The sequence below is a fragment of the Pedobacter sp. BG31 genome, from assembly GCF_042464845.1.
Lineage (GTDB): Bacteria > Bacteroidota > Bacteroidia > Sphingobacteriales > Sphingobacteriaceae > Pedobacter > Pedobacter suwonensis.
Genome location: NZ_JBHNZK010000001.1, coordinates 57,672 through 115,342, shown reverse-complemented (window position 1 = coordinate 115,342; position 57,671 = coordinate 57,672). Strand labels below are relative to the sequence as shown.

Annotated in this window: 48 protein-coding genes (2 of these 48 cut by a window edge); 26 read left to right on the top strand and 22 right to left on the bottom strand. The window is 39.0% G+C overall.

Translation table 11 applies throughout. The annotated features are described in order from the left end of the window. Positions 1-2,397, bottom strand: the 5' portion of a protein-coding gene (locus tag ACFE6N_RS00530) for a TonB-dependent receptor domain-containing protein (RefSeq protein WP_378932697.1). Its footprint begins 90 nt before the window's first position; only the first 2,397 of its 2,487 coding nucleotides appear in the window; its start codon is at positions 2,395-2,397; its stop codon lies beyond the left edge, outside the window. A 237-nt stretch (positions 2,398-2,634) separates the two neighbouring features. Between ACFE6N_RS00530 and ACFE6N_RS00525 the strand changes: the two genes are divergently transcribed. After that, positions 2,635-3,555 carry an NAD(P)-dependent oxidoreductase gene (locus ACFE6N_RS00525; RefSeq protein ID WP_378932694.1) on the top strand — a complete coding sequence of 307 codons (921 nt, stop codon included), beginning with the start codon at positions 2,635-2,637 and terminating at the stop codon, positions 3,553-3,555. Positions 3,556-4,123: 568 nt separating this feature from the next. Further along, positions 4,124-4,591, top strand: a complete 468-nt coding sequence (locus ACFE6N_RS00520; protein ID WP_378932692.1) for an OsmC family protein — start codon at positions 4,124-4,126, stop codon at positions 4,589-4,591. Positions 4,592-4,788: 197 nt separating this feature from the next. On the opposite strand, the gene ACFE6N_RS00515 is transcribed toward ACFE6N_RS00520, so the two are convergent. Beyond that, positions 4,789-6,669, bottom strand: coding sequence for a M1 family metallopeptidase (locus ACFE6N_RS00515; protein ID WP_378932689.1), 1,881 nt, complete (start codon positions 6,667-6,669; stop codon positions 4,789-4,791). Between the two features lie 274 nt (positions 6,670-6,943). Here ACFE6N_RS00515 and greA point away from each other — a divergent pair, with 274 nt between their 5' ends. Then, positions 6,944-7,417 (top strand): transcription elongation factor GreA, encoded by a 474-nt coding sequence (gene greA / locus ACFE6N_RS00510; RefSeq protein ID WP_090984552.1) that lies wholly within the window; start codon positions 6,944-6,946, stop codon positions 7,415-7,417. 83 nt (positions 7,418-7,500) lie between these two features. Continuing rightward, entirely contained in the window at positions 7,501-7,899 is a 399-nt protein-coding gene (locus tag ACFE6N_RS00505) for an HIT family protein (protein ID WP_378932686.1), read from the top strand. A gap of 54 nt (positions 7,900-7,953) precedes the next feature. On the opposite strand, the gene ACFE6N_RS00500 is transcribed toward ACFE6N_RS00505, so the two are convergent. Next, positions 7,954-8,823, bottom strand: coding sequence for a hypothetical protein (locus ACFE6N_RS00500; protein WP_378932683.1), 870 nt, complete (start codon positions 8,821-8,823; stop codon positions 7,954-7,956). 190 nt (positions 8,824-9,013) lie between these two features. On the opposite strand from ACFE6N_RS00500, the gene ACFE6N_RS00495 reads away from it, so the two are divergent. Both ACFE6N_RS00495 and ACFE6N_RS00490 read left to right on the top strand, forming a co-directional pair. Continuing rightward, the gene (locus ACFE6N_RS00495) at positions 9,014-9,640 is read left to right on the top strand and encodes an RNA polymerase sigma factor (RefSeq protein WP_244950880.1); all 627 of its coding nucleotides are present in this window, start codon (positions 9,014-9,016) and stop codon (positions 9,638-9,640) included. Continuing rightward, positions 9,637-10,812 carry a hypothetical protein gene (locus ACFE6N_RS00490; RefSeq protein WP_378932680.1) on the top strand — a complete coding sequence of 392 codons (1,176 nt, stop codon included), beginning with the start codon at positions 9,637-9,639 and terminating at the stop codon, positions 10,810-10,812. Before ACFE6N_RS00495 ends, ACFE6N_RS00490 begins: the two co-directional genes overlap by 4 nt. Here the strand turns inward: ACFE6N_RS00490 and ACFE6N_RS00485 are convergent. The 17 genes from ACFE6N_RS00485 to ACFE6N_RS00405 all read right to left on the bottom strand — a co-directional run bounded on the left by ACFE6N_RS00485 (position 10,809) and on the right by ACFE6N_RS00405 (position 29,253). Then, a complete protein-coding gene (locus ACFE6N_RS00485) occupies positions 10,809-11,699 on the bottom strand; it encodes a pirin family protein (protein WP_378932677.1) in 891 nt (296 codons plus the stop codon). The genes ACFE6N_RS00490 and ACFE6N_RS00485 overlap by 4 nt on opposite strands. A 710-nt stretch (positions 11,700-12,409) precedes the next feature. Further along, on the bottom strand, positions 12,410-13,510 hold the full coding sequence (locus tag ACFE6N_RS00480) for an NADH:flavin oxidoreductase (protein WP_378932674.1): 1,101 nt from the start codon (positions 13,508-13,510) through the stop codon (positions 12,410-12,412). Positions 13,511-13,520: 10 nt separating this feature from the next. Beyond that, positions 13,521-13,823, bottom strand: a complete 303-nt coding sequence (locus tag ACFE6N_RS00475) for an ArsR/SmtB family transcription factor (RefSeq protein WP_378932671.1) — start codon at positions 13,821-13,823, stop codon at positions 13,521-13,523. Positions 13,824-14,099: 276 nt separating this feature from the next. After that, positions 14,100-14,570, bottom strand: a complete 471-nt coding sequence (locus ACFE6N_RS00470; RefSeq protein WP_378932669.1) for a hypothetical protein — start codon at positions 14,568-14,570, stop codon at positions 14,100-14,102. A gap of 92 nt (positions 14,571-14,662) precedes the next feature. After that, positions 14,663-15,061: a winged helix-turn-helix transcriptional regulator gene (locus ACFE6N_RS00465; RefSeq protein WP_378932666.1), complete on the bottom strand. Its 399-nt coding sequence runs from the start codon at positions 15,059-15,061 to the stop codon at positions 14,663-14,665. Positions 15,062-15,162: 101 nt separating this feature from the next. Then, on the bottom strand, positions 15,163-15,357 hold the full coding sequence (locus ACFE6N_RS00460) for a hypothetical protein (protein WP_090984532.1): 195 nt from the start codon (positions 15,355-15,357) through the stop codon (positions 15,163-15,165). A 236-nt stretch (positions 15,358-15,593) separates the two neighbouring features. Beyond that, a complete protein-coding gene (locus ACFE6N_RS00455) occupies positions 15,594-15,818 on the bottom strand; it encodes a CDGSH iron-sulfur domain-containing protein (protein WP_090984530.1) in 225 nt (74 codons plus the stop codon). An 84-nt stretch (positions 15,819-15,902) separates the two neighbouring features. Continuing rightward, positions 15,903-16,586 carry a GNAT family N-acetyltransferase gene (locus ACFE6N_RS00450; RefSeq protein WP_378932663.1) on the bottom strand — a complete coding sequence of 228 codons (684 nt, stop codon included), beginning with the start codon at positions 16,584-16,586 and terminating at the stop codon, positions 15,903-15,905. Between the two features lie 78 nt (positions 16,587-16,664). Next, positions 16,665-17,447, bottom strand: a complete 783-nt coding sequence (locus tag ACFE6N_RS00445) for an alpha/beta fold hydrolase (protein WP_378932660.1) — start codon at positions 17,445-17,447, stop codon at positions 16,665-16,667. A gap of 209 nt (positions 17,448-17,656) precedes the next feature. Next, positions 17,657-18,562 (bottom strand): serine protease, encoded by a 906-nt coding sequence (locus ACFE6N_RS00440; RefSeq protein ID WP_378932657.1) that lies wholly within the window; start codon positions 18,560-18,562, stop codon positions 17,657-17,659. A gap of 22 nt (positions 18,563-18,584) precedes the next feature. Beyond that, the gene (locus tag ACFE6N_RS00435; RefSeq protein WP_378932654.1) at positions 18,585-19,691 is read right to left on the bottom strand and encodes a thioredoxin family protein; all 1,107 of its coding nucleotides are present in this window, start codon (positions 19,689-19,691) and stop codon (positions 18,585-18,587) included. Next, positions 19,688-21,061 (bottom strand): TlpA family protein disulfide reductase, encoded by a 1,374-nt coding sequence (locus ACFE6N_RS00430; protein ID WP_378932651.1) that lies wholly within the window; start codon positions 21,059-21,061, stop codon positions 19,688-19,690. The genes ACFE6N_RS00435 and ACFE6N_RS00430 overlap by 4 nt, the downstream gene beginning before the upstream one ends. 66 nt (positions 21,062-21,127) lie before the next feature. Next, positions 21,128-22,051, bottom strand: a complete 924-nt coding sequence (locus ACFE6N_RS00425; RefSeq protein ID WP_378932648.1) for a hypothetical protein — start codon at positions 22,049-22,051, stop codon at positions 21,128-21,130. A 10-nt stretch (positions 22,052-22,061) separates the two neighbouring features. After that, positions 22,062-23,642, bottom strand: a complete 1,581-nt coding sequence (locus ACFE6N_RS00420) for a RagB/SusD family nutrient uptake outer membrane protein (protein ID WP_378932645.1) — start codon at positions 23,640-23,642, stop codon at positions 22,062-22,064. A gap of 12 nt (positions 23,643-23,654) precedes the next feature. Beyond that, positions 23,655-27,329: a SusC/RagA family TonB-linked outer membrane protein gene (locus ACFE6N_RS00415; RefSeq protein WP_378932643.1), complete on the bottom strand. Its 3,675-nt coding sequence runs from the start codon at positions 27,327-27,329 to the stop codon at positions 23,655-23,657. 107 nt (positions 27,330-27,436) lie between these two features. Continuing rightward, on the bottom strand, positions 27,437-28,588 hold the full coding sequence (locus ACFE6N_RS00410; RefSeq protein ID WP_378932640.1) for a FecR family protein: 1,152 nt from the start codon (positions 28,586-28,588) through the stop codon (positions 27,437-27,439). Positions 28,589-28,662: 74 nt separating this feature from the next. Beyond that, positions 28,663-29,253, bottom strand: coding sequence for an RNA polymerase sigma factor (locus ACFE6N_RS00405; protein ID WP_090984511.1), 591 nt, complete (start codon positions 29,251-29,253; stop codon positions 28,663-28,665). Between the two features lie 743 nt (positions 29,254-29,996). On the opposite strand from ACFE6N_RS00405, the gene ACFE6N_RS00400 reads away from it, so the two are divergent. From ACFE6N_RS00400 to ACFE6N_RS00365, 8 genes are all read left to right on the top strand, one after another. Beyond that, positions 29,997-31,925, top strand: a complete 1,929-nt coding sequence (locus ACFE6N_RS00400) for a histidine kinase (protein WP_378932637.1) — start codon at positions 29,997-29,999, stop codon at positions 31,923-31,925. 12 nt (positions 31,926-31,937) lie between these two features. Beyond that, on the top strand, positions 31,938-32,684 hold the full coding sequence (locus tag ACFE6N_RS00395) for a LytR/AlgR family response regulator transcription factor (RefSeq protein WP_378932634.1): 747 nt from the start codon (positions 31,938-31,940) through the stop codon (positions 32,682-32,684). A gap of 192 nt (positions 32,685-32,876) precedes the next feature. Further along, the gene (locus tag ACFE6N_RS00390; protein ID WP_378932631.1) at positions 32,877-36,605 is read left to right on the top strand and encodes a tetratricopeptide repeat protein; all 3,729 of its coding nucleotides are present in this window, start codon (positions 32,877-32,879) and stop codon (positions 36,603-36,605) included. 711 nt (positions 36,606-37,316) lie between these two features. Continuing rightward, positions 37,317-38,147 (top strand): hypothetical protein, encoded by an 831-nt coding sequence (locus ACFE6N_RS00385; RefSeq protein WP_293742831.1) that lies wholly within the window; start codon positions 37,317-37,319, stop codon positions 38,145-38,147. Between the two features lie 3 nt (positions 38,148-38,150). After that, positions 38,151-39,383: a hypothetical protein gene (locus ACFE6N_RS00380; RefSeq protein ID WP_378932628.1), complete on the top strand. Its 1,233-nt coding sequence runs from the start codon at positions 38,151-38,153 to the stop codon at positions 39,381-39,383. A 2-nt stretch (positions 39,384-39,385) separates the two neighbouring features. Then, a complete protein-coding gene (locus ACFE6N_RS00375) occupies positions 39,386-40,303 on the top strand; it encodes a glycosyltransferase family 2 protein (RefSeq protein ID WP_378932625.1) in 918 nt (305 codons plus the stop codon). Positions 40,304-40,306: 3 nt separating this feature from the next. Continuing rightward, positions 40,307-41,470: a hypothetical protein gene (locus tag ACFE6N_RS00370; protein WP_378932623.1), complete on the top strand. Its 1,164-nt coding sequence runs from the start codon at positions 40,307-40,309 to the stop codon at positions 41,468-41,470. A 233-nt stretch (positions 41,471-41,703) separates the two neighbouring features. Next, complete coding sequence (locus ACFE6N_RS00365; RefSeq protein ID WP_378932621.1) at positions 41,704-42,804, top strand: S41 family peptidase; 1,101 nt, start codon at positions 41,704-41,706, stop codon at positions 42,802-42,804. A 15-nt stretch (positions 42,805-42,819) separates the two neighbouring features. Here ACFE6N_RS00365 and ACFE6N_RS00360 read toward each other — a convergent pair whose 3' ends face one another. Continuing rightward, positions 42,820-43,899, bottom strand: a complete 1,080-nt coding sequence (locus ACFE6N_RS00360) for a sensor histidine kinase (RefSeq protein ID WP_378932618.1) — start codon at positions 43,897-43,899, stop codon at positions 42,820-42,822. A 97-nt stretch (positions 43,900-43,996) separates the two neighbouring features. Here ACFE6N_RS00360 and ACFE6N_RS00355 point away from each other — a divergent pair, with 97 nt between their 5' ends. After that, a complete protein-coding gene (locus ACFE6N_RS00355; RefSeq protein WP_378932616.1) occupies positions 43,997-44,125 on the top strand; it encodes a hypothetical protein in 129 nt (42 codons plus the stop codon). A gap of 23 nt (positions 44,126-44,148) precedes the next feature. Here ACFE6N_RS00355 and ACFE6N_RS00350 read toward each other — a convergent pair whose 3' ends face one another. Continuing rightward, positions 44,149-44,895 (bottom strand): LytR/AlgR family response regulator transcription factor, encoded by a 747-nt coding sequence (locus ACFE6N_RS00350; RefSeq protein WP_378932614.1) that lies wholly within the window; start codon positions 44,893-44,895, stop codon positions 44,149-44,151. A 537-nt stretch (positions 44,896-45,432) separates the two neighbouring features. Here ACFE6N_RS00350 and ACFE6N_RS00345 point away from each other — a divergent pair. The 11 genes in view from ACFE6N_RS00345 to ACFE6N_RS00295 are tightly spaced (at most 46 nt apart) and all read left to right on the top strand, a layout consistent with a single transcriptional unit that may run on beyond the window. Continuing rightward, the gene (locus ACFE6N_RS00345) at positions 45,433-45,666 is read left to right on the top strand and encodes a class I lanthipeptide (RefSeq protein WP_293306603.1); all 234 of its coding nucleotides are present in this window, start codon (positions 45,433-45,435) and stop codon (positions 45,664-45,666) included. A gap of 27 nt (positions 45,667-45,693) precedes the next feature. Next, a complete protein-coding gene (locus tag ACFE6N_RS00340) occupies positions 45,694-45,915 on the top strand; it encodes a class I lanthipeptide (RefSeq protein ID WP_378932612.1) in 222 nt (73 codons plus the stop codon). Positions 45,916-45,961: 46 nt separating this feature from the next. Then, the gene (locus tag ACFE6N_RS00335; RefSeq protein ID WP_378932610.1) at positions 45,962-46,168 is read left to right on the top strand and encodes a class I lanthipeptide; all 207 of its coding nucleotides are present in this window, start codon (positions 45,962-45,964) and stop codon (positions 46,166-46,168) included. 28 nt (positions 46,169-46,196) lie between these two features. Next, on the top strand, positions 46,197-47,420 hold the full coding sequence (locus ACFE6N_RS00330; RefSeq protein ID WP_378932608.1) for a lanthionine synthetase LanC family protein: 1,224 nt from the start codon (positions 46,197-46,199) through the stop codon (positions 47,418-47,420). 19 nt (positions 47,421-47,439) lie between these two features. Further along, a complete protein-coding gene (locus ACFE6N_RS00325) occupies positions 47,440-48,624 on the top strand; it encodes a lanthionine synthetase LanC family protein (RefSeq protein ID WP_378932606.1) in 1,185 nt (394 codons plus the stop codon). 3 nt (positions 48,625-48,627) lie between these two features. Next, complete coding sequence (locus tag ACFE6N_RS00320; protein ID WP_378932604.1) at positions 48,628-49,545, top strand: LLM class flavin-dependent oxidoreductase; 918 nt, start codon at positions 48,628-48,630, stop codon at positions 49,543-49,545. Continuing rightward, on the top strand, positions 49,538-52,651 hold the full coding sequence (locus ACFE6N_RS00315; RefSeq protein WP_378932602.1) for a lantibiotic dehydratase: 3,114 nt from the start codon (positions 49,538-49,540) through the stop codon (positions 52,649-52,651). Before ACFE6N_RS00320 ends, ACFE6N_RS00315 begins: the two co-directional genes overlap by 8 nt. Before the next feature lie 2 nt (positions 52,652-52,653). After that, positions 52,654-53,937 (top strand): glycosyltransferase, encoded by a 1,284-nt coding sequence (locus tag ACFE6N_RS00310; protein WP_378932600.1) that lies wholly within the window; start codon positions 52,654-52,656, stop codon positions 53,935-53,937. Next, positions 53,927-55,039: a hypothetical protein gene (locus tag ACFE6N_RS00305; protein ID WP_378932598.1), complete on the top strand. Its 1,113-nt coding sequence runs from the start codon at positions 53,927-53,929 to the stop codon at positions 55,037-55,039. The genes ACFE6N_RS00310 and ACFE6N_RS00305 overlap by 11 nt, the downstream gene beginning before the upstream one ends. Then, positions 55,036-55,791 carry a galactosyltransferase-related protein gene (locus ACFE6N_RS00300; protein WP_378932596.1) on the top strand — a complete coding sequence of 252 codons (756 nt, stop codon included), beginning with the start codon at positions 55,036-55,038 and terminating at the stop codon, positions 55,789-55,791. Before ACFE6N_RS00305 ends, ACFE6N_RS00300 begins: the two co-directional genes overlap by 4 nt. Positions 55,792-55,816: 25 nt before the next feature. Continuing rightward, positions 55,817-57,671: the 5' portion of an outer membrane beta-barrel protein gene (locus tag ACFE6N_RS00295; RefSeq protein ID WP_378932593.1), read on the top strand. 578 nt of this gene lie beyond the right edge of the window; only the first 1,855 of its 2,433 coding nucleotides appear in the window; the start codon lies at positions 55,817-55,819; the stop codon falls past the right edge of the window.

The window sequence follows — 57,671 nt, the reverse complement described above, 5'->3', positions numbered from 1 at the left end:
GAAAGTTAAATTTCCCATTGTACCCTGAAACTGTCGCTCAAAATCAACAATTGTTGCGCGATCTTCAGTAGTCATGCTCCATCTTCTGGTATTAAATATATCCCTAACATTGAAACTTAAAGATGCTTTTTTATTAGGGAAATCATATTTGGCGCCCCCGTCAATTCCATACATGGCGTTACGTTTTCCCTGTGCCATCACTTCTGCAGCCCTGTAGTCGCCGCGTACCTGTAATGATAAATTTTTAACAACCGTTAAATTTCCGGTTACGTTGGCGTTCCAGCTAAAGCCACTGCTTGATGGGATATCAAACCGGGCGTCGCCGGCAAATTTTGCCTGGTACAAGTTTACGTTCGTGGTAAAATTCAAAGCCTTGATCAGGTCAAAACGTCCGATTAATTCCAGTCCGCTGTTAATCTGGTTTGATAAGTTTTGAGGCGTTGAGGTAATAATTCCATTAACCGGTGTACTTCTTACACGCTGGATTACATCATTGGTTTGACGGAAATACAAGCTTGAAGTCAAGGTAATTTTTTTCCAGTATTTGCTATAGCCCAACTCAAATGAGTGTACATCTTCCGGCAATAAATTCGGGTTACCACCTCTGTAATTTAATGGATCGGAAACATCTAAAAATGGATTGGTATCCCATGGACGTGGACGGTTTACCCGACGGGTGTAACTCAACTGAAGCTGGTTATCGCCCTTTAGTTTCTGTGTTAAAAATATGCTCGGGTATATTCTTTTATAATGGATATTTCCTTCGGCAGTGGTTAATGTATTGTTGGTATAGCCTTCCAGATGTGTATCTAAACGTGCATCTTCGCCTCTTAAACCTATCTGGTAGCCAAAATCTTTAATTTGGTTCTGGTAATTGAAATACAGGGCATGCACCTGATCTTTGCTGTCAAAACCATTGATCAATTTGTTGTTTCTAATGTAAATGCTGCTGTTGGTTAGGATCGAATCGGCATACTGATCATTTTCACCTAAACGGATCTGGCTGCGGTAACCCACTTCAATTTTACCCGCTTTACCTACAGGCAATGCGTAATCAGTCTGGATGTTGTAATTGGTGTTGTTACCGGTATTGAATACACGCTGTAAACTCAGGGTCTCATCAATAGGCACACCATTACGGTTGGTAGTATTGGTACTGTAATACTGATCGTTATTGTTGGTGCCGTGCGAATAGCCGAAATTAAATGTCAGTTCTTCCTTTGGTTTTTTAAACTTCTGTACGTAATCTAAGTTTGCGTCATAACTTGATCCAAAACCATCGGTGTTATTCGTTCTGTTGCTGAGTAGAACCGGCAATTGGTTTTTATCTAATTGTCTGATGTTGAGCAGATCGCTACGTTCATTTTCTCTTGAATTAAAGCCACCTGATAAGCTGATTACACTTTTAGGTGCTATGTAATAATCAATACCTGCTTTGGCATTATGTCCTTTATCCAATGATTTGGAAACGGTGTTTTGACTGGCAAATCTGGTATTTAATGAATCAGATTTATAGGTAATATCCTGAAAACCACCTCCAACGCGATTGCCATAACGGTAACCATAGTTTCCATAAATGTTGACTTTGCTGTTCTGGAAACTTAAGTTGGTATTGGCATTATAATTATCACGGTTACCTGCAGTTAAGGCAACTGAACCATTAAAGCCCAGTTTGGTGTTTTTCTTAAGTACGATATTGATAATGCCAGATTGGCCTTCGGCATCGTATTTTGCTGATGGATTGGTAATAACTTCAACACTTTCAATAGAGCTGGCGGGGATGGATTGCAAAATCTGCGCTACGTTGCCGCCAGCAATTAAAGATGGTTTTCCATCAATTAAAACTTTAACACCTGACGAACCTCGCAAACTCACATTGCCATCCATATCGGTAGAAACAGATGGTACATTCTGTAACAAATCGCCTGCAGAACCGCCTTCGCTGATTACGCTCTGATCGACCGAGAAAATCTTTTTATCGATTCCCATTTGCATACCTGATTTTTGGCCGGTTACGGTAATTTCGCTTAATACATTGCCTTTTGCAGTATTCATTTTAATATCGCCAAAATTTAAGGTACCTGTGCCTGCCGTTATTTTGATATTATCCCTCACCATGGTTTGGTAACCCACAAAGCTAATTTTAAATGTAAAGGTTCCGGTAGGAATATCAGTCATTACAAAAGCGCCGTTTACATCGGTTTGAGCTATTTTTGCATTTTTGGCCGTAGCTTTATCAATTAAAACCGCTGTAGCAAATGGAATGGTTTCCTGGGTTTTTGCATCTTTAAGTACTCCGGTAATTTTTGCCTTTCCGCTTGTTTGTGCGAAAAGATTAAATGATAAGCTTAAAAGTAAAAGGGTAATCTGTATAGTTCTGGATTGTAAAAGTCTCATTAAAAATAAAATTTCGTGTGTTTTTATAAAGGGAGACAAAGTAACGGCAACTTAGTTTAATAAACGGGCCGTAACTATTTTATTACAGCCATTTTATAGTAATATTTTTGTGGGCAATATGAAGTTTTGCAGTTAATGGTATGTAATTACCGGTTTTATAAAAACTATAAATGAATTTTCAATTGAACAATCTTCAAAATGTTACTTTTGTTCATCAAATTGAGCATAGACTAAAAAATGAAAAAAATATTAATTGTTGATGATCTGCATCCTGCCTTTAAAGAGCAGGCCGTTGCGATGGGTTATCAGGTAGATGATGAACCACAGATTACCCGACAACAAACATTGGATAAGATAAAGGATTATACCGGGATTGCCGTACGTACAAAATTCAGGATTGATGAGGAGATTTTTGCTGCTGCCACCAATTTAAAATTTGTAGCCAGGGCAGGGGCTGGCTTGGATAATATTGATGATAAAATTGCCTTTGAAAGGAATATCGAATTGATTAATGCACCTGAAGGCAATTGCGATGCTGTCGGCGAGCATGCCACAGGTTTGCTCTTATCGTTGATGAATAATTTTCGTAAGGCTGATATCGAAATCAGGAATGGTGTTTGGGATCGGGAAGGAAACCGGGGTTACGAGTTGAAAGGCAAAAAAGTCGGGATTATAGGTTACGGTTTTATGGGGCAAAGCTTCGCTAAAAAACTGACCGGTTTTGAGGTTGATGTGATGGCTTATGATAAGTACAAAACCGGTTTTTCTGATGCGTTTGCCCGTGAGGTAAGTATGGAAGAAATTGTGAAATATAGCGATGTGCTGAGCCTGCACATTCCTTTAACAACAGAAACCAGACAAATGGTTGATGACGAATATTTCTTTCATTTTAAAAAGCCCATCTTCTTTATCAACACTGCCAGAGGAGAGATTGTTAATACCACTGCCGTATTGAATGCGATAAAAAATGGAAAGGTTTTGGGCGCCGGACTGGATGTGCTGCAAACAGAAAAATTCCCGGCTTTAGGCGAACAGCTCTGGTATGATGAATTAAGACATAATAATCAGGTTATTTTAACGCCACATGTGGGTGGCTGGACGTTCGATTCGTACCGTAAAATTTCGGAAGTTTTGGCTGAGAAACTTCGGAATATTTAATGCTTTATGGCAAATCAAGCTATTCAATCAAAAGAATATATTAAAAGCTTCGATTTTGAATATGTTGAAACCTATTCTTTTCAGCAAGAGGCCTATTATTCGGAAACGAATAGGAATACTGGGGAAATATCCTGGCATGATCAGCGTATAATCGATTTAGATAAGAAATTGAATAATTCTTCACAAAAAATAAGTTCATTTCAGCGTAATGATGCAGATGCATTTATACTGATCAGTATTCTAGAAACTGATATCGTGAATTTACCTTCGTGGCTTTGTGCGCCTATTTACAGGGATGCGATTATATTTTACAATAAGAAAAGAGAAATAATTTCTGCGCTTAATATCTGTTTTGAATGTTTTATATGGAAACTGACAAGCATATTAATATCGACGCTGATGAAAGAAACTATGAATTGCTCAAATCGTTTTTAAATTCAAAAGGGCATTATATTCGGTGAGACCTATGAAGTTTTTAAAACCTCATAGGTCTGGAAGTAGAAGCGAAAAATAGATAAATCTCCATTTTATTTTCTTAAATTGGCAATACAATCTAACCAGTTTTATTATGCCGAAAGATCATCTATATTCGACCACCGTTACCTGGACGGGCAACAAAGGATCAGGTACAATGGATTACCGCTCGTACGACAGAGATTATGTAATTTCAGTAAAAGGTAAAGCAGATATTGCAGGCTCTTCTGATTCTGTTTTTTTAGGCGATAAATCTAAGTATAACCCGGAAGATTTGCTTTTGGCTTCAATTTCCAGCTGCCACATGCTCTGGTATTTACACTTATGCTCCAAAAATGGAATCGTGGTTATTGATTATAAAGATGAAGCAGTAGGTACAATGGAAGAATCGGCTGATGGAAGCGGCCGTTTTAAAGAAGTTATCCTGCATCCTCAAATCTTAATTGCTGATCAGGCGACTTATGAACTGGCAGAATCGCTACACCAAGAAGCGAATAAAATGTGTTTTATAGCCAATTCTTTAAATTTTCCGGTTAAACATCATCCGGTTATCAGTTATTAGTTTGCAGTTTTCAATTTGCAGTTATCACAAAAACTGGGAGAGAATGACGAGTCAATCGTTAAAAATTTCAGTTAACCGCATTACAAATGCGGGTTTCTGTAATCCGCGTTGCAAACGCGAACAATAAAGTTTTCAGTCCCCATTAATAGTTTTCAGTTGGCGGTTCATACTGCCAACTGAAAACCGCATACCGTCAACTATTGTCCTGACCAAACATTATCCTTCGGTGTGGCATCCATAAAGATTCCATTATCCAATGCAACCGATTTTACTTTTTTAGCCGTATTCAGCGCGATGTTCAGCTCCTTTTGATTGGCTTTCCAAACTGACGGACTTTTGTGTATAGTCTCGGTTTGCCCATCGATATAGGTTATCACCATATCAAACGGAATGGCAAATCCGCCCACGTTTTTAATGGTTACAGTTGATTTTCCTTTTGCTGGTGTTACTTTGCTTATGGCTAAATCGAGGTAGTTGTTGGTGAAGAACCAGTTCTGGAAAAACCAGTTTAGGTTCTGCCCTGAACCTGCATTCATGGAATTGAAATAATCCCATGGAATAGGATGTTTACCGTTCCAGTTGCTCATATAGGTGTTCAGTGCTTTTTTAAATAAATCATCTCCCAGCATATCTTTAAGTGCCAGATAAGATAATGAAGCTTTCCCGTAAGAGTTGTTCCCATAACCTGCGCCCGAAACCTGATCAGACATCGAAATAATGGGCTGATCTTCTTCTGCCGATTTATCATTAATATAGTTATTTACCCTAAATTTCCTGTAAAAATCGTCTGCCGCCTGTTTGCCATGCTCGGCAATGCCGATTAAATATTCGAATGTGGTGGCCCATCCTTCATCCATATAGGCATAACGGGTTTCGTTAATGCCCATGTAAAAAGGGAAGTAAGTGTGGGCAACTTCATGGTCCTGAACCAATTGTGCAAATACCGGATCGCCAAATTGAGAATCGTTCACCATCATTGGATATTCCATGTCTGCAAAACCTTGAAAAGCAATGGTTTTAACATAAGGGTAAGGGATTCCCGGCCAGTTGTTGGAAAACCAATCCAGAGCATTGAGGTTGTATTTAACCGAGTTGACAAAATCTGTTCCTGTAGCTGGGTTGTAAGCTGCCTGGGCACTGGCACGCCGATTGGTCTTTTTATCCACTATTACGCTGGCACCATCCCAAGCATAGTGATTACTCAAGGCAAAAGTAACATCGGTAATGTGGTTTACCGCAAACTTCCAGGTATTCCAGTCGTTTTGCTGTGTTACCTTACCACCTTTCATTTCCTGCTCGGTGGCGATATGGATCACTTCATCACCATTATATGATTTTTTTAAACGTGCAGAAATCTCCGGTTGTAAAACTTCATCGGGGTTGAGGAAATCGCCGGTTGCATAAACCACATAGTTTTTAGGGGCTTTGATTGAGAATTCATAATCGTTAAAGTCATTATAGAATTCGGCCCTGTTAGTGTGTGGAATGCGGTCCCATCCGTTATAATCATCGTAGACCGATATACGGGGGTAGCTATAAGCAACAAAAAAAGAATTTGGATCAATCTGTCCTTCCCGTCCGCTTTCTTTTGATAAGGGGTAATCCCATTCAATTTTAACGGTGATTTTAGATTTTGGCAATAAAGGGTTTTTTAACGTAACATTGCCAACCGTTCCCCAGTTTTTGCTGTCCACCTTATATTTCTGACCATCTACCCAAAAGGCCTTGATATTTAAACCTGTACTCAGAAAATCTTCGCTAACTGCACCACTTCTTGGTGCGGTGGGTTTATGCAGGTTATTTACAAAGCGTATGGCCAGGTTTTTTAAGGTGTCTGAACTGTTGTTGCTGTATAAAATTTCTTCTTTACCGCTAACTACTTTGGTTTCGGCATCTACCTGGATATCCATATTGTATTTGCCATGATTTTGCCAATAATTTGGCCCGGGTTTCCCGTTCATGGCACGTGTACCTTTAGCATAGGCTGCTTTAATATTCCGGGGCATGTAAAGTTCCTGTGCAGAAACTGTATAGCCACCCAGGCAAACGAGCAGGGCAATAGAAAATAACTTTTTCATTTTTAAGAATAATTTAAGCTAAATTAAAATTAATGATTGAATTTTGAATACCTGTGCGATTGAATGTTATGTAAATGATTGATTAATCTCGCGATGAAACAGTTTGGCGTAAAAAAAAGATGGTGAAAGCTAAAATTCCGTTAAATCTTAATCTTTTATTTGCTTTTGTAATTTCCACATTTTATCTTCGTTATAATTGAAGCAAGACTATGTAGCAAACCAACTATATAGTCTTGTTTGTTTTTTATAGCGTTTGAACAAAATTAATAGAGCAATGACAGAGGTAACCTACTACACCCAAGAAGGGTTAGATAAATTAAAAGAGGAAGTTCATTATTTAACTACCACCGGTCGTCAGCTAATATCTAAAGCAATTGCAGAAGCAAGGGATAAAGGTGATTTATCGGAGAATGCGGAATACGATGCCGCAAAAGAAGCGCAGGGGCTGCACGAAGCTAAAATAGCTAAATTACAGAATACATTGGCAAATGCACGTTTGATCGATGAGTCGCGTTTGGACTTATCGAAGGTACTGGCATTATCTATTGTAAAAATAAAAAATGTTAAAAATGGGGCAACCATGACCTACCAATTGGTGGCAGAGAGTGAAGCCGATTTAAAAACCGGAAAGATTTCGGTGAAATCGCCCATTGCACAGGGCTTATTGGGAAAATCGGTAGGAGAACTTGCTGAAATTGAAGTGCCTGCAGGCAAAATGCAATTTGAAGTTTTAGAAATATCAAGATAAGGTAGAAGGCGGAGGGTTTAAGGCTTAAGGTCTACACTCCGCTCTAAAAACCTTACACCTTCCACCCTTTAACCTTCCACCTCATGACTATCTTCTCTAAAATCGTTGCAGGCGAAATTCCTGCTCATGTTGTTGCTGAAACTGTAGAATATTTAGCATTTTTAGATGTTTCGCCACTAACTGCCGGCCATGTGCTGGTTATCCCAAAAATTGAAGTAGACTACCTCTTCGATATGGAGGAAGACTTGTATGTTGGTTTGTGGATGTTTGCTAAAATTGTAGCAAAAGGTGTAAAAATAGCTTTTCCATGCAAAAAAGTAGGCGTTTCGGTCATCGGATTGGAAGTGCCGCACGCACATATTCATTTAATCCCGATGAATAATGTAAGTGATATGAATTTCAGCAAAGAAAAGTTAAAGCCAAGCAATGAGGAATTGGCTGAAGCAGCCGAAAAAATTAAACAAGCCTTACTAGAGGTATAAAAGGCCGGCTGTAAAAACACAGCCGACCATTCTATTTGCTCAACCCCAAATATTTTATTGTGCCGGAGCAACCGTGGTTGTGGTCGAAACATAAGGCCAAACTGATCCCGGAGCTGCCGATCCCGGGATAGTAATTCCTTTATTATCGCCTCTTTTGGTATCGGATGCAAAACAATACAATGGCCATCCTTTGTAGGTAAGTTGTTTTTTATTCACGCTGGCTACTGTGATTACACCCAGGTCTGTTTTTGCCATTACAGATGGAACATTCTGTATTTCAGAAGTATAAACTGGCCAGATTCCTTCTTGTGTTGTGCCTTTTGTATAAGTATTTAATCCGTTTTTATCGGGAGCAAAGGCGTAAAGTGTTCTGCCAAATGCATCAGTAAGGTATTTGGTGAGTCCAGTTCCCTCCACATAAGTACTGGTATAGGTTTTGGTATCAGCCCCTACCAGTTGTGCATTGGCCAACATCAACGAATAATCAGGTTTTGCCACAAACCAGATCCCGCCAACGCCGTCGCCTTTAATGTCTCCTTTAGCAGCATCGCCGGCAAAATAATAAAGTGGGTAACCACGGTAAGTACTTTGTTTACGCCCATCTGTACGGGTAACCTCGCCTACTTCTGCCTTATTCAGGTTTAAATCTGTACTGGCATCGGTACTGTAATAAAGTGGCCAGTTGGTTTCACAACCATTTGTACAAGTAGGTACTCCTGCGGCATCATTAGCAAAAAAATATAAGGTTTTACCGTCTTTATCCGTTAATACAGTGCCGAATTTGGCATCGCTTGCCAATTGGATTCCTTTATTGTTATTGTTTGGCGGAGTTGTTGGCTCATCTGAATTGCTTTTTTTGCAGGCAGTAAATACTACAGCTATACAAAGTACAGCCAATAGATTTCTTTTTAAGTAGATTAGCATAAGATTTTGTTTTAAGTTTTAACTTTAATAAAAATTGATATGCTGCTATTACGCCCACAGGTTTTAAATGGTTGCTTCCATAACGAAGGTTTTTAAGCCAAAATGAATAATAACAGATATTTTAAAAAAGGATTGATTTTGAAGCAACCTTTCGTTGCTCCTGATCGTAATGTGTTTTGAAAGGAGAATTGTGACCGCTAAGCGCGACAAAGAAGATATTCTTATACAAAAGTATATTCAAGGCTGCATTAGAAATGAAAGAGATAGTCAGAAAGCACTATATCAACATTTCTACAGCTTTGCTATGGGTATCTGTTTGCGTTATGCAAATGATCGGTTAGATGCTGCGGGAATTTTGAACGATGGTTTTTTTAAAGCGTTTAAGAACATTGCCAAATATGAACCTACCAAAGCTTTTTTGCCCTGGCTTGGGCGCATTATAACCAATACTGCTATCGATTACTATCGTGCCAATCTTAAATTTGCAGATCATGTGGATGTTACCGATCATGAATATGTAGCGGAGGTAAGTTCTATATATGATAAGCTGGCTTATCAGGATTTATTGGCGCTGGTGCAAGAACTAAGTCCAGGCTATCGTACCGTATTTAACCTCTTTGCTATAGACGGCTATACGCATGAAGAAATTGCCGAAATGTTGGGAATATCGGTAGGTACATCAAAATCTAACCTGTTTAAGGCAAGGCAAAAACTACAGGAAATGTTAAAAGCTACGGAGACGAACACTTACCAGGTGAGAAGTTCGGAGGTAGACAGGAACCTTTTACAGGTAAGGTTAAATACAAATATGCAATGAAAGAGGGAAAAGATATAGATAAATTATTTAAGGATGGATTGGAAAATCCCGACCTTCCTTTTAATGATTTAGATTGGGATAATCTGGAGGAAAGGTTGCATCCATCACCCAAAAGGAGAACAGTACCGATAATATGGCTAACTGCTGTAGCCGGGATAGCGGCCATGTTGCTAGTGGTGTATTTGTTGGTTAAACCCGATGCTGATCAGTCCAAAAACAGACAGGTTAAAACCAAGATAGAAAAAAACAATAATGCCGGTAAGCCTTTAAATGACAAAGAAGAGCTGGTTAAAAAGCCAGCAGATGAAAATAGTTCTGCCGGAAATGGACAAGGAAGTTTATTGGCTGGTCATGATGATACAGAAAAAGCCACTAATGTGCAAAAAGGCGCTGAAACACGGTCCACTTCACTAAAAGCTATGGAAACCGGCGGTGATAACAGTAACCAATTAGTTGATGTAATTTATAAACCGAAAATAAATACTGAGCGCGAACCAATAGCATTTGAACAACAAAACCTGGTGTTTGAGCCTGCTCAGGCTAGGGTGGAAAAAATTAAAGATCCTGTTTTTAAGAAGAAACCGCGATTGATATTAAGTATTCTGGCTGCGCCCGATTTAACCAGCGTACAAAAATCAGGGCAAAGTAGCCTAAGTGGAGGTTTGGGCATAGAAGCGACCGTTATCCTAACAAAAAAACTGAGTGTTACTACAGGGGCATCTTATGCAAAGAAAATTTACGATTCGGATTTTAGCTTATACAAGCCCAACACAAACTATGTATTCAGCATAAAACCATCAAACATCCATGCCAATTGTGACGTATTGGATATCCCGATCAATTTAAATTACAAAGTTTTTGATAACCGCCATAATTCTATTTCTGTAAGTACAGGTTTATCGAGTTATTTAATGTTAAAAGAAAAATATAGCTTTTCGTACAACGGCACTTATCAGGGTCCGCAAAATTTCGAAGTAAAAAATGCGAACCAGCATTATTTAGGTATAGCCAATGTTGGTATAGAGTTTCAGCACAAAATCAATCATAATTTAAGCATTAGCGCTAAACCTTTTATGAAAATTCCGTTAACCGATATCGGTTATGGCAATAGCAGGTTATCGTCAACAGGCGTGGCTATTTCTGTAAATATGAATCTGTTTAGAAGGAATTAGTGTTTAATATTGCGGATGGGATCTGGTAAAGGCACAAAATCGGTTTCTCCAGGTACAGGTTTAAAGGTCTGTTCCAGCCATTTTATTTTTGCTTTTTCAATTAACTCCCTATCAGAGGCTACAAAGTTCCAGTAAATAAAGCGTTCTTCAGGAAAAGGTTCACCTCCGAAAATGTAAACCGTGGTATTTGCGTGCATGGTAAATTCACAGAGTCTGGCATCGTTGGCAATTAGAATCTGGCGGGGTTCGAAGATATGTCCGTCACTTTCTATTGCGCCTTCTAAAATATAAAGGGCACTTTCGCCAAAAAGATAGTCGCCAATATTCACTTTCTGGCGGTTAGCACTCTTTAACTCTAAAAAATATAAAGGGCTGTATACCGGTACCGGAGATTTATAACCAAACGCCTCCCCGGCAATCAATTTAAAATGGACGCCATCTTGGGTCCAGCCCGGAATATCTGCCTCTTCCACATGGAAAAATTCGGGTTCCATCTGTTCTAAAGCTTTTGGCAAAGCCACCCAGATCTGCAGGCCATGAAGCATTTTATCCGTATGCCTAAGGTATTCAGGGGTTCTTTCTGAATGTACAATACCACTTCCGGAAGTCATCCAGTTTACCTGTCCAGGCTTAATCACAATATCCGATCCTAAACTGTCTTTGTGCGTAATCTCACCTTCAAACAAGAAAGTTAAGGTAGACAAACCAATATGCGGATGGGGTGGAACATCAAGATTTTCATGATCGCTCATTGCAGCAGGCCCCATATGATCAATAAATGAAAATGGCCCAACCATACGTTTTTCACGGAAAGGGAGGAGTCTGCCAACCATGAAATTGCCAATATTTGCAGGTCTTTCTTCGATAATCAGTTTAATGTTCGACATGGGACAATCAATTTTTTGATGACGTGAATTTATGGAAAAAGACTGGGATTTAAATTTAAATTCTATTCGTCACGTCATTTCGAGTAAAGTGTAACGGAATCGGGAACCCGATGGCTCAGCGAAGCTAAATCTATAAAAACGGCATTTAGTGATGTGCATTCTCGAAAGAATTGAAATAAAGATTGCATACTTGTCAGATGTAAACATCTGCCCCCACAGAATTGATTGAGGTGACAAAGTTTGGTCGTTTAATTTTATTTGGAAAGCAGTAACAGAAGCTTTTAGGCAATTGTGGTCCCGCTCCCGCTTCTGCCAATTGGAAGGAATTGGCATCCCGCTTCGATCCCTTAGGTTTAGATGGCTACGGCATGGCTACTATCGGAGGTGAAATAAACCCGGCCGACAGCGTTATCCCGAATTTTCAGTCGGATTAAGCAAAGGGCGGGGCTGGAGCAACCGAAGCATTACAGGTATTGCTTTCATAATTATCCAAAAAGATTCCGTGCTTCAGTATTTCCATGGCAGAAGAATTTTTATGCGCAGTTAGATGTTACCATTTGACTGGCTAAAAAAGGTATTAAGAAATTAGAAAGAGCGCAACTCCACAATTAATATTTGAGAGGTGTGTCAAATGGTAACATCTGACACCACCAGAAACAAAAAAAGCATCCCTTTCGAGATGCTTTAAACTTAAAGAGAAAATATAGTTTTTATACCAGTTGCATCAAAGCTTCTTTGCTGAAGCCTTTCAATTCATCCAAGCGGTTATGTTTAATCTTTTCAACCCAGTTAGGATCTGCTAGCAACGGACGTCCAACTGCTACTAAATCAAAATCGCCACGGTCCATTCTGCGCACCAATTCATCTAGCGAGCTAGGCTGCGAACTTTGTCCTGCAAAAGCACCAAAAAAATCACCATCTAAACCAACTGAACCTACTGAAATGGTGGCCTTACCTGTTACTTTTTTCGCCCATCCGGCAAAATTCAGGTCAGAACCTTCAAACTCCGGTTCCCAGAAACGGCGTTGCGAACAATGGAAAATATCAATTCCGGCTTCTGCGAGTGGGGTTAACCATTCTTCCATTTCCTGCTCGTTTTTAGCCAATTTAAAATCGTAAGCAGCGGGTTTAAATTGTGATAAACGGATAATCAAAGCGAAATCTTCGCCAACCCTTTTACGTACTTCCTTAATTACTTCAACGGCAAAACGGGTACGCTCTGCTAAGGTTTTTCCTCCATAAATGTCGGTTCGGTTATTGGTAGCATCCCAAAAAAACTGATCAATCAGATATTGGTGCGCACCATGTATTTCAACCGTATCAAAGCCTAAGTCCTTGGCGTCAGCTGCGGCCTGACCAAAAGCAGCAATGGTATCGGCAATAGCCGCATCCGTCATCGGTACACCATTTTCAAAACCCGGTTTGTTAAAACCTGAAGGGCCTTCAAAAGGTGCATTGGGCACCCAGCCTGATGCATGGTTTTCCATAATTCCCTGGTGCCAGATTTGCGGACCCATTTGCCCGCCGGCCTGGTGAACTTCATTAATCACCTGTTGCCATCCTGCTAAAGCTTCTGTACCATAAAAATGTGGAATGTTTGGATCCGCAGAAGAAGATGGACGGTTAATTACCGTTCCTTCAGACAAAATTAAGCCTACTTCTCCGGCCGCTCTTTTTGCATAATAAGTTGCAACCTCAGGTGTTGGCACTCCGCCCGGAGAGAATGATCTCGTCATAGGTGCCATTACAATTCTATTTTTGATATTCAAAGTTTTAAGGCTGAATGGCCTGAATAAACTATCTGTATTCATATATTTTAAATTATATTTCGGTATTAATGATATCGCTTAATTTTTTTAAGCCTTCTTTATTGCGTTTGTAATAAGTCCATTGGCCCAGTCGTGTAGAACTGATTAAATCAGCACGCTGTAAGATGGACAGGTATTCTGAAATGGTGCTTTGCGACAGGCCGCTTTTCATCTGGATCTGACCAACACAAACACCAACATTTTCAAAATCGGCATTTGGCTGTTCCGGAAAATGTAGTTCAGGCTCTTTTAGCCAGCCTAAAATCTGTAAACGTGTTTTGTTCGAAAGGGCTTTAAATATTTCTACCTGATCCATGATGCAAATGTATATCGACTTTTCCCGATATGCCAATTAAATAGCTAAAGTTTACAATTGGATGTAAAACTTCTGGATAGGTAAAAACGAAGTAAGGTATATACTAAAAATGAAAGATGCTTCGCACGGCTCAGCATGACAATGAAAAATAGATATGAAAAAAAGCCAAAAAAACGGGGATAAATCATACCGACCTATCCCCGTCATCTAAATTAACGCTCTCAGATATATAAACAACCAAAAAGGTGATTTATTGTATATGAGATAAAATATTTTTTATTTTTTTGTTGCAGGCTTTTTTGCTGCTGCTTTTGTTATCTTTTCTGCTGCTGGAATTTCTGCTGTAACCTCAGCTTTTTTCTTTGCAGGCGCTTTAGCTTTTTTAACTTCTACCGTTAATTCTTCAGTTGCTTCTGCTTTCTTCTTAGCCGGAGTTTTTGATTTTTTTAATTCAGTTGCAGGTGCCTCAGCAACAGGTTCTTCTTTAGCCTCTACTGCTTCAGACGTATGATCTTGTTTCAGATAGTTAGCGAGGACCTGTCTTAAATACACCTCTGGTTTAGGCATATTGATGATGGTTCCCGGTTCTTTATCCTGAGATTGCTTAATATAAGCTGATTTAATTTTTCCCCAGTCTTTAGAGTAGAGTTTAATAAACATTTCTACAAATTGTTCGTCTGTATATTTTTTAGGCAACCTACCTAGCACTGCCTGGATTTTTTCTTCTTTTTTATGTAATACCGCCATGGATTTTATTTTGTACAAAGATAGTTGAATTTTATCATTATCTTTTTTACTCGTTCAGGCCGATAGGTGGAGATCATTGTTCATGTTGACATTTAAAGGGAAACCAGTGTTTCAGCAGTGGTATGTGCGTTTTTCCTGTTCTTAACCAGCCTTTCGCGATGTTTTAAGCCCCATTCTCTGAGCTCATTAATTACCCGGTCAAGCGATTCGCTATAGGGGGTAAGCTCGTAAGTTACGGTAACGGGGGTGGTGGAAAATACTTTTCGAACCAGAAACTCATTTAACTCGAGGTCTTTGAGTTCCTTCGATAATATTTTGGGCGTAATTTCTCCAAGCGATTTCTGTATTTCATTAAATCGCTTGGGGCCATCTTGCAAAGCGATAATTAACGGAAACTTCCACTTCCCATTTAATACATATAGGGCATCTTTTACCGCATTTAAACTTGCCGTACAGGTTTCTTTGTTGCGGTGTTGTTTTCCTGGTTCCATCATGCAAATTTACACGCTTTAATTAAGGATATCGCTATCTTTTTGGATATAAGTATCGTTTGGATAGTTTTAGGTGGCTGTCATAACAGTATCACCAAACGTTATTTTTTCCAGCCTTTTTGCATTTTTTTGTAGGCTTTTTTGCTGATTTTCGATTTCTTTTTTGATCTCGACTTGCCTTTTTTCTTTCGGGCATTAATGTTGTTCACCAACGAGTTTTTAACGCCTAACTTATTCTTTTTTTTACCTTTCTTTTTATCCTTTTTCTTTTTGCTTTTTTTCTTCTCTTTTGCCATGATGTAGATTATTTATTCAACATAACACCAAATTGCAGAAAAATGTTCCTGTAAAAGTAGGGGAGATGGTTAGCTAATGCAGGATTTTAAGATTATGTATAGCGAATTTTAATTAAAATTTTTTAAAATGAAATTACTCCTTATCGAGGAATTATACCCAGCTACAAACTGGATTTGTTGCGCCTGGAACAAAAAAGCACCAACCCGGAAAGATTGATGCTTTTAAATGCTGTTTATTAAACTTTTTTAGGTGGAAGATCAAATGCAATAGCTTCATGCTCAAAATGGCCTTTGTGGGCGCCATCGCAAAAAGGCTTGTTTTTAGATAAACCACAACGGCAGATTGAAACGACTTCTCTGCCCTGCAGGCCATAAGCATTCCCGTTTTTATCTACTATCTCGAAATCGCCCTCTATTTTAACGGAGCCGTTATTGTTAATGGTAAGTTTTGTTTTTGACATGTATGTGCTAGTTTGGCACAAAACTACAGCATAGAAATGTTAGTTTTTAAGTAGTTTTCTATTTAGAAACATTCTCTTGTTGGCTTAGGCTTCCTTCCTGATTACGTAGGCCATCATATCTGTTCTGATTTCAAAACCCAGTTTCCGGTAAAGTTTAATAGCGCCGTCATTATCATTTCTAACATGCAAAAAGGGTATTTCAGCACGGAGTAATATCCTTTTGATCTGTTCCTGTAAAATTTTATAGGCATAACCTTTTCCTAAGTGATCAGGATGCGTACAAACGGCACTCACTTCCCGATAGGGGCTTGGGAAAAACCGGTGTCCGGCCATGGCAGCCAGTTTTCCTTCCGTAAATATGCCGGTGTAATTGCTCAGCTCAATGGTTTTGGCCAAAAACGGACCCGGTTTGGTCAGTTCTACTAGATTGATCATTTCTGTAACATGTTGCAGGTCGAGATCTGTTATTCCGGTTGCAACTGTTTTTGGTATTTCTTTGCTACGAAAAACAAATTGAAACATGTTAATCTGGTTCAACAATTTCCATTGTCCCGGTATTTCAACCGGAGTTGTAGAAAAAAATACAAAAATACTTTCTGGCGGGCTGATTTGATAGAGGGTATTTAAATTCTCCTGAGAATTATCTTTTAACCCGGCAAACGCAGTAATATCTTCGATATAATATTTTACTTCATCAGTGCCTTTTGAGATATGGCTATGCCCAGATGTTAGGGCATAATAAATCGGATTATCCAATACATGTTCCATGCCGCAAAGATATCAAAAGCTAAATAAGGAGAGGGTAATTTTAGGTGCATTAAACCCAATACACTCTTAGTCACTTCATTATTGGTTTAAAAAAGTCTCTACCAGATGCGCCGTCATCGCTATCGTTTTGTCGCTTATACCAGGGTTCAGGTTTTCGCCGATCATAGCACCATGCACGCCTGGCAGAATAACCAATTGCACGTTCGGAATCAATCTCGACATTTTAACCACATGTTCAGGTTTGATCACATCCTTATCTGCTGCCATTAAAAGTGCATCGGAGGCAATTCCCCTCAGATCATTGTCGCTGAGGTCGACAAAATCAAGCATGCGCTGTTTGTCTTTCTCAAACATGGCCTGCAATGCATCCTGATTAGGATTTACGGCTAAAAAAGCCGCTTTAAGCGGCTCTGGCATATGATCTATGGTGGCATTTTCAAGCCCATTGTAAAACCCTTCAATCAAACCTTCGCGCTGGTAGTTTGCCGAAATAACAATAATTTTATTCACCACAGCCGAATGGTGTGCTGCAATATGCAAAGTTGTTGTTCCGCCATTGCTGAAACCCAGAAAATTGGCCTTAGTTATGTTTAGCTGATGTAATAAAGTCACTACGTCTTTTGCGTCCTGCTCAAAAGATTCTGCCTGGTTGCGGTCGCTGGTACGTCCATGTGCCTGAAGTTCAATTGCTATAATCCGCCCAGATTTTGCTAAAAACCGAAGTAGTCTGCCGAAGGTGGATTGAATGGTTGAACCGCCACCATGTATCAGTACCAGTGGCATTTCGCCCTCGCCATAAATTTCATAGTACATCTTAATGCCGTTTACTTTTTCATGTCCCGCACGATGATAGGTTTCCATTGGTTTGGTTTAAATTTTCCATACAAATTTAAAGATGTGTTGGAGAAATAAGGGATCAATTACAGACAGATTTAGGGCATTTTGAGCAATTTGAAAATAGAGCCAACTAAAATATAGATGGATTCTCTTTTTAAATTAAACAGAATGCCCGTGGTTTTTAATCACGGGCATTCTGATACTGTTAAAACTAAAAACTGTGGCAATAAATTTTAATGAGCTGATTCTGAACGAACCAGTTTCCATAGTGACTCTACAGGTACTGTATTCTTCACTACCATTTGTACACTAGGGTTCATTTCGCTATGGGTAAACATTTTGGTATTGGATACTGTACCAATCACATTTCCATAGCTATCCATTACCGGACCACCGCTGGATCCTGTTGCATAATCTGCAGAAATAGCCATCATTTCCCTGAAAAATTTCTTGTTAATTTCACCGGCTTCTTCCATGTATTTATTGGTTACGATACCTTTGCTGAAAAAGTAATGCATGCCCTTAGGATGGCCCAAAACATACACGTCATCACCAACTTTACCAGCTTGTGCCAGCGGTAAAGCAGGAATCTTTTCGCCATCAGTAGCCAATTTAATTATTGCAAGATCATTTGTCTTAGAACAGGCGAGCACACTCTTTACTGCATAAATCTTACCGTTAGCCATCCTAACGGTAAGTCCTAGTGGCTTATTTCCATCGCTGATGTTGGCATACATGGCGGCTACATGATAATTGGTTACCACAATGCCGCTCGGATCTATAACGTATCCTGAAGATTCACTGATGTGGGAATTGCTGCATCTCGGACAAAGATAGGCAATACCTACTGTTACCGTTGCAGTTTTTGCAAGCTCATAGAGTTCGTTTCCATCTTTTTTCCTTTTATCAGTTTTTACCAAATTTAGTGGAATAGCCTTTGTATTTTCTGCCAATTGCGTTTTAGCATCCTCTGCGGTAACGCTTTTTACCTTTAGAAATAACGAATCTAATGACTTCTGGTACGTTGCTAAAATCCTGGCATCGTCAGTAAAGGTTTGCGCATGCGTGGTACCAGCAGTAAGTAAAAATATACCTGCTGTGATGTTTATGCTCCTTTTAAGTATTTTTATTGCTAACATTTTTTTAAAATTTGTAGCCTGGTTATTTGCCTACTGGTTTCTGCATGCGTTCAGCCATTCCCTGATAATACTTAAATTCCTTTTCGTAAGTTTTCGCCACCCCACTAAAATATTCTCTTATTGCGGTTTTTTGCGTCTCATTTGCTTTAGCAGCTTGCCTCATCAAAATGCCATCTAAAATTCCCTTAAATACATCTGTATTTGGAATAAGCGCAATATTGCGCTTATAATAAGCAATTAAGCCATCCAGGTCTTTATTGACTACGTAAAGAGCGATCCGACCCATGTGTGATTCAGGTTTATCCTGAGGTAACTTCAACAACGCTATGGTGTAGGCAACTTCCTCCACCTCTTTGGGGGTATAGAAGATATTGTATTTGGCACCAGTTTCACTGGCAATCTGGTACATATCTTTACGAATTTTATCGAAGATGATCCTGTTGGTTACCTCCGTACCCCAATAAGCATCTATATTCGATTTTTCTAACATTATTTTTCTGAAGAAAGGACTACCGAACTTACTGATACCAAAAGCCAGTTCAAGATACTCTTTACTGAACCTTTCAAAATCTTGTGAGTGATCAAATAATTCTTCAAGAACCGGAGAAGGATCTTTTGAGGCCTGATAAAGGGCTAATGCGTAAGGAAATCCTGTACGCATACTTTTCTTTTCTTCGTAAGCGGCTTTCAGTCCAGGTATCGAATTTTTCGGATCCAGTGCTGCCTTCACCTTGTTTACAAATTCCTCTGCCGAAGCTTTGCCCACTACACGGTTAATTTCCTGTCCCTGGAAATTCAACAATAGGAAAGTAGGGTATGCGGTTACATTATATTTTTTGGCAATCTCTTTGCCTTCCCCTTTTTCCATATCAAATCTTACCGATACAAATTTCGGGTTGAAATAATCTCCCGCTATTTTTTTAGGAAACTCAGTAGCTTCCATCTCCGCACAGGGAATGCACCAGCTGGTGAAGCAATCAATCAGTATTAATTTCTCGTCGCCAGGAATTCCAGCCTTATTTAAGGCGTCATTCATGGTCAGTTTTTCGAAGTTAATGCCCTGAGCATGGACTGACTTCCAGCTCAAAATGCTTAGGCAAATGGTTAAGCCTATAATTATTTTTTTCATTTGGATTTTAGCGTTTGGGTGTTGCTTAAAGTTGATTCGATTAGTGTTTTCAATTTAGGATCTGAAGGTCGTGGTGCCTGGAAATTCACCATCTTTCCATTTTGATCAATCAGTATAAATCTTGGTATTTCTGTTACCTCATAATCGCCGATCATTGATCCTTTGTTGTTGGTAAACAAGTGAAGTCCGGATAATTTTTTCTCCTCTACCATTTTTTGCCATTTGGCTTGGTCTGTATCAATGGAAAGGCTAATAAATACAATGTTTTTGCCTTCAAATGATTTTTCCAGTTCTTCTAATGCCGGTTGTTCTTTCAAACATGGCGCACACCAGGTAGCCCATAGATCAAGCAATACCACTTTACCCAGATTGTCGGTTAAGCGATGAATTTTACCGCTCGCATCAGGATAAGCAAAATCCATCGATTGGCCATCAGGTTGTTGTAAACGGCCTCTTTTTAAGAGTAAAGCTATCTTTTCACGCTGCTCTTTAGTTTGCATAAACTGTTCGTTTCTTTCCAGGTATTGAACATAGTTTTGAATAGCGCCTCTTTCTGCTTGTGCCAAGATGAATTTTGCTTTCAACTCTTTATTGGAAATCTCTGGAATCAGGAAGTCTGCAGCCATACCCTGTTTGGCACCGTAAATAATATGTTTTACGAAAGCGAAATAAAGCATATAGTGATAACCCATCGGTAGGTTCCAGATATTAGCATCTTCCCATTTTTCATCGTTATAAAACTTAACAAGGCTTTCAGGATATTCTTCTTTCTTTCCGATGTTCAAACCAGAAGCAGTAGGAATAATGACATCATATTTATAACTCCAGGTTAAGAAATACTTTGCTTGTTTATCAAAGGAAGCATTTCCGGTGTTGATATTTTTAATAAACTGTTCAACCGGAGCTTTCAAAGAATCAATTATTTTAATGTACCCATCAGAAGGCAACCTATAGCTATTTTGAGTATAGCCGTACCGTCTTAATGGCTTTATCATTTTATACCAATCGGCAAATACCTGGTTTTCTTTATTTACATTTCCTGAGTAAACAATTTGTCCGTCACCAGCATCAACATTAAGTTCCTCACCAGGTTTTAAATAAACCGCATATTGTTCATCATACAAACCTACGTAACGGATTGTATTTAAATCTTCTTTCTTCACCTCTCCACGGAAGATCTGATCCTGTCTGCTTTTTACCATCGGTAGAATAATCTCAATTTCACCTTCTTTAGGCTTGGAAAAGAGTACATCCTGTGCTTCCTTACCATTTGGTAACAGCTTATGGAATTTTCCTTTAATAACTGCAGTTTGCGACCACGACGAGGCAGATATGGCTAGCATCGCAGAAAAAATTAGTGTTTTTTTCATTATAGTTTGTTATTGTTTAAAAGTTAGCAGGCTGAAAATACCTGCTAACGGTGTTTGTGTATTGTATTAATTATTTATTCCCATATCATTTAAAATTTGGCGGATGTAGCCATATTTCAAAAGAATATTAGGGTATGCAGCATATTTTTGTTTAAACTGTGCATCTGTATTTACCAGGGCAGCTTCTAAGTACATGCTTACATCCAACCAGGTTGATATCGGTGCCGATGAAGTAATTCTGGTATCTGGCCCAAGAAAACCGATTGCCTGATAGGTGTAAGGCGTGCCAGCCGGTAAACCCACAATATAACTGGCACTTAGGTAGAAAGCGTTTAATCCATAAGCATCGCGTCCGCTTACAAATTTTCTGGAAACAGCATAAAACTTATCCAGGATACTGGCATACTTTGCATCTAATACGGTATTGGTAAGCATCGACCGTAATATGGCGCCTTTGTAATCAGCCTTGGTTGTTTCACTCATGGTTGGGATTTTCGAAATCTGTGCAATAACCACAGTATTAAATCCTTTATAAGAATAGGTTCCGAAAGCGTTCGTATTCATGTTCTCCACTAAAAGAATACTTGGAATATGGATCTTATTCTTAACTACCGGCATAATCTCGGTCCTTAGAAATGTAAGTGCATTTGGCACATCTGCCTTATTGCAATAGGTAAAGGATTGCACTGCGGGAGGTGGACCACTCGGTATACCACCAAGCGAATAACTCAAAGATAAAACCTCATAGTAGGTATAGGCTTTGCCAAAAACATCCACGCGCTTTTGCGAACCAATAGTATCGTTAACGAATACGGGAATGCCCGTTTCCTGATAAAACTGATAATTGGCATGTATGGTCGGATCATTGGGGTTATCTTCCATGGCTAACCAGTTTTTATCATAATCCGGAAATTCGGTAAAAGGTTCTTTTCTGCAGGAAACCAGCGTAAGCGTGAAGCACGCTGCTGCAACAAATAAAATATTTTTCATTTTGATCAGTTTAAGGTTGAACATTACGAACACTGCGAATGGGGTTAGTTAGCGATCCCCTGTTAAATTCTATAGCATAATTAGGGATGGGTACCTGCCAGCTTGCTGCATCCTGAGCTATGGAATTTAAAACATAATTTCCTGCGCGGGTATAAGTATTGGTTTGTGCATCATAGGTATAAGTTGGATGCTTGATGGTAAAACCTGAACCAAGTGGATATTTCGAATTTACCTGGTATCGCCTCAAATCAAACCAGCGATGACCTTCGAAGCAAAATTCACGTCTACGTTCATCGCGAATGAAATTAACCAATGCCTGGTTAGATGTGGGTTGCTGGCTACCTCCGTTATTAAAGCGCATCGCCTGCAGTTTTTGGATTTCACTCCATGCTTCACCATCAGCACCAAGCATGGCTTGCGCTTCTGCGCGGTTGAGCAACATTTCAGGTAAACGGAAAGAAAAAATACACGATACTTGCTCCGGGTCATTGTAGGTTCGCCAGGTACGCCATTTAGCCGGAAGAAATGCTTTGCTTTTCGATGATAGCGTAAAACAGGCATTTAAGCGGAGATCATTATTGTTATAACTCTGTATTAAGTTATCAGAGGCCTTAAAGCTAGATGCAAGACGGTTTACAGGCGCATAAGATGCTAACGAATCATTAGGAAAAACCACAGGAATTGAATTTGTTCCCATAGTAAATATGGTTTCTGTAGAACTGCGGTAAGTAAAGTTACTGTTGGCTACATAACGCTTTAAATCAACAATACTGTAACCCATGTTTTCATAACCGTTAGTGACCTGCAATACCTTATCGTATTGTTCCGTAAATAGATATACGCGGCTTTGTAAACACTTAACCGCAGCAATACCTACTCTGATTTTAGTTGTAGGATTGTAGCCTTGAAGGAAATTTGCAGCCTGATCAAGATCTGCAACAATCTGGTTATACACGGTCTCATTATTTGTCCTTTGGAAATAGTTATCTTCTACTTTCTCTGAGATTTTTAATGGCACACCTTCATCGGTAGCAGCGCTTGCCTTACGATAAGGAGATCCGTAAATATTTTGAAGTAAAAAGTAATAATATGCACGTAGAAAATAAGCTTCGCCTTGTAAATGCCGGAGGTCAACATCGGCCGGATTTTTTGTAGCAATTTCTGAAGCCTGATAAATTAACGCGTTAATCGCACCAATACGTTTGTAAACCTTCTTCCACATCACATCATTCCAGGCCAGGCCAAGGATGTTAACTGCCGGATACTGTGCCCAGTTGTGAAACCCAGAAAGGATGTTAAGCGGCGTAGACTGATCTCTGTCAGCAGCGCCAAGTACGAATGCTTCAGTGTCATCATCCATCAAATGGAGCCATGGGGCAGAAAAGTCGGTCTCAGAGGCAATATTTCCCATGGTTGCCGGATTGTATAACGAAATACTGTACACATTATTCATGAAAGCTTCAGCAATCATTACCTTATTCACGTCACTGGTAGTTTCCAGGTATTTTTGATCTGTAGAATATTCTTCCAAAAACTTGCTGCAAGAGCTAAGAAGCAAAAGGCAAGCTAAAAGGGTTAAAAGATATTTCATAGCTTATTTTATTTAAAATGAAACATTTAGACTTAGCGAATAGGTTGGTCTGACCGTTAAATTGATGTTTGGCGTAGAACCCGATTGAGTAGGGTCTTGTCCCTTTAGCATTTTGTTGCTAATGGTAAATAAATTGGTCCCGGTGAGACTAACATATGCTGAACTCAGTTTCAATTTACGCGTTAAAGATTCGGAGAGATTATAGCGGAAAGATGCCGATTGTAATTTTAGATAATCTCCGCTCACTAATCTGATATCGGAGTTATCATACATATCATAAGCACTGCCGCCTAATTCAAGACTGCTTACCGGATAGTTTGACCACCAAGGATTGATACCATTAGTAGCTACCTGAAGACCTGGGATATTAGTATAGTTTTCATCTCCTGGTCTGCGCCAGCGATCTACAAATTCTTTACGCAGATTTTGCTGTGGATATGCACTTGTGCTGGCGTAACCTGAAGCAATTTTCATTAATCTGATTTTATTACCTAAAGAATAGGAAAGGTTAAATGATAATCCAAAATTCCTGTACCCAAAGTAATTGGATAAGCCACCCTGAATAAATGGTTCACGACGGCCTGATTCACTCATAATCTCCAGATAAACATCCTGCCTATCCATATTTAAATAGCGTTTCTGGTAGGCTGCCGAATTATCATTCTCTAAACCATAAAAAATTGGGGAGCCATCAACCGGGCTTAGGCCTTTAAATTTGTAAGAATAAAAGGTATTGATCGGTTTACCAGCGAGCTGGACATTACCACTTAAGTAATTGGAGTAGTTGATATTGTCGATAAGTACATTATTTCTGTTATTGATGGCCTGGTTAATCAGTTTATTCAACACCTGACCCAATTGTGGATCAAAGCGCCAAACAAAACCCCGTTTAGACTTATCCATACCCACATTATTAATGGCTGTAACACTTAAAGCCACTTCCACACCTTTATTCTCTATAGTTCCGCTATTGATGATGTAAGATTGAACACCATTAATTTCAGACACGATTTTACTCAGGAATGCGTCTTCAGTTCTCTTATAAAAATAACCGACTGATCCGGTTACTTTATTGCCAAACAAAGAAAAATCCACAGCGATATTGGATGATGAAGTACGCTCCCATCTTAAATCTGGATTTGGAAAGTTTACAATATTTGCGGATGTAGAGTTGTAATAAGGATCAGTAGAAAGATTCTGTCTGATAATCATATAGGGCGACTGCCCGGGAAGCATATTTCCTTGCCATCCCCATGAAGCCTTTAAAGCCAGGTCACTGATCCATGAAGTATTTCTGGCAACATCATCTTTCATATTCCACCTGCCAGAAAAAGCGTAGATAGGTAGCAAATTATTATTTGAACGCGTTCCAAATAGGTTGGATTGTTCACCGCGAATGTGAAAATTGAAAATATATTTATTACGGTAAGAATAACCCGTGGTACCATACCAGGCAAATTCATTGGTCAACTGGCGATTGAATGCCCCTAAAGCGCGCTTATCAGACATCCATTGGTTGTAGTAGCCTGAATAAGTGGTCGGCACAACATCAAAATAACCACCCATCTCCGGGAAATATCCTCTTCTGGTAATATCAAAGCCGTTATATTCATTTGATTTTATTTCTGTACCGCCTGAAATGGTAAGGGAATGTCTATTTTCTGCACCAAATGTAGTGGCATAGTTCGCCTGTAAACGGCCGGTATAATTATTATTACGAACTTCTTTCTTTGTCCATTCACCTCCTACAGGTGCTAAATCAGACCTAAAGCTATAGTCTTGCCTAAGTTTGGCAATGTAATAGGAGTCTTTTGTATAGTAAATTTGCTGATCGTTATTACTGATCCCATATGCAAAAGTACCTTCAACATTAAATTTTGGTGTAATTTTTAATCTTAATAATGCCTTTAAGTTACTTGCAAGCAAATCAGTATGGTCAGCGCTGTATTCTCTATCCTTTAGGATATTGTAATTGAAAAGCTGGGTGGCTGGGGTGATAACCGGATAATAAAAATAACTGCCATCCGGATTGTAAGCAGGCAACGTTCTGCTGGTATTATAGGCATAGTTCATAATACCTAAATCAGAAGGTGTATAATTCCTGGATGAATAGTTGCCCGTAAAGCTTACTTGAGCCAGAAAATTATCATAATCAGCGGTAACGTTTACTACTGATGAATAACGCTTATTATATTCTCCTTTAATGGTTCCATTTTCATTTAGATAACCCAAAGAAGAATAAAACTTAATACGGTTAGAACCTCCGGATAAGGTTACAGTATGACTTTGAGAGTAGGAATCCTGAGTAATCAAGCCTAGCCAGTCTGTATTTACACTGGCATAATAGTCACTTTGGCGTTTAAACTCATCGTAACCGATGGTTCCTTTGTAATATTGCTGAAGGGCATTCTCATAACCTGAAAACTGGGTTACATTGTTGTATTGCATTCTTCGCTCTACCATTTCCTTCGATACATCCATTCGTTCCTCAGAATTCATCATGTTCATGTTTCTGTCTGAATAGCGTGGGCGCCTGTTAAAGGTAACATTGGTTGAATACGAAATAGTTGGTTTACCAGGTTTGCCTTTTTTTGTAGTAATTACAATTACACCATTACCTGCTTTTGCACCATATAAAGCGGTAGCAGAAGCATCTTTAAGTACATCGATCTGATCAATATCTTCGGGATTTAATCCTGCAATGGCATTACCCAATAAGTTTACAAAGTCAAGGTCATTGATGGATTGTGGATTAACATTCACGGGATCCTGAAGTACAATCCCATCTAACACCCATAAGGGTTCACGGTTACCTAAAATGGTAGATGTTCCACGGATTCTAAGTTTAGGTGCAGCACCAACCTGTCCAGAATTTTGCATCGAAATTAAACCCGGTATTCTACCCTCCAATAATTTATCAATGGTATTCACACCAGGTGTAAGAAGATCTTCAGCTTTGACAGTATAGACTGAACTGGTTAACTGGCGGCTATCGATTTCCTCATAACCTGTCCTTACCAGAATGTCTTTCAGATCGGATGCAGAGATTTTAAGCGAAACGACACGTGCCCTTTGCGCAGGAATTTCCAAATGATAATAGCCCAGGTGATTAATTTCAAGCACGCCCGTTGCATATTGGGCAGGAATGGTAAAATGACCGCTTTTATCTGTTTGAGTAGAGAACTTTGTTCCCTTAACCCTCACAGTAACACCATCCATCGGCTTACCGTCTTCGTTGGTTACATTTCCATTTACCGGGCTGTTCAAACCATTATTATTAGCTCCATTAGCCACGTTTGCTTTCTTTTCCGTAATAATGATGATCCGGTCTTTGATTTCATAATCAAGATCCTGACCCGCAAATAACTTTTTTAATGCGCTGTTTAGGGGCTCTTTAACAAGTTTTAGTGTAACTGGTTTTGCTTTTTTAAGGATAAGGTCGTTATAGGTAAAATCATACTTGGTTTGCTTTCTTATTTCTGTTGTTGCCCTGACAATCGATGCATTTTTAAGATCAAAGGTTACGGTTTGTGCATGCGATTTATTTGAAAATGAAAGTGCCAATACAAAAAGTAAAAGGATGATCCACCGAATAGAGAACTGAGAATCGGTATTAGTGGCTCCGCCATTGATTTGATGACCGGGCATACGCCCGCTATACTCCTTAGAAAAAAGGAAATCATTCATATTGTGATTAGTTTGTTGGTTAGTTAGTGGTTGTTGATTGGTTTATAGGTAGAAGGCGACGGTTGGGATTAGTTTTGTCCTTACCACGTTTTTGCCTTACTAGTAAATTATTTAGTCAATTTCATCCTCCTTCCTTCGATACTGAATTTTAAATTGGTAATTTTTTCAATCGCCGACAGTACCGCTGATAATGGTCTGTCGCGTTGAATGGAGGCATGAATTTGAATATCTTCAGGTATACCGCTGTAATCTATATCCAGGTTGTACCAGCGCTCGATCTGGCGAAGTACCTCGGTAATTGGAGTAGCTTTAAATATAAATTCCCCGTCTTTCCAGGCTGTATAAAAACTAGCATCAACAGGAGTAATCCGGAAAGCATTTTGGTTCAATACCGCTTGTTCTCCAGGATTCAAATAAGCTGGTTCTGAAATATCAGGGCTGTTGAGTTGTACCCGGCCATGGACAAGCGTGGTAACCGTTACCCCTTCATTTTGATAGGCATTAACATTAAAGGCTGTTCCCAAAACTTTTATTTCCTGCGACTGGGTTTTTACGATGAAAGGTTTTTGAGCATTATGGGCAACCTCGAAGTAAGCCTCACCCATCACCATCACTCTTCTTTCTTTTCCTGTAAATGCGCTGGGATAAGATATCGATGAAGCCGCGTTCAGCCATACTTTGGTACCATCTGCTAAAGTAATTCTGTATTGCCCTCCTTTCGGAGTAGATAAAGTAAAATTCTGAATCTGATCTTCTTTTTCAAGCAATGCTCCATCTTTGTAGCGGATCGTATTTTTATCAGCAACAATTTCCTGCTTACTGCCATCTAACTGATAGATTTTCCCATTTGCAGCCTGTAAGGTTGCCCGGTGCGTACCTGGAAGTATGTCATGTGCAATATCTTTTCGAAGAGTATCTTTAAGATAAATGGATCTGTAAATAAAAAATGTAGAGCATAAAAAAATCAAGATGGCTGCAGCTGCGGCTATATATTGTAAAGAAGAGAACAATTTCCGCTCCTTTGGCTGGACTTTTTCTATTTCCTGAGCGATTGCATTCCAGGCTAAATCTCCAATAGCTTTAGATTTTGGATGAACAGCGTGAGATGCTGAATCAAAGTATCCGTTAACTACAGCATCAAACTGTAATTCATCTTCATTATTTTGAAGATGTTCGTTAAGCTCTGCCAATTCATTCTCTGTGATGACATTGTTTAAGTACTGATCAAATAAAAACTTAACTCTGTTTGGTTTGCTCATGGTAAACTAGGGAAAAAAGCATCCCTTTTAAATAGAATACACATGACAAAGAAAAAATAGCACCTCTTGGTTAATTATTTTTTTAATATGGTGGGTAGCAGGAGGATAAATAGCTCAAATGACCTTGATTTCAGTACTGCTTTTAACTGTTTGTTGGCTTTTTGGATATGATGATTAATAGCAGAAAGGCTGATATTCAACTTTTCACTGATTTCCTGATAACTGAGCCCTTCCAGTTTATGTAAGGTGTAAACTTCCCGCTGCCTTTCGGTGAGCTGATCCATAGCCTGATCTAGAATAGCCTTGGCTTGCTCTGCATCTTCATCTTCTTCCATAGGATGATAAACTCCTTCCTTGCCCACCTCATCGCGCATGAGCTGATCGTAAACATTTTTCCGGATTACATTTTTAGAAAGGTTTGTAGCAATCTTATACAGGAATGCACCAAAACTCAGTTCCGTATCGATCATTTCGCGGTTGATCCAGATTTTTAGAAATACATCCTGTAAGATATCCTGGGCTAACTCTTCAGATTTTAACAGATAAATCAATTTACTGGCAAGTTTGCCCGAATACACCTCATACAATTGTTTAAAGGCGATCTTATCTCCACGCTTTAATTCAATTAATAATGCCTTTTCGTCAATAATGGGTATAGACTTCACTTAACCATTCTCGTTTAGTTATACTAATTTATGTAAAAACTGGTTTGTAACAACATTTTTTTGAATATAGTGCTTATTTAGCCTATAAAATTGATGAGAAACAGTTAGATTTTCGATCGGTTTTGCATTTATTGAGTCTTCCTTGATAACCATATTTAAAAACTTAGTAAAAGCACGATGTGTTACTAAAATTCTAGTTCATAAGTCAGGGAAATCGCTTTTAACTTTTTTCTGTTAGTTCTGGCTCTTTCTGCACATGTCGAAGCGTTATGTTTGCCACGGAAGCACAAAAACACGGAAAATTTTAATCTCCTCCGTGATTTCTGTGGCTAATTAATTTTTGCAAGTCTTTTAAAAGCAATATCCCTGTTTCATAAGCATGTAATAGGCGAATTTGTAAGAACATATTATGCAGCATCTTGGCCATATTATAAAATTTTGCGCGTTAATTCTGGTTATTCGGATGGTTAAAAATATCTGAAAGAGAGGGGACTTCATTCTTCTAAAATAATTTAATCGTAAAAGCTTGAATAGAAAGAGGATTAACCTATATGCGGTAAATTTTCATTCCATATCATCATAGTATGATCTTCCAGCTTTTACCCTTTATCGAATAAGTAGCGTTTATCAACGGATATAACCTCAAAGTTCCCGAATATCGATATAGGTTTCTCCGCTAAGCGTGCGATTGATATATTTAGGCTTTAATTCTAGGAGAAATAATTAAATATCAATTAAGCAACATGAATCTTTTTTTTCAGTTCCGCTTTATTCCTGTTTTTATGCTTTTCATGCTCTGGCTGGTTTCGTGCAAGCAAAAGCCTGCGGCAACTGGAACTGGTCAATCGGTATCTGTTCAAGCGCAATCTACAGCTGATATGATCTCATTTGTCATTTCTTTAGATACCCTTGCGGGATCTAACAAGCTAAAGCTGGCCATCAATCGACAGGATAGTATACTGTCTTTAACAACTGAAAAGGGAAAAAATCCCTTCTACCATTATTTTAGGGCAAGAAAATTTTCGCTTGCAAAGAAAAAGGATAGCGCGCTGGCAGCTTATCAGCAAATGAAGGGGTACCACAAAAATGATGATATTGAACTGTTAAAGGAAAATGCAATTATTTTGAATACCATAGCCAGCGGATCAATTGTAGAAGCCCGGCTCATGAACCGCATATTATCTGGTTTAAAAACCGTTGAAATGCAGAAGAGCCGTTTAACCTACCGTTATTATGATTTAATTGCACAGGCCTATTATCAGAACGATAACGAACAAAAATCATTGGAATACGCGGCCAGGTATTATGTGGCCCACCCTTATAAAAATCACTCCGTTATTAAACAACGGTATTTTGATATATCATTTTTGCTGGCTTCAAGGCTTGGTGATTTAAACAAAATGTTGTACTACAACAACCAGGCGCGTATACTGGCTGTTGATATCAAAGATAGCCTTGCACTGGCGCGCACCTATGATAATGAGGCACAGATTTACAGTAAACAGATGAAGCCGGCTAAGGCGCTGGAGTCAAGTCGCATATACTTTCATTTTTTGAAAAAGACAAATAACCTCAATGATATTGCATACAATAATCTTGCTACTTCCTTTATACGAAATGCCCAGCCAGATTCTGCTATTTTTTATTACCGCGCCGGGATGGAAATGGAAAGAAAAGATCCTTCCCGCAAGCGTAAAACCTCTCCCTACATGGGCCTGATCGATGCTTATAAGTTAAAAGGCGATTATAAATCGGCACTGGCAGCTGCCGAGTCCCTTTATAAAACTGAAATCAGGAACAATAAAGCCATAGAGGCCGCAAAAATAGCCGAATTGCATGAAAAATATGAGGTAGAAAAAAAAGACCGGAGTATAAACGAGCTCAACAGCCGTAATCAACTAAACGAAAAACTGATTAATCAACAACGCTGGTTAATGTTTATGGTATTGGTTATTTCAATGGCCGCCGTGTCGCTGTTCGTCATCGTTTATCGCCAGCTTCGGTTAAAGGATAAGAACAAGCTTCTTGCGGCCGATAACCAGCGTTTGGTTATGGAACAGAAGTTACTGCAGGTACAGCTTAATCCACACTTTATATTTAATGCCATTTCCAATCTGCAAGGCCTGATTTCATCTGGAAATACATCTGAATCTGTAAGGTATTTAAAATCTTTTTCAGGTTTACTAAGAGCAATCCTTGAACAAAACAGGAAGGATTTTATTGTCATTGAGGAGGAAATATCTTCGCTAAATAATTATCTTTTACTACAGCAGATGCGGTATGCCGATACTTTTACCTATCTGATCTCGGTTTCGAAAGAGATTGATGCACAGGCCACACTTATTCCTCCTATGCTTATCCAGCCTTTTGTCGAGAATTCGATTGAACATGGATTTAGGAACATCCCTTATAAAGGGCTGCTTAAAATTTCTTTTTATCAGCAAAACAATCAGCTTGAAATAACGATAGATGACAATGGCTGTGGCTTAAATAATGATAAGGCAACTGGAAATCAGCAAAAACAATCTTTGGCGCAAACTATTCTGAACGAGCGGTTTGAGGCATTGTTTTGCCGTTTTAGTCAAAATGCCAGTTTTACGCTTACCGACAAAAAAGATAAGGGTGAGCGTGGTGTGCTGGTCAAAATCAATATTCCGATTATTAACGATTAATTTACATCTAACATGAAACTTTACATACTGGAAGACGAACCGCGTATACTGCAGCATATTCTACAGATTGTAACCCGGATTGATTATGTACAGGTGGTAGGTACTGCTGCCGAAATCGCTATTGCAGCCTTAGAAATACCGTCTTTAAAGCCCGAAATTATTCTTGCTGATATCAGGCTAAAGGATGGAGATAGTTTTCAGCTTTTTGAGCAGATTGGAACAGCCGATTTCCAGGTCATTTTTTTAACCGCTTATGATCAATATGCGATACAGGCACTTAATCTTGGCGCTTTTGGTTACCTGCTTAAGCCAGTTGATGATGAATCGCTAACTTCTGCCATCAATAAATGCTTTCACCACCATAAACAGGATTTATTTGACGAGCAACAACTAAGCATCGCTAAAGAGTACTATCTGTCTCAGGGCTTATCGGCCAATAAGCGCATTGCGCTTAAAACACTTGAATACATTGAGGTAGTTGCTATAGAAAATATTATGTTCTGCAAGGGCGATAAAGGATATACTACTTTTGTGATCAAAGGATCAAACGAAATACTGGTATCAAAAGGATTAAAAGATTATGAGGGACTGCTATCTCCCTTCGGTTTTCTAAGATGTCATCAGTCCTACCTCGTTAACTTTGCTCATGTTAAAAAATATTTCAGAGAGGGTTATCTTCAAATGGAGAACGGCGAGAAAATCCAGGTTTCCAGTAGAAAAAAAGAAGAGGTATTAAGGTACCTGGAGAATATTGCTTAGGCTCTCCCGGGCAGAAATGATAAAATTTACAGGCAAAACGCAAAGCACATGTTACCAGCTTGGTTAAGTTAAACTCTTTTCTATAAGAAAGTTTCAATATCAGGGCTGGTAGCTGATATGAATAATGTGTTTTTATACTTATTTAGTCCATAATTGCTTTTGATTCAGATTTGTTTTTTCTATAATTACAAAATGAAATTCAAACTATTAATACTCTCTTTTCTTGTTTCTTCGTCTATCCAGGCTCAAACAAATTTAAATCCGGGTTGGGAATATTTTTTCAAAAACAACCGTACAGCAGCACGTGATTTTTTTACCAAAGCATCATTAAAACCTGCATCTTCAGACGAAGCAGATGTTGCACTTTCTATGATGACGGAAATGGATCGTTCAGATAAAGAGGGTTTTAACTATTTAAATAAATTAGCCAATACCTCTAAAAACCCACAGCCATACCTGGTTGCGCTCTGGAGCGATTTGCCCAATAGGGCTTCAAAAATAAAGACTGCTGATCAGCTGGAATTTTATAAAAAACTTGCGGCAAGAAAAGACGTTGACGGAACCTTAAATGCATTAGCTTATTCTTCGTTAGGGGCTCATTACGAAGAGAAAAAACAATATGCCGAGGCAGATCAGTATTTTAGTAAGATCGGCGAAATCGAAAATTGGTTAATTACAGGTGAATATGAAAATATTTCTACCAGTGGCTTTGATAAACAGTATGATGATATTTTGGCCCATCCTGAACTCGATTATGTTTTTTTTGGTAAGAAGAACCGAAAATTTAGCTGGAGAACGGTGCCGTATGTAAGGCATGATAAATGGTTCGATTTTACCTATTACAATACTTACGAAAATGCATTGCAGTTTGCTCAAACCTTTGTTAATGCACCTGCAAATACGGTAGCACAGTTAAGGATCGGCGTGTCTGGTTCGGTAAAGGTTTGGGTAAACGACCAGTTGGTCATCAGCGAATCCGAAGAAAGAAACAACGACCTTGATGCGTATATCGTACCGGTTAAATTAAATCAGGGCTACAACCGCATTTTGGTACAAATAGGCGAAAGCTACGCAGGCAGATCGAACTTTATGCTTCGGTTAACAGACGCTAACGGAACACCACTGAATAACCTTTCTGCTACGAATACGCCACAAACCTATTTAAAAGAAACAAGCCCTGCCGCAGCTCAGCTCAAGCCTGTTGGATTTAAATATTTTGAAGATGGTTTGAAAGCAAAACCTCAAAATTATTTAAATCAGTTAATGATGGCTAAACTTTACCTGCGTTTAGGGAATGTGTTTGATGCGAGATTGATTTTGGAAAAGCTTAAAAAGCGTTTTCCTGAAAGCACCTATCTTAACCTGATGATGATAGAACTGTTTGAAAAAGCAGACAATAGAACTGGGATAGAAACCCTGAAGGAAGAAATCAAAACACACGACCCCGAATGTTCGCTTGCGCTTGAACTGATGTATACAGAGCATTTTCAACAAAATGATTATGTGCGGGCAAAAGAAATTATTGCCAAACTCGAAAAAATCTATGGCGAGGATGAGGCAGTTTTAATTAAAAAACTAAATATACTTGGGCAAGAGAAAAAACAACCGGAAATTATAGCCCTGGTTGAAAAAATTTATCCTCAGCATTTAAGTTCTGCAGATATCGTAAATTTAAAATACCTGATTGAAGTGCAGATTAGAAAGAACCCAAAGGCTATTGATATTCTTCAAAAATATATTAACGAAAATAACGATTATAAAGCGGCTAAATATGTAGCTAAACTATATCTGGATAAAGGTGAAACTGATGCGGGAATTGATATTTACAAAAAAGAACTGAAAGATGATCCGATCGGTTTTGCGGTATATACCGACCTTGCTGGTATTTATTATAAATTGCAACAATATGATGAGGCAGAGAAATTATATTTGAAAGTACTCGAAATCGATCCCAACAATGCGTTTGTATATTCTCAGTTAGGTTTGCTTTATAATGCAAATAAACAGAAAGAGAAAAGTATTAAGGCTTACGAGAAGAGTTTGCAGATCGATCCGAACAATTATACTGTCATACAGTTGTTAAGAACACTTCAGGATAAAAAAGCAGTTTTCGATTATTTCGAAAAACCCGACGTGAAGGTAATGGTTAGCCAGGCGCCATCTAAAACCGAATACCCTGACGGGCAGGTTGTGGTTTTAAATAATGAAGTGCAGAAAGTTGTTTATGAAAACGGAGGATCAGAAGAGAAACACTTTTTTACGGCGAAAATACTCACCCAAAAAGGGCTTGAAAGCTTTAAAGAATACGCAATTCCTTACAATAACGATCAGAATTATGCTATCGAAATTGCTGAGGTAATAAAAGCCAACGGAACCAAAGTTCCGGCTGAAACCGATAACAATGAATTGGTATTTACAAACCTCGAAGTTGGCGATGTAATCAATATCCGCTATAAGATCGAAAATTTCAATGTAGGAGCCATGTCCAGCCACTTCTGGGACGCTTTCTATTTTAGTGATGGACTGGATCATCTTAAAATTAAATATTCGCTGCTAATCCATCGCGACAAAGCATTTAAATATGTGTTTTCGCAACATGATATTACTCCTGTTAAAACAGCAAAAGATGAATTTGATCTGTATGTGTGGGAGAAGAATAAACAGGAAGCATTAAGGTATGAGGATAAAATGCCTCCAATGGATGATGTAACCAATATGCTGTATTTATCATCCATTCCGGATTGGAAATTTATTGCAGATTGGTACGATAATATTGCTTCGGCCAAAGCAAGGAGCAGTTATGAAATTAAAACTGTAGTGAACGATTTGTTTGCGGGCAAGAGTAATTTAGATGATTTAAGCAAAATCAAAATGATTTATAATTACATCATTACCAACATCGCATACAGCTCCGTATCGTTCAGGCAAAGTGGTATTATTCCTCAAAATCCGTCAACAGTTATCAATACCAGAATTGGCGATTGTAAAGATGTATCTACACTTTTTGTAAGCATGTGTAAAGAGGCAGGTATTTCGGCTACACTGGCTTTGGCAAATACCAGAGACCGGGGACAGCATACGCTATTATTGCCAAGTATCGAATTTAATCACTGCATTGCCAAAGCTGCTGTAGGTGGAAAAGATTACTGGGTAGAGCTTACTTCCGGAACTTTGCCTTTTAACACCTTCAGTAATACTTTTCTCGGATCTAATATCCTTGAAATTAACAAAACGAGCACAGCACTGACCCAATTTAATCCTGGTATAAGAGGAAGAAATGTTATGGGTTACAAAACCGAGGTGAAGTTAGAAAATGCCGATATGATGGTTAAGGAAATGAATTGGAATACCGGATCAATGTCTAGTTACATGAGAAGTGTTTTTAACGATTTGAGCAATACCGATCAAATTAAAAAGATGAAGGAAGATTTAACGGGTACTTATCCTGAAAATGAAGTTTATAGCTTAAATTTTACCAATCTCAACGCCGCAAAATCAACGTCTGATACCGTAGGAACAGCCTGTTCTTATAAATTGGTGAATGTGAGCAAAAGTGTGGCCGGCATGTCCATATTCTCTATTCCATGGTCGAACAAATCTTATGCTACCGCGCTACAGGTGGTTTCACCTAGAAAGTTTGGTATAGATCTTACCCAATTATTCGGAATTGACGAGTCTAACCAGGAATTATCTTTAGAGCTTCCTAATGGAAAGGCAATGGTTCAGCCTTTTAAAGCAGTAAAGTTGAGCAATGATTTTATTGATTTTAAGCTTGAGAGCGAGCAACAGGGAAATAAACTGTTATTAAAGCGAAGTTTTGTGTTAAAGAAAGATTATGTTCCTTTAGATAAAATCGATCAGTTTAAGGCCTTCTATAAAGAAATGGCCGAAGCAGATGATCAACAATTGGCGATGAAATAGCGTTGAAGCCCATATCGTAATAGATTTTCCTTTCAGGTATGTTTATGGTTTGACATCTATAATGTAATCTAAATTTTAACGATATGGGCTCTTTACAGGAGTGTTTTCGAATATCGAATGAAGCATCGCTTTTTTCGCAGCACCTGCCTTCCAAGTTCCTTCAAAGCAATATTAAAACATATTGCCATTATCCTCATCATTAAGATTGAGGTACAAAAATCTACAATATACCCGTCGCCGTGTAATCAGCCTCTATACTTATCAAAGTGTAAAATCCTTTTTGCTTTGATTAATTGTAAACTGAAAATAACTTCCTAAAGCGTGTTAAACAGTAACATGATGTAAATCATTAAATATATGTATATTTAATAATACTATACTGAATATTAAGTAGTTTTATTTGTGTATTTTAAAAATATATAAAATATGTATTTTTTATTTTAATAAAAAGTATGTATATATGTATAAAGAAATCCATCTTATCACCCTCAAACCGCTCGTCAAAATGAAAATTACTTTTCCATCAGTTATTCCAATTATGATATCCTAATGGTATATCTCTAAATATCAGACAATAATTTGTTAAAAAATAACTGCCGTTCCCCGCGTATAAGGTGCTAAAATGTCTGATTAGACTTGTATTTTAATACAAATTGAGAATATTTTAATTCGTATTTCTTTATTGTTTAATAAACCTTTAACCAAATAATCATGAGAAATTTATTGTCAATTATCATTCCTGTGCTTGAAGGGATGGAAGAATCTCCATTAAAGCACCAACTTTTAACCTATTTTCCGCAACAGGCTGAACATTTCAAAACAATTGAAGACAGTTTTGTGAAACTAACGGCAGTTCTGCATGACAGGGACCATCTGAAACCCTTTTTTCATAGCTGGAGCCAAACCAACAACAGTGCAGTTACTGTTGCGGGATTGAGTAACCGCATGACCATGCTGATCCATAAAAATATACCTGTGGCAGATGAAGCTCAGCTTTTCAGATCGGTAGCCAGCCTAAACAGAATTGTTGATGAAGACCTGGCAGTTGTTGGCAAAGTGTTGCACTCTGATTTGTTTTATACGATGGCGACAAATACCTGTGGCGACGATGGATGGTTATTAAGGCAATATCTCGATCCTAGTGCACGTGCTTTTAAATATTGGAAAGACCAAAACTCGTTGCGCAACAAAGATTTAATGATCGGCTTGTTAACTACGCTGGTGCATGAAATTTATACACATGGTGAGGTGGAGTTTATTTTGCCAAAGTTTACGAGTTGGCTGGAAGATGATTTTGGTTTTGATAAGGATACATTGAAACATACATTGGCCTGGATAACTGTACACTGCGGGCCAACAGAAAAAAACCATTTCTTTTATGCTGTTAATGCCATCAACTATTACGTTAAGGCGATGGGTATAAATTTGGCTGATTATGATTTACGCGAGATTGTTGCTGATTATTTAAGTAAAAAGGCAGCCGTAATGGAAACCATTAGCGCCAGTTTGGATCCTGTACTTTCTGAAGAAGAAATTGTATAAATGATGACGGCTGAGCTTGTAGAAAATCACATGATCTGTAGCAGGGAAATGCTGAACGAATTATTGGTAAAACACCTGGGCGAAATACCCTGCAATGGTGCTGATTCATTTTCGCCAGTGCCTGTTGCTGTAAGCCGTAGGGAAATTTCACGGATGGAAAAACTATGCCAGGTGCTAAATAAGGCACTGACCAATGTTGTAAACGCTTATTTCGACGATGAAAGGATACGTGCCATTTACAATTTTGATGCTTGTTTGAATAATATTTTGAGCATTGCAAGCGTACAACCTTACGAAGTGGGCATGTACCGTCCTGATTTTTTACAGGCAGAGGATGGCAGTACCAAAATCTGCGAAATAGGGGCCAGGTACCCGATTAATGGTTGGATGCTGAGTTATTACCTGAATGTGATTGCTGAGGATAGCAGTTTGCCCTTATTGGAGGCTGTTCCTCATCAGCGCGATTTTATCCGTACCGTTTTTAAACGCTTCAATAATCATGAGCCTATTGTGCTGGTGCACGAGAAAGAAAAAGGAACCGAAGTGTTTTACCTGTTGAATGAGTTTAGCAAACAGGGCTTAAATTATATTTCTGCAAATCCAGCCCAGTTAACATGCGAAAACGGCTTTATTATGCTGGATGGTAAACCCGTTGATCAGTTTATATTGGAAATGGACCGCGAAGAACTGCGTAAGTTTGATCCTGAAGTATTGAAACTGATCATCAGTAAAGGCAACTACTTCAACGATGTACGTACATTGATATTGGTTCATGATAAACGCATCCTTGCTGTGCTGTATAACGAAGAGATCATGAGCAATTATCTTTCTGAAGAAGAATATCTTTTCTTAAAGTCGTTTTTAATTCCCACATATACCTTACATACACCAGATAAAAGGAATGAAGTAAGTAACTCGTCCTTAAATTGGGTATTAAAACGGAATAGTGGCGGTCGTGGTATTGATATGTATGTAAAAAGTGATTGCGAAGCCGGTTTTTGGTTGGATACGATTGATACACAATGGACAGAATACATGGTACAGCAGTATGTACCCCAGCGTTTGTTTAAATATGGCAACGATACCGGAAAGAATCTGATCAATCTGGTAGGGATGTTATTGTGTTACAATGACCGGTCATTTGGTCATGGCCTGTTCCGTGGTTCAGCAGAAAGTGTGGTTAATGTCCATCAGGGTAGGGGAGTCATTTTTCCTGCAATGGTATCAACATCATAGGTATGACGCATGCTGTTATTATCCCGCTCTTCAATAAAGCAGCTTACATCAAGCAAACATTAAATTCGCTCATCCGGCAAAGTAAACAACCGGATGAGTTGATCATTGTTGACGATTTAAGTACAGATAACAGTCTTTCTGTCGTCTACGGTTTTTTGCGCAATCATATTTCGGCTTTTGGCAATTGCAGGATACAGGTTATTGAGCTCACTGAAAATAAGGGACCTGGCAATGCACGCAATATTGGTTTTGCTGCTGCCAGTTGCGAATTAATCAGTTTTTTGGACGCCGACGATGAATACCACCCAAATTTACTGGAAGTTGCTGCTCATGCATTTGAAAAGCATCAGCTGGATTTTATGGTGCTTAATATCGTTTTCATGCCGGGTAGGGAAATATATCCTGATCTGGAACCTTTAAAAAAGTACCTTGAACCGCTTGATACAGATTTATATCTGATTAGCCATCCTTTAAGGGCAGTTAGCAATCCGCATTTTATTATGGGGGTTGGCAGTAATGTAATTACACGAAGTAAATGGATTGCTGCTAACCGATATGAGGCCGATGCGCAGTTAAATGAAGGTATTGATTTTTGGTATCGAATACTTAAAGGCATATTGAACGAGGTGCCAGGGAAGATAGCCTTGCAAACCGGAGCTCATCTTTATGTTAATGAGGTGCCGGGAAGCCTTTCGCGGAAAACATACAGTCATTTCAAGCAGATCGAATTGCCACCGGTGATTGGAAGGTACATCAGGAGCAAGGATAAACATGACAGGCTGTTGATGGGCATGATCGGTGAGCGCTGGTATAAACATGCCTTACAAAATTTGCCCTCCAATCGCCAAAAAATAAGTTTTTTATGGCATTATCGCAGTTATTTGCCAAAATACATTGGCTATCTGCTTATCAAAAGATAAATAATGATCAATCCAACGCTCAATCAATACTACCGGGTTGTTAAACAATCAGATCTTTTCAGGTCTTATTATCTTAATTGTGAAGATTATTTAGATGCGCCGATAATAGGTAAGAAGGAATTGATTAAGCTATTAAATGACCATTTTGATCTGCATAGCCAGGAACAGGGGGTTTATCTGGTGCGCTCTGGTGGATCTACCCAAAAACCGCTGGTTTTTCCAGTCGATATTGCAGAAAATCTCGAACAGCGTGCAGCCCTTGCTTCCACATTACAGCAAGCTGAAGTGTTTACCCCAAAAACCATTGCGCTCAATATGTTTGGTTATATGGATATGTACCGTACCGCCGCAATTATGGACGATCTGCTGGAAAGGTGTAGTGCAACAACTTTAGTAGCCGGTGCAAACCTACCTTTTGAAGACACTTACCAGATGGCATTAAATTTTAAGCCCGATTTATTATTGGGTACACCTTCAAAATTATTTTGTTTTGCGCAATACCTTAAAAAACACCAGCTTCGTTTATCCGTTACCAATCTTTTGTTTGGTGGCGAGTTTTTACCGCCATCACATATCAAACTTTTTGAAGATACTTTCGGAACCCGGCAGGTCTATTCATTATATGGTTCTGCAGAAACGGGGATATGGGCCTGGTGCGATTATAGCCGATCGCCATTATTGTTTAACGTGATTGATGGCCTGATAGTGGAAGCAGACAATCCTGATGCAGACGGTTTTGGCTCACTATTGGTAAGCAATCTATTCCGTAAGCGTTTTCCAATCTTTAGGTATGATACCGGCGATATTGGCAAATGGGTGGAAGCTGATGGGAAACTTTATCTTGAATTAAAGGGTAGATCTTCAAATTCCTTTATGTTTAATGAGTGTAACTATGATCTGGACGATTTTAATCCCGTTTTTGCTGATGTTGAACGGTTTCAGATACAGATCATCCCTCATGAAGGACATACGTCAATAAGGTTTATGCTGATAACCGGTTTAGCCAATACCGACGAAGATGTGTATGTAGAACAAAAACTTCAACAGCTATATGAGGTGTTTGGTTACAAAGTAAAAAATTTAGAGGTTTTAGCTGGTAATGATTTAAATCTGTATACCAATGCTATTACCGGTAAAACACCGGTAGTTATTGATTATCGGATTTAGTATAAGGTGCCTTGATCACTGTTTTTTTTTATTTGTTTTTTTTAATCCCGCTAAGGGATTAATGGCCTGAAAAATAAAATAAAACTGAGGGTAAAAAGGTTAAAGACCTTGGAATAAAGCTGTTTTTTGTTAGGGTTACCGGTTATCAGATGACAAAGGTTTAGCTGCTGTTTTTTGAACTGAGATTAAGGATCGTTACATTTGAGAAGCTGCATACATGGTAAACCTTGCCTATGAAACCAATTATCTTATCTTTTTTAATCCTGTTTTCGATGTCACTAAAAGCCCAGAATTGTAATTGTTTAAACAACTTTGATCATGTGGTAAATAGCGTTAAATTAAATTATGCAGGATATGCAGACAAGGTAAAGGAGAATAATTACAGTGAATTTTCTTTATTTACATCTAAACTTCGTAGAAAAGCAGCCAAAGCCTCAGATGTTAAATCATGTTGTATTGTTCTCAGAACATGGACGGAGTGGTTTAAAGACCATCATTTGCGTGTTCAGTTAGACTGGCGTTTCCGTGAGAAATATCCTGATATCACCAAACAGGTAAATCAATACTTTAAAGGTGGAAAAAGGGTTCCATTACAGGCAAATTATCCTGATAATAAATCAGATCTAAAGTTACTGGATCCAGATGCTGTTTTGCTCAGGTTGCCCTCTTTTGAATGGAGCGAGAAAACGGTTATCGACAGCCTGATGAAGGCGAATATCAAACAGTTGGAGTCGGCAAAATATTGGGTTATCGATATAAGGGGTAACGTGGGGGGCACCGATTACTCCTTCAATTCAATACTGCCCTACATTTACACAAATCCAATAATTGGCAAACCTGATGAATATTTATCATCAAAAGGAAATATCGATATTTTGAAAGAGGGCTTAAAGTCTGAAGAACTAAATGCCGAAGCTAAATCCTTCATCAAAAAACTTATCCTTTTAATGGAAGAGAAACCTGGAAGTTTTGTTAATCCATCAGGTGTTGAATCTGTTGAAACCAAACTCGAAAAAAACTACGTTTATCCTAAAAAAGTGGGTATACTGATCGATAGAAATAGTGCCAGTTCGGCCGAAACATTTTTATTGATGGCCAAACAAAGTTCCAAAGTTTCGGTATATGGCGAAAATAGTGCCGGGATGCTTGATTATGGGAATACGCAATTTTTCAATATCCCCTGTAAAGATCTTAATCTGGTTATACCTATCAGCCGCTCAATGCGCCTACCTGAGCATCCTATAGATAATATAGGAATAAGTCCGGATAAGAAAATAGACCGTAATGACCCCGATCCGGTGGCATCAGTTCTTAAAGCCATCCGAAAAGACTAATTTTGTTTTACAATCTTATCCATCTATTAAAATAGAAGCCTTTACCGTAAATTTTCCATCCTTGTTATCAGATGAAATCAGATCTTTTTGTCCGTAAGTTGACTCCATCCGTTCGGAAAGATTTTTAAGACCGGTGCCTAAACTGAAACTACTGGTATGCTCCAACACTGCGTTGGTAGTTTCTATTTTAAGAAATCCACCGTCTATATAGATATGAAGCTTACCGGGATCTTCTGCATTGGTGAGGTTACCGTGCTTATACATGTTTTCTACAAGGGTAACCAACAGGAGCGGCAGTATCATGATATCTTTAATCTGCTGATCGTAGAGGATTGTTAAGTTGAAGTTTCCGCCATGCAGCATTTTAAATATATGTGAAAGCGTTTTGATCTGTTCGATTTCATCCTCAAGTTTGATTAGGTTTGTAGTAGGGGTAGAATCAGCAGCATACCTCATCACATCACATAATGAAATAAGCATATCGCCTGCTAATTCATCAACTTTACGTATCCTTCTGTGTACAAAACTCAATACGTTAAAGAAAAGATGTGGGTTTACCTGCGCCCTTAAATAGGCGTTCTGAATGGAAATAAGATTGGCTTCGGCTGTTCTGCGTGCGATTATATCTTCGAGACTTTTTATCTGCAGCAGATCCGATTTTTTGCGTTCATCTATAAACATCCTCAAAAATGCATAACCCGACGATACCATGATGAAGAAAAGTGAGCGGTAGGTTGCACCCAACACAAATTTGTAATCTATGCCGAAAAAATTTCCTTTCACCGGTTGATTGTAATCGGTGAAAAAGTTGTTCAGTAAAGCCAGTGCAATGGTATATAGGAATATTTCTATAATAATGAGCAAGGGGTATTTTAGATATTCTATGTTCCCTCCTTTAATCCGGATGCGTGAAATGAATATGGCATTTACATAAAATAATACGATGTTAAGGGAATAATGAACAACGTAATTGATTAAAGGACCAAAAACCCCGGCGAAAAGCCCGGTAACCACCGACTCGTAAATTATATAAACACTCCATGCGAGGACATGATATTTGTATTTCGCAAAAAAATCGATGACTTTGTCTTTCATCCCTAAAATCTCCTTATTAATACCAAATACAACCTTGTATATCCTAAACTATTTTAATGTTGAAAATAAGCGACTAGTTTCATAAAAAATAAGCTCTATGAAAACAACAAAACTTACCAAAAAAACTCTATTTGTTTATCGTAAAAACGAACAAACCAAACTTGCCGAAACCAACCCTACATTTACCACCATCACAGTAACCGTTACGGGATATCCCCCTTACTAGTATCTATCATAAGGCCCCATCAATTATTTTTTTTGTATGGGCCTTAATGATTTTTTATTTAGCAAATCCATCAATAGCGGACGATAATTTTCCCCGATGGTAAATCTGCTCCCATTACTCATTGTAAGGTTATTTGCATCTATCGTTTCGATATGCGGCACCGAGATTAAAAAACTCCGGTGAAGCTGAACAATATGGCTGTAATCAGCAAGTAATTGTTTAGCATCTTTTAAACTCAGATGGGTAACAACAGTTTTGTTCCCCAGGTATATCCTTACATAATTAAGCATGCTTTCAACGGCAACAATTTCTGCAATCCTGATTTTCACAAGTTTGAGGTTATCTTCTTTGTTTTTAACAAAAATGTAATCCTCCTGGGGATCGTTGTTACCCCTATCGGCCAAAATATCTGTTTTCCTTACGACCTTCTCTACCGTAGCAAGAAATTTAGTGAAATTAAAGGGTTTGAGTAAAAACCCATCTGCATCCGTTGCGAAAGCATCAATCGCATATCTTGCATGAGAGGTGGTAAATATCAGTGTTCTGGTAATTGGCCTGATTATTTTTGACAGATCGATACCACTTAATTCGGGCATATCCACATCCATAAAAACCATATCAATAGATTGATCAGATCTAAGAAAAGAGGGGACTTCGATAGGGTTGGAAAACGACTTTTTTAATTCCAGATACGGCACCCTTTTAATATATTCTGTAATCTCCTCAATTGCATCCGGATCATCATCTACAACTAAACAGTTAATCTTCATTCAATTGAAATTTACGTTATCTCGATATTTATGTTAAACTGGTTTCAAATCAACTATGCCGCTGAATAAAATCTTATCGATTTATCCATAATTAAATTATCAAAAAAGCAGGTACTAAAGGAGATTTGTTTTGTCTATCCTTATTTACAATAAGGTTTATCAATTATACTCATTTTATATCTTTTTTTTAAATATAGTTTCCTAAAATTTTCGATTGGAATTTAATATTACAATACAGCCTGTAGGAGCAATCTTATATGGCAGTGTACAGAGATATTTTTTAATAATGAAACGCTAAAACCTTTTCATCCCTGATTTTCCCCTTTATATCCTAAAACCATCCCTATTGGTAAAAAGCATGCCTTGAGCACCGGTGTAAGGCCTAATTTCAAATCAACAAATGACTGTACTCCCTTTTCGGTTTCATGTTTTGAGCGAGTTGCCTGAAGGATTGTACAGCCAGATGCCATTTTAAGATAACGAAAGATTAGCAACTTGAATACTGATCTTAATGGAAAACAATTTAAAACAAAAAAGATGAAAAAAATCAATCTAGGAAAAAAATTATCCTTAAACAAAGAAACTATTTCGAAACTCAACGAACGTCAGATGCAGTTTATCCACGGTGGCCAGGCCGCCGATTCGAATATTGCATGTACAGTTAGCTACAACTCATGTGCTGGTGGCTGTAACGGTTCAACCAAAGAAGCCACTTTAGAGGCAGCTGCATTTGGTTCGTGCTGCGAAGATTCGTGCAAAAAAACCAATTAACCTAAACAGATCATTAAAACTAAAAAAATGAAAAAGATAAATTTTTCTAAAAAGCTGTCCCTAAATAAAGAGACCATTGCAAAATTAAATGATAAACAAATGCAGTTTATCCAGGGCGGTCAGGCTGCCGATTCGAACATTGCCTGTACCGTAAGTTACAACTCATGTGCCGGCGGATGTAATGGTTCAACAGTAAAAACAGAATTAGAAGCAGAGGCTTTTGGCTCATGCTGTAAAGGTTCTTGTTAATTAAATAGATCAATTCAAGTTGCAAATCTTTTTAAACGAAACAATCATGAAAAAAATCTTCAACCAAAAGCTTAAACTTAATAAAGAGGTTATCATAAAACTCAACAGCGAATCACTGTCCACTATTATGGGCGGCCAAAACAACATCATCAGCTATTTCTCCTGCTTAGGCGGATGTAACGGATCCGAAGTTTATAATGTCGAGGAAGAAGCGGCATTTAAATCATGCTGCAAGGGCAGCTGTAATGGTTAAATTTTCTAAACCGCAAAATCGACCTAAAATGTACACTAAAACAGAACAACTGGCAGTAAATATCGGGAACAGGGATTTGGCCATCCTTGAATCAATAGTAGAATACTTAGAGCACTTTAATGGCGAATTAACAGGTATCGATATAAAAAGAGGACGCTTAGGCCTTTCGCTATTTTATCTCCTGTATGGTGATTATACACAGGATGAACAATACTACCTAAAAGCGGTAGAACTTATTACCGAATCTGTTAGTGCATTGGGTAACGGATACCAGAGTTTCAACATTAATCTTGAATTATCTGAAATGGGCCGGTACCTCGAATTTATACAAAAAGAATACGGTATCGACTTTGAAGAACAGGAGCTGTTCAGGTTTATTGATGAAATACAATCGGCAGAGCTGGAAAGAACAATAGCAAAAGGCGATTGCGACCCCTACACAGGTTGTTTGGTAGGTGGATACTATTTCCTTGCGAGATGCAAAACAGATCCATCGCTGAAAACAAAAGTAGAGGATGTTATCCACACGGTATCCCGTTCGGCAGAAAAAGACCTTTCAGGAAATCTTTATTGGGTTTCGCAGCTCCATAAAAAACACGAAATTTTTCTGGGTTTATCACACGGTAACTCATCAATCATACTTTTTCTAAACCAGGCATATTTACAGGGAATACTTCCTGAGCTCTGTTTGTCCATCATGAAAAGAGCTGCAGGATATATTCTTGCAAATGCTTACAATGAGCAGGAAAAAGATCAGTTCAAAAGCATGTACCCTACTATAGTGGGCGAAAATGAATCTTCGCCATTATGTTGGTGTTATGGCGATCTGGGTGTTGCTTTGGCACTTCATAAAGTTGCAGCCCTATCAGAACCTGGTGGAGGTAAAGCCTTATTAATTAACGAAGTAGGGAAAGTCCTTGAATTTGGTGCCAAAAGAAAAAATTATCAGGAAACCAGAATCGGCGACGCTGGAATATGTTATGGCGCTTCCGGAACTTTCCTGATGTTCAACTACCTTTCGCAGTTTGAGTCATTTGAACAGTATAGTGTTATTGCAGAAGAATGGTATGCACAAATACCCGGATTTGCGGTCCATCCCGAATATCCCTGCGGATTTAAGGGAATGTTCAATCAGCAGTATGCCAATACCAACCATTCTTTTAACGAAGGCATAATAGGCATTGGTTGTACCATATTATCAAAACTGAACAACAATTACTCGGCACTAAACGAGTTTCTAAATATTTCCTGATCAAAATCATTGGTATTTTATGATAACAGATATGCACTTTGACATCATCGAGAGTCAACTAGCCGAAATTGAAAAAAACTTCTTCCAGGAGGATACACCACACGATTATTTCCTGAACGGAAAAACAGGATTGGCCCTATATTATTTCTACCGAGCAAGGATTTCGGAAGATGAGCAGATTTACGGAAAGGCCAATATACTTATTAATGAGGTGCTCGACCAGCTTGGAACACCCGGCCGTTTTTACGGAGGATCGTTTACACTGGGGATCTCCGGGCTTACTTCTGCATTATTAATTATGAAGGAAGAAGAGTTTATAGATTTTTCCGATCAGGATTTAGCTGGGCTCGACCATTTTGTTTTCTCGTGGGCAAAGGAGGAACTGGATATCATGAATACAGATTATCTCCACGGAGCGGCCGGCGCCCTGCATTATTTTATAGAAAGGGCAGGATTGGGAAATCAGGGCTGTGCAGATATGGCTTCCGAACTGATCGATATTTTTTACAGCCTCGCTTTAAAAGATGACCAGGGGATCCGTTTTCTCAATAAATTTTATAAAAACAGGTATCCGGAATTTACTAACCTTGGCGTTTCGCATGGTTTGATAGGCGTATTGCTGATCTTGATGAAAGCGTACGAAAAAGGCATCCGTACCGAACTGTGCCTTGAGATGATCAAAGGTGGAATGAAATACCTTGAACAGATTTATTTCAATAAACTTTTCCCTCAAAGCGGGCAATCAAGGTTTTTCGTATCGAAAAACGAAGCAACCGACGAATTACAGTATACTGATAGGCTGGCATGGTGTTACGGTGACCTTAATGTTGCATTGATATTCTCTAAAGCAGGAAAACTGCTGAACAATGATAAATTTTCAGATATAGGTCTCGAAATCGGTCTGGGAACCATGCAGAGAACAACTGCAGCGCAAACCGAAATCAGAACACCTTTTTTCTGCCATGGAACAAGTGGAACCGCAATGGTTTATCATTCATTATATGCGATTACTGGTGAGAACCGGTTTTTCGAAAGCTATGAGTATTGGAAAAGCGAAACCTATAATATGCTTGATACCGATCAGCTAAAGTTGATGAGTTCAGGCGTGCTTTCATTTCTGGATGGACCAATAGGACTCGCATTTTTCTTGCTTACTGAGCAATACGGACAAAAATTAAAATGGGAAAAATACTTTTTACTATAAGATATGAAAATTGGTCTATTAGAATTCGGCTCAGGTCCACCAGAAGTTAAGTGGATGCTGGAAAATGTAGTTGATTATGCCTGCAAGGCAGATGAACTTGGCTTTTCAAGGATATGGCTTGGTGAACATTACTTTCTGAACCATTTTTGGTACAATCCGGAAATATTAATACCTGTACTTGCCGGAATGACGGACAGGATAAAGATAGGCGTGGCAGGGATATTACTGGGAATACACTCGCCATACCGTGTAGCATTGACTTTTAAAATGCTGGCAACACTTTTTCCCGGAAGAATTGATTTAGGTATTGCCAATGGCACACCATCACAGAAAGTGGTTAAATTGATGCTCCAGAAAACCGATGAGGAGTGCCTGCACTTCCGCGATGATTTTGGACAGAAGTTTTCAGACCTTGTACGTTATCTGAGGGAAGAAGAACAGCTATGGGAAGAGCAGGTATTGATGCCTCCGCATGGAGGCGGCATTCCGGATATCTGGTCGCTGGGCTTATCTTACAACAGCCTTGGAAAAACGCTTCCACTTGGTGTAAATTTTTCGAGGTCAATTTTCCACCTGGGCTCAGACCGTAATTACAACAGGGAAAAATTACACGAATTTCAGGAAGAATTCTTTGCCCTCCACGGAAGGATGCCAGAGGTGAACGTAACCTTTGCCGGCATCTGTGCAAAAACAAGTCAGTATGCCCAAAAATTGCTGAAAAAAATCGGGAAAGAAGAAGAGTCGAATTTGAGTACGCTGATAGTTGGCTGCCCCAACAGATTCCATGATACATTGATGGCGATGCAGGAAGATTATGGTGTAGATGAGTTTATTATGCTCAACCTGATTTACAACGCGAAAGACAAAATAAACAGTATAGAGTTAATCAGTGAAAAATGTTTTGAAGGTGTTTATGCTTAAGGAAAATAATAGTTATGAATTTATCGGGGATCTCGTATTGAGAACGCCTTACCTGCCGAATAACATCGACATATTCAGTAAAAAATATGCTTCGGATGATAAGGTAATGGAGGCTATTTACCTCGCCTCGCCAACACTGTGCGAGCAACTTGTGCAGGGCAATAAAAAAGATAGTGAAAAACTCTGGGTCTCCCTATACAAATACATCTCTCGCATGAGCTCCAGGTGTACACCTTTTGGTTTGTTTGCGGGGATCAGTACCATAAAATGGGGTGAGGCTACAGCGATCGAGGTAAGCGAAAATATCAGGCGTAAAACACGGTTAGACATGGCCTATCTGTGCAAACTGGCAGAGGATATTTCCAAAAACCCTACGGTTAGGCATTCAGTTAAGTATTTCGCTAACAACACACTGTATCGGGCCGGCGAAAATTTTCGATATATAGAATTGCAATATAGCAATGTCTCCCGCCAATACCAGATTTCATCAGCTCAGAGAACAGATTATCTGGAAGAAATACTGGCCATGGCAGGCCCTGGTGTCAAGCTCGAAACGCTAGCCAATTTGCTAACAAGCGATGATATTAGTCTGGAGGAAGCCTACGAATATCTTTTTGAACTGATTGATAACAGGCTGCTGATATGGGAGCTTGAACCAAAAGTTACGAATGAGAATGACTATGGCCGTACCATCTATTATTTTCTTTCTGAAAATGCCGATCTCTTAAATGATGAAAGATTGAAAACCATCCACATTACTTTGGGCGATGTATTATCCAAACTCGACCTGCTGGATCAGCAATCGTCAAATAAAATAGAAAGTTACAAAGAGGTGTATCATCGCCTGGCCGAACTTGAACTTCCCATTCAGGAAGGTAATCTCTTTCAGGTTGATTACACTAAAGAAACCAGCAAGGGCATATTAGATTCGTCTATACAGCTTGAGCTGCTGGAGGCCCTGGATGTATTGAGGTACCTCAACTATAGATTGAAAGAAAACCTGCTCAATACATTTAAGGAAAAGTTTTACGCAAAATACGAGGATAGAGAGATTCCATTACAAACCGTATTGGATACCGATATTGGCCTTGTTTATGGAAGCGATTCGCATAGCGATACCTCCCCATTAATAGATGATATTGCAGTGTCTGGTTCAGGTTCGGGACCTGCAAAAATAAACTGGTACGATGAAAATTCATTCCTTTTAAAAGCTTTAGGTAACTGTATAGCCAGAAATGGTTCCGAAATCAGGCTTGAAGAAGAGGATTTTCAGGGTCAGCTCAATATGATAAGCCCTGACGAAATGCCCGATTCGTTAGCCGCTATATTCAGGACAATAGATAGCCCTAACAATCGGATTCAACTCGAATATTTCAGTGGTTCGAGTGCGGTAAATGTTCTTGGCCGCTTCGCTTACCTGGATGAGAAAACAGATCAGATTATCCGTAGCATAATAAGCAGGGAAAAGGAATTGTTAAAACCAGGCGAAGTAATGGCAGAAATTATCCATTTCCCTGAAGACCGGATTGGTAATATTATTCTCCGGCCATCTTTTATTGATCATGAGATACCCTATCTTACACATGCTGGAGTGGCTTCTGAGAAAATAATCAGGATAGAAGACCTTGTACTTAGTATGAGGAACGGAAAATTCGTGCTAAGATCAATAAAGGATGGACAGATTGTTAAACCCAGACTATCAAATGCACATAATTTTTCCAATAAGTCACTGCCGGTTTACAGGTTTCTCTGTGATCTACAGGCGCAGGACAGGGTAGGTGGGATTAGTTTCGACTGGGCAAATTTCTTCACCTCTCAGTTTGATTTTTTACCAAGAGTATCCTATAAATCTGTGATCTTATCGCCGGCGATGTGGATGTTAAGGAGAAATGATCTGGCCCCACTTAAACAGAACGGAGGAAACCATGAAGCCCTGAACCAGTTACGCAGCAGCAGAAAACTACCCGAAAGATTTATTATCTCAGAAGGGGATAATGAATTGCTGATCGATTTTTCAAAGGACATTTGTATCTCTACCTTCTTCGATTATATCAAACGCAGGGATAATGTTGTTATCAAAGAATGTTTCTCAGGCGGCTCCAATACTTTGGTAACCGATAACAATGGCCATCCTTTTAACAGTCAGTTTATTGCGCCAATTGTTAAAAAAGCATCCATTATACAGGAGGCAGATGTAGTGTCGGAAGTAACCGATAATCAGGTGAGGAGCGATTATCAGCCAGGAGATGTATGGTTGTACTATAAACTTTATTGCGGAAGCCAATCGGCCGATAAGATACTAACAGAAAATCTTCCCCAACTTAATCAAAGGCTTTATTTAAGGGGACTTATCGAAAAGAGTTTTTTCATCCGCTACAGTGATCCCGAGTGGCACCTCCGAATCCGGTTTCGCCTTAGGGATGCAGGAGTGGTTGGCGATGTTATAATGGCCGTTAAAGAAACTTTTGAAGAGAAAGTACGTTCCGGTGTGATTTCAAAAATCCAGATCGATACCTACAAACCGGAATTTAAGCGCTACGGTTCAAATACCATCGAATGGTCGGAAAGTCTTTTCGATGCCGATAGCCGATTGGTAACATCGATACTGAATACCCTCGATGATTATCACGATCCTGAAGAGCTAAGGTGGCTGATTGCGATGAGTGCTGTTGATGCGCTTCTCGATGATTTTGAATACGGCCTGGACGATAAAATACGGATAATGGGCAATATCAGCCAATCCTTTAACCGGGAATTTGGTTTTAATAAAGCACTTAAAGTGCAAATGGACAGCAAGTACAGAAAGCACCGGAACCAGATTGCCGGCGTTATGGAAACCAGGCCCGAACACATGCTGAACCTTCATGAAATTGTTCAATCGCGGTCAGAAAAAATAAGACCTATAGCCCAACATATTCTTCAGCTTGAAAGTGAGGGCAATCTTATGGTTGCGAAAGATGATCTGCTGGCTAGCTATATACACATGCACATTAACCGGTTGATGAAAAGCAGGCAGCGCTTAAATGAATTGCTTCTTTACTATTTTTTAGATAAATATTATACCTCTGTTAATGCAATGCAAAGGAAATCGTTAAAGATAGCTTAAATATGGAACAGACGCATGTTTTTTACTTTGTACTCGCTAATAATTCAATGAATTATGGGATCGGGAGTTATCTGAACCACCTGGTTTCAGGACTGGGGCATCATCGCGATATCGCGGTTACCATCGTACATTGCCTTGACGAAGAGCATGATCGGTTTCTTATTGAACAGCAGAATGGGATCCGCAATATCTATATTCCAAAACCTGCTTCCAGGTATATCAATATTTTCAATAGCCAGCATCAGACTGAAAAAATTAAATATGCCAAACGGGTACGCACACTACTGGAACCAATTTTTGAAGAGCTGTGCAAAGTGGTGGTCCACTTTAATCAATCAATTCTATCTTTTTTGGCCGAAGAGCTTGAAAGGAGTTTTGACCTTAAAATAGTTTTTACCGTTCATTTTTTAAGCTGGCAGTTTTTATACGAGAAAAGTCTCGATGAGTATAGTTCGGCATGGCAGGAGGTTTACGGCGACAAGGCATTCCAGGTTTCCATAGATCCCAATGAAAAGATTTTTTGCCGTATTTCGGATCAGATTATCTGTTTAACAAAAGCGGCCAAAAACTTTGTTTGTGCTGCATACCAATGCGACCCGGATAAAGTAAAGCTGATCAAGAATGGTATAACATTAACATTACCGAAAAATGAAATTGATAAAATGCAGTTGAAAAAACAACTGGGCTTTAACGAAAATGACTTTGTGCTTGTATTTGTGGGGAGAATAGCAAAATCTAAAGGTATTAAGCATATTATTTCTGCGGTTAACCATCTTGTTAGCCACCATTCAAAACACAATATAAAACTATTGGTGGCCGGCTCGGGCAATTTTGACGATCTGTTGCCCATTTCCGGAACTATCTGGAACAATGTAATATTTACCGGGGCACTGCACGAAGATCAACTCCACAATGCCTATTTGCTTGCCGATGCCGGTATAACCATGTCTTTTTTTGAGCAGTGCAGTTATACGGCTTTAGAGATGCTCCGGTACGATCTTCCTATCATTTATGCCAATAACGATGGGCTTGCTGAAATGCTGGATGGAAATCCGGCTGCATTTAAGGTTGATCTGGACTTTAACATTAAACACGGATACAATATTGATGTTGATAGCATCTGCAGTCACATTTTAAACTTAATAGATAAGCGCGAAAAAGGCATGTGCTTTACTCAGTCAGATTTAAAGGAAAGATTCGCAATTGATTTGTGGATCAGGGACATGTTAGCGATTTATACTGCTTTATCTAAACAAATTGAAAGGGAATTTGAGTATGTACAATGAACAGATATTGGAAGAAATAACGGTAAGAGAGGGTATTAATTTCAGCCAGGTTAAACAGGTTCGTAAGTTATTACTCGAGCAGCTGGTAATTAACGGCGGTTTTCAGGAAAATGTAGGCTTAATAAACGGGCGCCTTGGCCTTTCGCTGGCCATGTTTACGCTCGGTGGGCAGCCTGGAATGGGTTACCTTGCGGGGTTTGCGAACGATCTGCTCGAGGAGGCCTTTATGGATATAGATGGTTCAGTTTCGCCAGGTTACGACAACGGGGCTGTGGGTATCGCGGCATATTTCCATCTCATCGAAAAATATGGCTTTGCTTCCGTATCAAGGGCAGAGGTATTGGAAGAGGTAGATCTTTATATTCATAAATACATTGCACATTCGGGTTTGCACCGGGCAGATTTAAATGAGGGTTCTCTTGGTCTGATATACTATTTAATGCTCAAGCTTTCGGATGAGGAACTTCATAATAGCCTCGATAATTCTTTTTTAACCCGCGAGATGCTGATTGCATGCATTGATGAGCTTGCCGGTCATTTCGGAAATGTGCTGGCTAAGTTCGATGTTAAAACCATATCGCTGCGTATCCATGCCTATAACCTGCTTCGTCGACTTAAAAATGATATCTATCCCCAGCCGGTGGCCTCAATAGTTAAAATGCTTGAAGATGAAGACCTGGAGCAGAAATATAGGGAAGCCGTAGCGGGCAGTAGCAACGAAGCAGGTATTCAGCTCATTTACCTTTGTTCGGTATACTGCAGCGTTATCGGAAAAACGATCCCGGGTTTGGAGTTAGATTACCAGAAGTATACCCTGCTAAGTGCCACGCAATATCATCAGGCGCCCTCTTTACAGGGGCTGAATATGCTGCTGGATATGATTATCAATGGACTGGAAAACGGAATGTACAACGCCGATTCAGATATTTCTCCAACTCAGATTGTTAACCGGGCAATATATTACCTAAACGATCCCATCATAACAGGCTCGGTGGATTATAGCCTGCATAACGGACTTGGAAAACTACTGTTCATGGTGCAAAGCTTGCTTAAACCCCAGGCATACCAGATTTATAAAGAAGTGATATACCTACAGATATGAGCACAAACAAGCGTAACCTTCGTGATTTTACTTTTTTGTTCAGCTTTCGGATCGATAGCCCTGATAGAATGGAAAACCTGTTTGCAACTTTGAGATTTCTGTCGTTAAATTTTAACAGCACCTTTCTTTTGTTGGAGGCTGGTCCGCAACAGCAGCTAAGTAATGCTGCGGTTAGTATATTGGGTGCAAATTTTTATTATAGTTATTGCGAAGACCACAGGCATTTCTTCTATAGAACTTACTATAATAACCAACTCATACAACAGGTACATACTCCATACTACCTGCTTTACGATGCTGATATAATTATTCCGGGTGCTCAGCTCGAAAGAGCGGCCGCTATGATGAGGGAAAACAAGGCCACAGCAGTTTATCCATACGACGGCAGGTTTTACGAAACTGATATTTTCCTCCGGAAACTTTTCATTAATACCGGCAACGAGTCATGCCTGGAAAAATATGTTGATTACCACAGGCTCAGTTTCTCAAAGTCGTACGGGGGTGTGGTAATGTTGAATAAATCGGGATATGAGGCTTGCGGACAAGAAAATCTGAGGATCCGTGGCTGGGGCCCTGATGATATTGAAAGGGTGCGCAGGTTAAGAATCCTGGGGCACAAAATCGAAAGGGTTGATGGGCCTCTGTATCACCTCTTCCACCAAAGAAATCAGTTTTCGCTGCCACAGTACTGCAGCGATAATCAAAAGGAATACCTAAAGGTTTGTGCAATGCATAAGCCGCAGCTTGTTTAATTGTCGCGAATTTAAAAATATTGATATGGATACCGTTAAAAGACTGTTAATGATCATTACCGTTTTGGGTTTATGTATAATCCGGAATATTTATGCTCAGGAGCCGGATAAAAAGGAAGTTGTAAAGTTTAAAGTTATTGATGCCGAAACCCAGGTATTTATAAATGCTGCCACTGTTGAAATGCATGCAGGTAATAGATTAATTTTTAAAGGCAGTACCGATGTATTGGGCGCTTTCACTATCTCCGGTAATCTTATACCGGCAGATTCTGTTTATCTTAACATTAGTGCCGTTGGTTATTTCCAGAAAAAAATAGGACTTCTCATTAAATCCGCTCCGCAACCGGTTATGATCAGGCTTGATAAAAAGGTGCAGACATTGAAACAGGTTGAGGTAATCAGTAATCAGAAATTGGTTGAGGATATCCAGGGGGGATATAAGTTTAATACCGATAAAATGATAGGTTCCAATACTGGTAGCAGTTTAGACCTATTGGGCCAGGTTCCGGGTATTGTGGTAGATCCATCGGGTACCGTAATGCTGAGGGGGACCAGTGCAAAGGTTTTTATCAATGGTAAACCAACCAACCTCTCAGGGCCTATGCTTCAGAGTTTATTGCGTAGCCAGAATGGAAAAAATATCGAATCTGTGGTGGTATATACCGATCCGCCTTCGAAGTTTGATGCCGCCGGATCAGGAGGCATTATCGATCTGGTTCTGAAAAAAAACAGAGAGAAAGGATTTTCCGGTTTCGCCAGTGCAGGTGCGGCTAACCTGCCGGCGTTCGATCTCAATACCAATCTTACCTACCGGAATAACAAATTCACCATTTATGCCAGTGGGAGCACTTATTATCGGTATGGTGTATCCGAAAACACAAATAACCTTACCTATAAACTGTTAAGCCCCGATTCAAACAGGTTGAACCAAACAGAAGAGGCCAAACAAAAAATGTATGGTTATTATGCCAATATCGGAACCGATTTTCAGATCGACTCGAACCAGACAATAGGTTCTAACATCAAGTACATCGATTTTAACGGCAGATTTCCAAAATCACTGATCACCGATAGGAATTATTACACAAGGGATCTGACCTACTACACCCAGGACAACAGTAACAGGATGAATAATAATTACCTGCTGGCAGATATCAATTATAAAATAAAATTCCCCAAAAGTAAAGGTGTATTGGATATTGATGCCAATTATGCCAATGCCGCAAACCGAACTTTGGTTGATTTTACGCAGAATTATTATGATGCCCAGGATCCGCAGCAGCTCAGGCTTTTGAGGGATCAGGAAAACAATACCGATATCAGGTACAATTTCTATGTACTTTCTGCTGATTATGAAAAGAAAACCGGAAAAAACAGCAATCTGAGTTTTGGTGGAAAAACCACGTTCGCCTCAAATATTAACGATTACGTGGTAACCAGTGCGCTGAATGGTGCCATTCCGGCCAGGAACAATAACCTTTCTAACATGCTCGATTATCAGGAGAACATTAATAGCCTCTATTTTGTGTTCTCTTCAAAAATCAATAAATTCTCTTATTCCCTGGGCTTAAGAACCGAGCATACCGGGTACAACATTAATTCGGGTCAGATTAAAAACGATTATATCAGTTTTTTCCCCAACCTGTATGCCAAAATCAGGTTTAAGCACGATCAGCAGTTGAGCCTCAACCTGTCGCGCAGGATTGAAAGACCTTCATATGAAATCCTCAATCCTTTTATAGATAATTCAAACCCTAACGAAATCAGTCAGGGCAACCCTTTTTTAAACCCCAGTTATAGCAATAAAGCACAGCTTAACTATACCAAATATTGGGGCGATTCGCATTCGCTCCTGGTTTCGGGCTATGTAACTTATATCC

Bases quoted from the DNA above. Each gene is read 5' to 3' on its own strand.
- ACFE6N_RS00525 (WP_378932694.1), top strand. From the start codon at position 2,635: ATGAAAAAAATATTAATTGTTGATGATCTGCATCCTGCCTTTAAAGAG.
- ACFE6N_RS00520 (WP_378932692.1), top strand. From the start codon at position 4,124: ATGCCGAAAGATCATCTATATTCGACCACCGTTACCTGGACGGGCAAC.
- ACFE6N_RS00515 (WP_378932689.1), bottom strand. From the start codon at position 6,669: ATGAAAAAGTTATTTTCTATTGCCCTGCTCGTTTGCCTGGGTGGCTAT.
- greA (WP_090984552.1), top strand. From the start codon at position 6,944: ATGACAGAGGTAACCTACTACACCCAAGAAGGGTTAGATAAATTAAAA.
- ACFE6N_RS00505 (WP_378932686.1), top strand. From the start codon at position 7,501: ATGACTATCTTCTCTAAAATCGTTGCAGGCGAAATTCCTGCTCATGTT.
- ACFE6N_RS00500 (WP_378932683.1), bottom strand. From the start codon at position 8,823: ATGCTAATCTACTTAAAAAGAAATCTATTGGCTGTACTTTGTATAGCT.
- ACFE6N_RS00490 (WP_378932680.1), top strand. From the start codon at position 9,637: ATGAAAGAGGGAAAAGATATAGATAAATTATTTAAGGATGGATTGGAA.
- ACFE6N_RS00485 (WP_378932677.1), bottom strand. From the start codon at position 11,699: ATGTCGAACATTAAACTGATTATCGAAGAAAGACCTGCAAATATTGGC.
- ACFE6N_RS00480 (WP_378932674.1), bottom strand. From the start codon at position 13,510: ATGAATACAGATAGTTTATTCAGGCCATTCAGCCTTAAAACTTTGAAT.
- ACFE6N_RS00475 (WP_378932671.1), bottom strand. From the start codon at position 13,823: ATGGATCAGGTAGAAATATTTAAAGCCCTTTCGAACAAAACACGTTTA.
- ACFE6N_RS00470 (WP_378932669.1), bottom strand. From the start codon at position 14,570: ATGGCGGTATTACATAAAAAAGAAGAAAAAATCCAGGCAGTGCTAGGT.
- ACFE6N_RS00465 (WP_378932666.1), bottom strand. From the start codon at position 15,061: ATGGAACCAGGAAAACAACACCGCAACAAAGAAACCTGTACGGCAAGT.
- ACFE6N_RS00460 (WP_090984532.1), bottom strand. From the start codon at position 15,357: ATGGCAAAAGAGAAGAAAAAAAGCAAAAAGAAAAAGGATAAAAAGAAA.
- ACFE6N_RS00455 (WP_090984530.1), bottom strand. From the start codon at position 15,818: ATGTCAAAAACAAAACTTACCATTAACAATAACGGCTCCGTTAAAATA.
- ACFE6N_RS00450 (WP_378932663.1), bottom strand. From the start codon at position 16,586: ATGGAACATGTATTGGATAATCCGATTTATTATGCCCTAACATCTGGG.
- ACFE6N_RS00445 (WP_378932660.1), bottom strand. From the start codon at position 17,447: ATGGAAACCTATCATCGTGCGGGACATGAAAAAGTAAACGGCATTAAG.
- ACFE6N_RS00440 (WP_378932657.1), bottom strand. From the start codon at position 18,562: ATGTTAGCAATAAAAATACTTAAAAGGAGCATAAACATCACAGCAGGT.
- ACFE6N_RS00435 (WP_378932654.1), bottom strand. From the start codon at position 19,691: ATGAAAAAAATAATTATAGGCTTAACCATTTGCCTAAGCATTTTGAGC.
- ACFE6N_RS00430 (WP_378932651.1), bottom strand. From the start codon at position 21,061: ATGAAAAAAACACTAATTTTTTCTGCGATGCTAGCCATATCTGCCTCG.
- ACFE6N_RS00425 (WP_378932648.1), bottom strand. From the start codon at position 22,051: ATGAAAAATATTTTATTTGTTGCAGCAGCGTGCTTCACGCTTACGCTG.
- ACFE6N_RS00420 (WP_378932645.1), bottom strand. From the start codon at position 23,642: ATGAAATATCTTTTAACCCTTTTAGCTTGCCTTTTGCTTCTTAGCTCT.
- ACFE6N_RS00415 (WP_378932643.1), bottom strand. From the start codon at position 27,329: ATGAATGATTTCCTTTTTTCTAAGGAGTATAGCGGGCGTATGCCCGGT.
- ACFE6N_RS00410 (WP_378932640.1), bottom strand. From the start codon at position 28,588: ATGAGCAAACCAAACAGAGTTAAGTTTTTATTTGATCAGTACTTAAAC.
- ACFE6N_RS00400 (WP_378932637.1), top strand. From the start codon at position 29,997: ATGAATCTTTTTTTTCAGTTCCGCTTTATTCCTGTTTTTATGCTTTTC.
- ACFE6N_RS00395 (WP_378932634.1), top strand. From the start codon at position 31,938: ATGAAACTTTACATACTGGAAGACGAACCGCGTATACTGCAGCATATT.
- ACFE6N_RS00390 (WP_378932631.1), top strand. From the start codon at position 32,877: ATGAAATTCAAACTATTAATACTCTCTTTTCTTGTTTCTTCGTCTATC.
- ACFE6N_RS00385 (WP_293742831.1), top strand. From the start codon at position 37,317: ATGAGAAATTTATTGTCAATTATCATTCCTGTGCTTGAAGGGATGGAA.
- ACFE6N_RS00380 (WP_378932628.1), top strand. From the start codon at position 38,151: ATGACGGCTGAGCTTGTAGAAAATCACATGATCTGTAGCAGGGAAATG.
- ACFE6N_RS00375 (WP_378932625.1), top strand. From the start codon at position 39,386: ATGACGCATGCTGTTATTATCCCGCTCTTCAATAAAGCAGCTTACATC.
- ACFE6N_RS00370 (WP_378932623.1), top strand. From the start codon at position 40,307: ATGATCAATCCAACGCTCAATCAATACTACCGGGTTGTTAAACAATCA.
- ACFE6N_RS00365 (WP_378932621.1), top strand. From the start codon at position 41,704: ATGAAACCAATTATCTTATCTTTTTTAATCCTGTTTTCGATGTCACTA.
- ACFE6N_RS00360 (WP_378932618.1), bottom strand. From the start codon at position 43,899: ATGAAAGACAAAGTCATCGATTTTTTTGCGAAATACAAATATCATGTC.
- ACFE6N_RS00355 (WP_378932616.1), top strand. From the start codon at position 43,997: ATGAAAACAACAAAACTTACCAAAAAAACTCTATTTGTTTATCGTAAA.
- ACFE6N_RS00350 (WP_378932614.1), bottom strand. From the start codon at position 44,895: ATGAAGATTAACTGTTTAGTTGTAGATGATGATCCGGATGCAATTGAG.
- ACFE6N_RS00345 (WP_293306603.1), top strand. From the start codon at position 45,433: ATGAAAAAAATCAATCTAGGAAAAAAATTATCCTTAAACAAAGAAACT.
- ACFE6N_RS00340 (WP_378932612.1), top strand. From the start codon at position 45,694: ATGAAAAAGATAAATTTTTCTAAAAAGCTGTCCCTAAATAAAGAGACC.
- ACFE6N_RS00335 (WP_378932610.1), top strand. From the start codon at position 45,962: ATGAAAAAAATCTTCAACCAAAAGCTTAAACTTAATAAAGAGGTTATC.
- ACFE6N_RS00330 (WP_378932608.1), top strand. From the start codon at position 46,197: ATGTACACTAAAACAGAACAACTGGCAGTAAATATCGGGAACAGGGAT.
- ACFE6N_RS00325 (WP_378932606.1), top strand. From the start codon at position 47,440: ATGATAACAGATATGCACTTTGACATCATCGAGAGTCAACTAGCCGAA.
- ACFE6N_RS00320 (WP_378932604.1), top strand. From the start codon at position 48,628: ATGAAAATTGGTCTATTAGAATTCGGCTCAGGTCCACCAGAAGTTAAG.
- ACFE6N_RS00315 (WP_378932602.1), top strand. From the start codon at position 49,538: ATGCTTAAGGAAAATAATAGTTATGAATTTATCGGGGATCTCGTATTG.
- ACFE6N_RS00310 (WP_378932600.1), top strand. From the start codon at position 52,654: ATGGAACAGACGCATGTTTTTTACTTTGTACTCGCTAATAATTCAATG.
- ACFE6N_RS00305 (WP_378932598.1), top strand. From the start codon at position 53,927: ATGTACAATGAACAGATATTGGAAGAAATAACGGTAAGAGAGGGTATT.
- ACFE6N_RS00300 (WP_378932596.1), top strand. From the start codon at position 55,036: ATGAGCACAAACAAGCGTAACCTTCGTGATTTTACTTTTTTGTTCAGC.